Origin of the sequence: Prosthecobacter sp. (assembly GCF_044226605.1) — a bacterium.
GTDB lineage: Bacteria > Verrucomicrobiota > Verrucomicrobiia > Verrucomicrobiales > Verrucomicrobiaceae > Prosthecobacter.
Window position 1 is genome coordinate 1 of sequence record NZ_JBGAGS010000035.1, and the last position, 57671, is coordinate 57671.

Here is a 57671-nt window from a genome sequence, read left to right on the forward strand (position 1 = left end):
ATCACCACCAAGGAAGGCCAGACCATCACCGGATACATCGTCAGCGAAACCGACACCGAACTCACCCTCCGCATCGCCGGCGGCGCCTCCACCCCCGTGAAGAAATCCAGCATCACCAAAAAGGAAGAACTCAAACTCTCTCTCATGCCCCCCGCCCTCGCCGGCGCCATCGGCCCCCAAGGCCTCGCCGACCTCGTCGCCTGGCTGCAGACTCTGAAGTAAGCCCCTTCACATGCTGAGCGCCGCAGAGCTCTCCAGAACTCCTCTGGAAAATCTCTGCGGCGTTCCCGTCTCTGCGGTGTGAAGTCGGGTGGCATGGATAATTTCCCGCAAACATCCTCCCCCTCCTCATCGTTTCCCCGCGCAACCATGCGCCTCCTTCCCTTCCTCCTCCTCGCTCTCGCCCTGCCCCTGCACGCCCAGAAAGCCGGCAAAGACAAAGACAAAACCAAGCCCCTCATCAAGCTCACCACCACCGAGGTCGCGACCAAGGACATCGTCTATAAAACCACCCCGCAGGGCGAGCTGAAGCTCCACGTCTTCTCGCCCAAAGGCGACGCACAAACCACCGCCCTCCGTCCCTGCGCCGTGTTCTTCTTCGGCGGCGGCTGGAAGAGCGGCTCCTACCTCCAGTTCGTCCCTCAGTCCGAATACCTCGCCAGCCGCGGCATCGTCGCCATCAGCGCGGACTACCGCATTCTCAACGTCCACAAAACCGCTCCCGACAAAGCCGTCGAAGATGCGAAAAGCGCCATCCGCTGGGTGCGTGGCCACGCCTCCGAGCTTGGCATCGATCCCGCCAAGATCATCGCCGGTGGCGGCTCCGCAGGCGGCCACCTCGCCGCCTGCACCGCGCTCGCCTCCGCGTACGATGCCGAGTCCGACGACAAAGCCGTCTCCGCCAAACCCAACGCCATGGTGCTCTTCAATCCCGCCATGAACATCGCCACCCTCTTCAAAGAGCGCACCACCGGCGAAGGCCCCATGACCCTCGAAATGGCCGAAGCCATCACCCCCAACAGCTTCCTCACCAAGGACACCCCTCCCGCCATCCTCTTCTTCGGCACCGCCGACAAACTCAAAGCCGGTGGAGATGAATACATCACCAAAGCCAAAGCCCTCGGCCTCCGCGCCGAAATGTGGACCGCCGCCGACATGCCCCACGGCTTCTTCAACAAAGCTCCCTGGATGCAAGTCACCGCCCAAAAAATGGACGAATTCCTCACCTCCCTCGGCTACCTCGGCGGCGAACCCACCATCAAGCTGCCAGAGAACGCACCTTCGCTGAAGCAGGAGAACTGAGGCCACCCAAAAACGCCCCATGGTCATTGAGCCTCGTGCAAGACCGTATCTCGCCATGAGTTGCTCAGCGTGCGGCACAGACCACGAGCACCGCAACATAAGTATTGTAGTACCTGCTTTAGCAGGCTCTGGACGCGCCACCCCGCGCTTGCTCTCTCGAATACTCCTCTGCGTTCTCCAAATCTACGTTGTGAATTCCGTCGTTCCCCAAGCGTGAAAAGCCGCGCAAGCTGCGTTTCTTCCCCCGCATGCTTACCGACTCCTCCCGCGCCTCCGATTTCCCCACCCTCAAAGGCATCCATTATCTCAACACCGCCGCCGAAAGCATCCCGCCCCTGTGCGTGAATGAAGCCGTGGCCGAGTACATGCACCACAAGTCCATGGGCATGCGCGGTCGTGATTTCCACTTCCCACGTGTGGAGGAATGCCGCGAGATCGCCGCCCGCCATCTCGGCCTCGCCACCGATGAAGTCTCCTTCTGCTCCTGCAGTTCCGAAGCTTACAATCTCCTCGCCAGCGCCCTTCAGCTCACTCCCCAAAACGAAGTCGTCGTCACCGATCTCGATTTCCCCGCTGGCGCCACCCCATGGCTCACCGCCCCTGCGGCCTCGCGCCCCGTCACCAAGCTGTGGAAAAATCGCGAAGGCGCTTTGCGTTTCGACGATCTCGCCGGTCTGCTCAATGAGCGCACCGCCCTCGTGCAGGTCAGCCTCGTGAGCTTCTACAACGGCCACCGCATTCCCTTCGCCAAACTCCGCGACATGGTCCGCAGCCTCGCACCAAATGCCGTCCTTGCCGTCGATGTCACCCAGGCGCTCGGCCGCATCGCGCTCGACTGCCAGGACGCGGACATCCTCATCTCCAGCACCCACAAGTGGACCCTCGGCATCCATGGCGGCGGCATCATCGGCATTCCCAAAAAATCCGCCGCACGCCTCACCACCACCGCCGGCGGCTGGTACCATATCGCCAATGCGTTCGATGCGGACCGCTTTGAAAATCCCCGCATCAAATCCGGTGCGCTCAGCTTCTCCGTCGGCATGCCCAGCTTCGCTGCACTCTACGCCTTGAATGCCTCCCTGCGTTACCTCGAGCAGGTCGGCATGGTCAAAATCATCGCCCATGCCGATCCTCTCGTCGCCCGTGTTCACGCCGGATTGAAAGAACTCGGCATCACTGCGCTCAGCGCCGAACAGCCGGGCTGCTCCAGCGGGATTGTCGCTTTCACGCACGCCAACACCACGGCCATCAACGACGCCCTCCTCGCGCAAAACATCCATGTCATGCACCAAGTCGGCCGCATCCGCATCGCCGTCCACGGCTACAACACCGCCGAAGACATCGACAAGCTCCTCAGCACGCTCCGCAGCGCCCTGAAGTAACGGGGGCACTCCTGCCCCCTGCGAGTGCTCTCGAGAGCGGGCAAGAATGCCCGCATGACTTCACGCCTTTTTTCGGGACACCTCTTGCCCCGCCCCGCCGCCAGCCTATCCTCCGCGACCTTGGACTGGGAATCACCAAAACTCCTCCTGCTCATCCTCCCCGCAGTCGCGCTGCTGCTGTGGATCGAGTCGCGTTCGTCGCACCCCATGTCCGGCCTGCGCAAGCGCCTGCTGCTCGTCACCCGTGCCATCGGCGTCATGCTGGCCATCGCCGCACTCGCCGGGCCCGCGCGCGTCACCCACACCGGCCGCAAAGCCCTCGGAATCATTGTCGATGCCAGCCAAAGCATGGGCGAGGAAGGCCTCACCCAATCCCTCGCCGAAGCCACCCGCGTGCGCTCCGCACTCGGCAGCAGCATCGACTCCTTCGTCGTCCAGCTCGGCTCTCAGCCCGACCTTCTTCCCGAAGGCAGCACCGCCGCCATGCAATCCGCCTGGCAAAAAAAACACGGCGGCGACAGCCACTACGCCGCCGCCATCGAATACGCGGAAGCCCTCTTCCCACCCGGAGCCAGCCGCAACATCCTCCTAATTGGCGACGGCCACGAAACTCGCGGCAGCCTGCTCGATGCCGCACGCGAGGCCGCCGTCTCCGGCATCAAGCTGCACGCCCTCCCTGTTTCCGGCCCCCGCCGCCCCGACGCGCGCCTCCTCTCCCTCACCCCCAATCGCACCCGCCTTTTTGAAGGTGCCAGCCTCAGTCTCAAAGCCACGTTCGAAAGCACCATCGAAGGCACCGGCACCCTGAAGCTTTACGAGAACGGCATCGAGGTGGAGAAGCGTGCCGTCACCCTCAAGTCTGGCAGTCCGCAGGAAATCGTCTTCAATCGCACGCCTTCCACACGCAACACCTTCCAGTACCGCGCCGTCCTCGAAGGCATCCAAGGCGACACGCTCCCCGGCAACGACAGCGCCCTCGCCATCGTCGATGTCCGCGGCCGCCTGCGCCTCCTCTACATCGAGTCAGACGCCGCTGAAGGCCGCTACCTCATGCAGGCCATGGAAAAGGAAGGCATCGAGCTCGACCTCCGCCAGCCTGGCAATCTCGCCATCACCTTCGAAATGCTCGGCGGTTACGATGCCGTCATCCTCTCCGATGTCCCCGCCCACCAGCTTGGCGAGCCGCTCATGAATTCATTGCGCGATTACGTCGATAAACTCGGCGGCGGTTTGATCATGCTCGGCGGCCCCGGTTCCTTCGGCGTCGGCGGCTACTACCGCACACCCATCGAGGAAGTCCTGCCCGTCCGCCTCAAGGCTCCCGACGAAGAAGAAAAACAAAGCGCCGCCGTCGCCATCGTGCTCGACCGCTCGGGCTCCATGGCCGGCGAAAAACTCGAGATGGCCAAAAGCGCCGCCATCGCCACCGCGGAAGTTCTTGGCCACAGCGACTCCCTCGGCGTCTGGGCCTTCGACTCCGAAGCCCACGTCGTCGCCCCCATGACGCGCCTAACTTCCACCAATGCCGTGTCCGGTCAGATCGCCGCTATCGCCTCCGGCGGCGGCACCAATCTGCAGCCCGCCTTCCAGCTCGCCCGCGAAGCCCTGCTACGCACCAAGGCCCGCGTGAAGCACATGATCATCCTCACCGATGGCCAGACCGCCGGTGCCGGTTACGAGCAGCTCGCCACCCAGTGCCGCAATGAAGGCCTCACCATCTCCACCGTCGCCATCGGCGAGGGTTCGCACGTCGCGCTGCTCCAGGCCATCGCCTCCAGCGGCGGCGGCCAGTCCTACTCCACCATGGATGCCAGCAGCATCACCCGCATCTTCACGCAGGACACCCTCATGCACACCGGCCGCATGATCCGCGAAGAACCCTTCACCCCCGAGCTGAGGGAAAAAGATCCCATCCTCGCCGGATTCGAAAAATGGGATTCCCCCACCCTTCTCGGCTACGTCAAAACCACCCGCCGCACCTCCGCCCAAGTCCCCCTCGTCACCGAAACCGGCGATCCCCTCCTCGCCCACTGGCGCTTCGGACTCGGCAAAGCCACTGCCTTCACCTCCGATGCCAAAAGCCGCTGGGCCGGACTATGGATCGCCCGCTGGCCCGGCTATGGCCGCTTCTGGTCCCAGATCCTCCGTGAAACCGCCCGCGCTCCGCAAGGCCGCCTCATGGATCTCTCCGCGCAGATGCAGGGAGACGACGCCCACATCAGCGTCGATCTCCTCTCCGACGCCGGCACCCGTGCCAACAACGCCTCTGTCTCCGCCGAAGTCTTTCACGTCGCCGCAGACGCCCTCGGCGCACCCATGAAAGCCGTGCAAAAGCTCGCCCTCCGCCAGGACGCCCCCGGCGCCTACGTCGCCGACTTCAAGCCCACGCAGCCCGGCGTCTTTCTCATCCGCGCCCAGGTCGGCGCCGAGATGGTCACCACCGGCCTCATTCACAATCCCTCCACCGAAGCCAGCCTCGGCACCGTGAATGAAGACCTGCTCAAAGAAGCCGCCCACATCACCGGTGGCGACTACCTCACGGACGCCAAGAAACTCCCCAACCTCGAAACCACCAAAGCCATCCAATACGAAGAGCTCTGGCCTTCCCTTTTGATCCTTCTTCTCCTCGTCTTCCTCATCGACACCGCCATCCGCCGCTGGGAACACGTCGTCGGCTTGTGGGAACTGCTGCCGCAGAAGAAAGTAGTCTAGAGCTTTAGCTCGTTCTTGAGAAGCTCCGCCCCTCCCAAAGCAAGGTAGATCTCGAGAGCATCTCATCCCAGCAGCGTCTCCACCCTCTCACTCCGTAATGATGAGCACAGCGCTACCCTTCATACCTCGACAATCAAAAATCGATTGCTCGACAATCGTCAATCAAGCCAGGCCAGAGCACTCTGGCCGCACGTGATAGACGATGAATGGACCATCCACTTTCCCCGGTCGAAGTTCCAGCCAAGCTTCGGCAAGCACGCGCCCCGGCAGCAGCTCTGCCAAAAGTACTCGTGAGCTTTAGCTCACTCTGAAAAAGCTCCGCCTCACCCAAAGCGATCCAAAGCCCCCCACGACTCTATCCCAGCAAAGGCTCCACCCGCTCCTTTATCACCCTCATCAGCTCCTCATCCATAAACGGATAATCATCCGGGATATCCAGCACCTCTATCCTCAGTTCTCCCACCAGCCCGGGAAACAGTTCCTCCAGCCGCCGCTTGTGCCCATGCTCCATCACCAGCACCACATCCGCCCACTTTAGCAGATCTTCGGACACACGCCTCCGCGCAGACGCACTGACCCCCGCGCTCCGCGCCTCCACCCGCGGATCGTTTTGATACACCTTCTCCGCCGTGGGGCTTCGCCATTGATTGCGTGAGCAGATGAAAAGGAGGTTCATGGCGATCCCTCCACCTTTTTAAACGAGCACCATTCAAATTCGATGTCGTCGGCTTCGATCAGCCAGCGTCCTCCGTTGGCCCATTCGATCTCGTGCAAAAGACGCCCGTTTTCTGAAAGGCGAAATTCATCGTATAGCCAGTCATTCATGCCTTGCTCGCACTTGGAGGATTGGAAACTGTAGCCAAACAGACGAGGGTAACGAAGACGAATCGTGCCATCGTGGTAAGCACCAAGCAGTTTGACCTCAAGGCGGCAGAACCGAGGTGCCTTCCCGGCAGGATCCGATTCGATAATCCGGCACTCTTCCAGCCATGCATCGTGCGGGCATGAATGAACAGAAAAATCATACCAGTCCGGGGACAGCGCCAGCTTCAGCGCCCCCGGCGGCATGCGATGTCCCTCTGCTTTCAGATATTCCTCGTAACGTTTCCAATAACCCTGGAGGTCGTTGGTCCGGTTCTCTGAAAGCAGAAAAGACATGCTCAGCTCTGGCTCACTTCTTCACCCGCAGACTCTTCCCCGTCATCTCCGCAGACTGCTTCACACCGAGCATGTCCAGCAGCGTCGGAGCGATGTCCGCCAGCTTGCCATTCGCCACGGTGTAATCACCCGCGTCTGCCGCCACATAGATGCCGTGCACCAAGTTCGTCGTATGCGCCGTGTTCGGGCTGCCATCCGGATTCCGCATCGTCTCGCAGTTGCCGTGATCCGCTGTGATGAAAAGCTTGCCGCCAAGCTCCAGCACCTTCTCCACGATCATCCGCACGCCCAGATCGATCGTCTCGCACGCGTGGATCCCAGCTTCCACCACGCCAGTATGTCCCACCATGTCCGGGTTCGCATAGTTCATGATCACGAGATCATAGTTCTCCAGCCGGCGCATCACTTCAAACGTGAGGTCCGGCGCGCTCATCTGCGGCTTCTTGTCGTACGTCGGCACTTCCTTCGGGCTGATCGCCAGATAGCGGTCTTCACCTGGATTCGGCTCTTCCACGCCGCTGTTAAAGAAGAACGTCACATGGGGGTACTTCTCCGTCTCAGCGGCACGCAGCTGCTTCAGGCCGGCGGCGGCCACCACCTGGCCCAGGTTGTTGTTCAGGCTCTCGGTGCCAAAGATCACCTTCGCGCCCAGCGCTGCGTAGTTCGCATCATATTCCGTCAGCGTGTAGTAGCCCGTTTTCGGTGTCACCTCGCGGTCAAACCCGTTGAAGTCCGCCTTCAGGAAAGCATCGCTCAACTGCCGCGCGCGATCCGCACGGAAGTTGAACCACAGAATCACATCGCCATCGCGGATGCGCTGCTCATTCGCATTCGAGAAAATCATCGGCTGCATGAACTCATCGCCGCGCGGATCTTTCGGATACGCCGCTTTCACCGCTTCGCTCGGCAGGTCCGTGCGCACTTCACCACGCCCCAGCACGATCGCATCCCACGCCAGCTTGTTGCGCTCCCAGCGCTTGTCACGGTCCATCGCATAGTAGCGGCCGATCACCGTCGCGATCTTCGCTCCGCTCGGCGCCAGATCTTTTTCCAGCTTCGCCATGTAGCCCGCGCCCCCCGTCGGAGAGGTGTCACGGCCGTCCGTGATCGCATGCACCATCAGGTCCGTCACGCCTGCCGCCTTCGCGGCATCGCACAACGCCTTCAGATGATCCTGATGCGAGTGCACTCCACCATCGCTGATAAGGCCGAGAAAATGCAGCCGCTTGCCCCTGGCTTGCTCAAACGCCTCCACCAGCACCGGCATTTTCGCCAGTTCACCGTCGCGGATGCATTTGTTGATCCGGGTCAGGTCCTGATACACCACGCGACCCGCGCCCAGGTTCAGGTGGCCCACTTCGCTGTTGCCCATCTGGCCCTCGGGCAGCCCCACGTCCTCGCCGCTCGCGCTCACCGTGCCGCGCGGGTAGGTGGCATACAGGTGGTCATGGAAAGGCGTACGCGCCAGCAGGGTGGCGTCCCCATTGGCTACGGCTTGCTCTTTACCGCCGGGATTGATGCCCCAGCCATCGCGGATAATCAGTACAACAGGTTTTTTGCTCATGTGGATGTGGTCACATGGGTCAAGGCGGCTTCCCCGTCAAGCACCGGTGAAAGCAGCCTGCCTCGGAACGTTAAAGAGGCACTCTTTTGACCACCTCTGCCGTTTTTAGGCAAAACTTTGAGCTCCCCCGACTCTGTGCGTCAGAACGTTTGCGCTCCGCCGCCTCTCAGAGTATAAGAACCTGCCTTTTTCCCGACATCCCTCGTCATTCCCGTCATGACTCCCGGACTGCACCCCTCCATCTCCAAGGCCTTCATCGCCATTTTCGCCCTCTCCATGGCCTCGGCGTCATTCGACGTCGCCCACGCCGAGGATGCCAAGCCTGGCTTTTTCAAAAAGATTTTCGGGGGCGGCAGCAAGACCGAAACGCCCCCTCCCGCTCCTGAGCCCGAGAAAAAGCCGGCCCCCAAGCCCGCGGCTGCCAAGACCAAGCCCAAGGCAGAACCGGAAAAGACTGCTTCCAAATCTGAAACTGGCAAGGCCCCTCGCGTCATCATTACCACCACCGGTGGCAAAAAGGTGGAGGTCGGCAAAAAGACCACGCCAGCCAAAACCACCGCCAAGACCGAGACGCCCAAGCAGCAGCCAAAGGCCAAGGAAGAACCGGTCAAGGATGTCACCAAAACCGCCTCCCGGAGCGACGGCAACTCACCGATGAAGGGCGAGTTCAAAGAGGATGACGACGACAAGGCATCCAGCACGCCAGCACCTAAATCCGTTGAAGTCCTGCCTGCCAATGGCGGCTGGGAAATCATCAAGATCGGCGGTCGCGACTACGTCACTGCGGAGAGCATCCGCAATTTCTACAATCCCGTCTACGGTTTCACCACCTTCCGCACCCAGGGCACCCATTTCTGGCTCGGCTCCTCCAAGCTCATCCTTAAGGCCCAGATCGGCTCCCAGGAAATGCTCATCAACAACATCAAGTTCATCCTCAGCTTCCCCGTTCAGGAGCACAACGGCAAGGTCCTTTTCTCCCGCCTCGATCTCTGCAAGCTCATCGACCCCGTCCTCTACCCCAGCCACATTCAAAACGCCGAGTACTTCGACACCGTCGTCGTCGATGCCGGCCATGGCGGCCACGACTCCGGCGCACGTGGTGTTTACGGCTACGAAAAAGACTTCGCACTGAAGATGGCCATGTCTGTCCGCACCGCCCTCATGCAACGCGGTTTCAAGGTCGTCCTCACCCGCGCCACGGACACCTTCATCACCCTCGGTGGCCGCGTCGCCATCGCCAATCAGACCCCGAAGAGCATCTTCCTCAGCTTCCACTTCAACTCCAGCGACAACGCCGCCACCGGCATCGAGACCTGGGCCCTAACCCCGCAGAGCGCCGCCGCCACGATCAGCCGCGGCGGTGGTTACAATATCAACGGCGTCACCGGCAACAAGCAGGACTCCGCCAACATCGCCCTCGCCACGGCCGTGCACGCCAGCGTCATCAGCCGATTCAAGTTCGTCGATCGCGGCATCAAGCGCGCCCAGTGGAGCGTCCTCACCGGCTGCAAGCGCCCCGGCATCCTCTTCGAAGGCGGCTTCGTCACCAACGGTGCCGAGTGCCAGCTCATCGCCTCAGAGACCTACCGCCAGCAAGTCTCCAACGCCATCGGCGATGCCGTCTTGAACTACCGCAAGGCCCTCGAGTCCGCCATGGCCAAGCGCTAATTGCGACGCTTGATCGAGTGGCAGCTTGCCATTCAAAAATCAGCAATCGATTGCTCATCGGTCGTCAATCACGCACGCCCATGCTGCCAGTGAGCCCGAAAGATTGTCGATCACCTAGCAATGGAGTTTTGACGTTCCGGTCCCTCCAACCTCACACCCTCGGAAGCCTCTCCCTCAGCAGCCCCGCCAGCTCCGTCGTCTCCGCCAGCGTGAAATCCGCCACCACCTTCGGCTCGTGATGGCTCAAAATGCGCACCGTCCTCGGCACGCCCGCGTTGATCGCCATTTGAATGTCGCGGTCATGATCCCCCACCAGCCAGCTCCGCGTGAGATCAATGCCGTGCTCATCACGCGCTGTTAAAATCATCTCCGCACTCGGCTTCCGGCAGGTGCACGTTCCCGCCAGGTGCGTGCAGGCATAGATGCCGTCAAACGCAGCCCCATGCCGCTCCAGCTCCGCCTGCATCCGCGCATGCAGATCATCCAGCGCTTCCTGCGTCATGAGCCCCTTGCCCACTCCCTGCTGGCTCGTCACCACCACCGTCGCATATCCATGCGCCCGGCACAGCGCCAGCGCCTCAATGATGCCCGGCGCAAAATGAAACTCCTCCCAGCTCAGCACATATCCCTCCCCCGGCGACACATTGACCACGCCATCGCGATCAAAGAAAACAGCAGGGCGGAGAGTCGGTGTGTCAGGCATGCAGCCCCACGCATACCCCCGCTGCCACGCCAGCGAAACAGCAAAGTACCCATCTCGCCTCTCTCAAATCACCCACGCCCCAGCACGCAAGCAACACGATAGCCCCCTGTCCGTCACCCAGTTCCCGGCATCCCTTCTCCGCTCTTGCACCACTCCAAATTGAAGATTCTCTAACCGCATTCCCTCCACGCCATGAAACGTCTCCTCCTCATCCCCCTGCTCACTCTCACTCTCCACGCGGACCCCACCGAGCACCATCCCGCGGATTGGGAACTCGGCACCATCTTCCCCGCTCAGCCCTGGCTCGGTAAGAAAGAAACCGTCACCGCCGAGGGCAACAAAATCGTTGAGTCACGCGCCACCCTTGAACAAAACGGCGAATCCTACCTCGCCGAATGCGTGGTGATGCCTGGCACCCCTCTCGGGCCGCAGCGCGACCACGCTTACAATGCCGGCTTCACCGGCATGCAAAAGGCCAACCCCAGAACCCTCAAGAGCGAAGAAAAAATCCTCATCGGCGGCCACGACGGCCGCCGCTACGTCCTCGAAAGCAAGGACGGCACGCGCATCACGGACCACCGTGTCGTCTTTGTCGGAAACAAGCTCTTTGTCTTCGCCTATGAGCGCCCCGCCTCAGTCCCCGTGCCGCCCGAAGCCGACACCTTTTTCGCCAAGATCACCGGGAAGGCGCCCACGAAAAAGGACTGAGCGACATCCTCCGCTGCACGTCCCCGAAGGCTCTTAGCCCTGCCCCGTCTCCGGCCACACTGGAAACCCATGAAAGCACACGTTGTCTCCCAGCGTGCTGATCGTAATGTCCCTCAGCTCGATCGAAACAGGCAGCGCCAGCCCCGCCAAAGACGGCTGCCCTCCACCACAGAGCCGCGGAGCGATGTACCAGTAAACCTCATCGACAAGCTTCTCCCGAAAAGCCTGTCCGTGGATGACGCCACCACCCTCGATCAGCACGGACACCACGCCCCTTTTTCCCAGCTCCTTCAGCACTTCCGGCAGATTCTTGCCTTGCATGATCAAGGTGCGGTCCTTGAACGCATCCGTAAATACCTGCGAGTCCGGCGGCAGATTCCCGCTGCGTGTCAGCACCACGCGCCAGGGCTGCAGCTTGCCACTGCCAGCGCTGCCATCCCGCAGCGTCAGCTGGGGGTTGTCTTGGCGGATCGTCTCCGCACCCACGAGGATGGCGTCCACCCGCATGCGCAGCCGCCGCCCGTGAGCACGCGCCACGTCATTCGTGATCCATGAGCTCTCTCCCGCCGGACGCGTGATGCGCCCGTCCAGGCTCTGCCCAGCCTTCGCAATCACATACGGCATGCCGGTGGTGATCCATTTGGAAAAAGGCCGGATGATCTCCCGGCACTCCGCCTCCAGCACCCCGGACGTCACTTCGATCCCCGCCTGCGTCAAAATACAGCGCGCCTGATCCAGATGGCTCGGATTGGGATCATGCGCGCCGAAGACCACGCGCTTGATGCCCGCCGCCTTGATGGCCTCCGTGCACGGGCCTGTGCGCCCATGCGTGCTGCAAGGTTCCAGCGTCACGTAGATCGTCGCACCACGCAGCAGATCGGGATTCGTTTTCTGCGCATCCCGGATGGCTTCCACCTCTGCATGCGGCTCTCCCGCTTTGTGGTGATACCCCCGCCCGATGACTTTTTCCTGCGCCACGATCACCGCCCCCACCGCAGGATTCGGACTCGTCAGCCCTGCCCCCAGCTTTGCCTGCTCAATGGCCATGTGCATCCAGTGCTGATCAGGTGTTCCTTCGTTGGCAATCGGTGGCGGCATAGGGAAGCCGGACCATAGGCAGTGAAACGCCGCTGAGAAGCAAGAAGAGTGTCACTCCCATGTTTCGCCGGCTCTCTTGCAGGTTTTTTACTCGCCGCCGCAGTCACACTGGCCTTAGTTTCACACCGTCGATGAAACTTTCCGAAAAAGCCATGCTCTATCGCGAACTGGCCAAGCTGGTCGGGGCCAACTTTCATCTCGACCGCTCCCTCGATCTCCTGCTCAGGCAGCGGCCCTCTCATGCGCGCCGCAGCTGGCTGCAGGGCCTGCAGCTCGGCCTCAAGGAGGGCAAAAGTGTCGCCGCCTCCATCACGGAGCATTGCGGTGACTTCTCAGACACGCTCGAGTTTGCGCTCATCGATGCCGGCGAGCGCAGCGGCCGCCTGGGCGATGCCTTCAGCCACCTCTCCCGCTACTTCGAAGCCTGGCACATGGCGGTAAAGCAGGCAATCGGCGCCATGATTTATCCGCTCGTGCTCGCCCACCTCGGCATCATCCTGCCCGAACTCCCCACCATGGTCACCGCCACCATGGAGGACAAGCCGGTGACTTACGGCGGGATCTTCATGCCTCTGGCCATCCTCTGGCTCATCCTGCTCTCCCTCTTTCTCCTCTGGCGCTGGCTCACCCGCCTGGGCGCGGCATCTGCACCGGTGGACCGCTGGCTGGGGCACATCCCTCTCATCGGCAGTGTGCGTCAGCACTGGGCGCTCGCACGTTTCTCCCAGGTCTTCCACGCCAGCCTGCTCGCCTCCATGCGGATGACGGAGTGCATGCAGCTCGCCGGGGGCGCCTCCCACAGCGGCATGTTGCGCCAGGCTTCCCAGGACGCGGCCCGGCGCATCGCGGCCGGCGAAACCATCGCCGGTGCCATGGCAGACGTTCACGGCTTCCCCGAAATATTTGTCCATGGCGTTGCCACTTCCGAAGAATCCGGAACCCTCGATCACGAAATGAACCGCTGGGCTGCCGCAGAGACCATCGAAGCCGGCGACGCCGTCCAGCGCGCTGCCCAGTGGCTGCCAAAGATCGCCTACGCCATCGCTGTCCTCTACGTCTCCTACCGCATCATCACCCTGATGACCGGCTACTTCGGCGGCATGACGCGCATCCTTGAGGGGAACTAACATCGCAAACCTGCGGACTCACCGAACGGAAGAGAGTCCACGCACCTCTCTGTTGCCCCTTTCCGACCCAAGTATTACGCCGAAAAGGTCGAATTCGCTTTACACCATGCCCAAAATGCGTTTTCTGTTCAGCCGAACATCTTTTTTTTACCACACAACACACCTGAATTATGGCCCGCGCACCCAAAGAAACCGCTGAATCCTCCGCTCCGAAAGTCGACAAGCTCGCCGAGGCACGCGGCCGTAATCTCGACCTCGCCATCCAGCAGATCCAAAAGGACTACGGCGAAGGCGCCATCCTCCGCATGGGCGGCGAAGGCGTGAAGTCTGAGATCAGCGTCATCCCCACCGGCAATCTCCTCATCGACCAGGCGCTCGGCACTGGCGGCTTCCCCCGCGGCCGTATCGTGGAAGTCTATGGCCCGGAATCCTCCGGTAAAACCACCCTCACCCTCACCGTCATCGCCCAGGCGCAGAAAGCCGGCGGTCTCGCCGCTTTCATCGACGTCGAACACGCCCTCGATCCCGCCTACGCCCGCCGCCTTGGCGTGAAGATGGACGAACTCCTCGTCTCCCAGCCCAGCTCGGGTGAAGAAGCCCTCCGCATCTGCGAAACCCTCGTCCGCTCCAACGCCCTCGACGTCATCGTCATCGACTCCGTGGCCGCCCTCGTCACCCGCCAGGAACTCGAAGGCGACATCGGCGACTCCACCGTCGGCGCCCAGGCCCGCCTCATGAGCGCCGCCCTGAGAAAGCTCACCGCCATCATCTCCAAGGCCCGCACCTGCTGTATCTTCACCAACCAGATCCGTGAAAAGATCGGCGTCATGTTCGGCAACCCCGAAACCACCCCTGGCGGCAAGGCCCTCAAGTTCTACGCCAGCGTCCGTGTGGACATCCGCCGCATCGGCGCCATCAAGACCACCGACGGCACCGTCACCGGCAACCGCACCAAGGTCAAAGTCGTCAAAAACAAGCTCGCCCCTCCCTACACCGAAGCCGAGTTCGACATCATGTACAACGAGGGCATTTCCAATGTCGGCTCCCTCCTCGACCTCGCCATGGACTTCGAAATCCTGCAAAAGCGCGGCTCCTGGATCAGCTACAAAGGCACCCAGCTCGCCCAGGGTCGCGATGCCGCCAAGGAAGTCCTTCGCAGCGACGCCACCGTCTATGCCGAGATCGAAGCCGCCGTGAAAGCCAAGCAGGCCGAAAAAGCCGGCGCTTCAGAAAAAGGCTCCTCCAAGTCCTCCGGCGCCGCCTCCGACTCCTCCGACGAAGAGTAAACCTCCCTCTGGAGTCAGCTCATCCCGCTCCTTCGCTTCCGCCCGTAGTGCTTACGCCATTTCGGAAGCGAAGGCAGCCCTGAGCCCTATCGTTCCTCAAGCGCCTGCGCACCTCGATTCGTCATTCGTCGTTCCGCATTTAGCCCCTCGCTAAATCTTTATCCCCTCACCTTCCCCGCCTTCGTCGTTTGACTTTCCCCGCTCCGTGCGCCTCTTTTCGCGGTCACTCCGCGACTCGTATGGCTAAACACGGCCAGCATCAGCAGGGAACCTCCGCGAACGAAAAACAATCGTGCTGCGGTGGCAGGCAGGCCGTTGTCGAACTCTGCGAAATCACTTCCTGCGGCCTCGTCTTCTGGTCCCGCCAGCCCTTTGACATCGGCGCCGAAGTCCAGGCACGCATCAAGCGCTCCGCTCTCACGCCAGAGATGCTCGCCATGACCACCACCTCTTCCAAGTGGGTCATGCTCAAGTGCCTCGTCGTCGCCATCTCCCCTCAGCGCCGTGCGGACGGCTCCTCCGGCTTCAAAATATCCCTTCTCGTCCTTCAGGCCACCGACGACACCCCTCCCCCACCAGCCGCCATCCATTCCAAGATGCACTGGTTCACCCCTCCCCTCCGCGGCCTCCGCCGCTTCGGCCTGAACTAGCACGACAGACACTCTTGTCTGTCGACCAGCGCCCTCGCCATCCCCCGCACTCCCAAACCGCCGCAGCCCCCTCATCAGGAAGTCCCGCTGGTCTCCTGCCCTTTACCCCTACCCCAGTTCCACCCCAAAGAAATCCAGCATCACCTGCCGGTACACCTTCCGCTTAAACTTCGGCACCCACTCCATCTGAAACTCCGTCGGCTTGATCCACTTGAATCCTGCAAACTCCCGGTGCGTCGCGTCCAGATTAAAGTCCGTGTCTGCCCCGTTGAACCGGCACAGAAAGTACGCCTGCTCCTGCCCGCCATAGATGCCGTACTTCAGCCGCCCCTTTGCAAACGCATACCGGTAGCCATCCCGCCGCTGCAGGATTTGCAGCATCTCACGCTTCACCCCGATCTCCTCCTCCAGCTCCCGAAACAGCGCCGTTTCCGCATCCTCCCCTTCATCCACGCCGCCTTGCGGAAACTGCCACGCATTCTTGATGTTGATCCGCTCCGCCACAAAGATGCAGCCGTCCTCCCGCTGCAAAATCGCCGCGACGTTCGGTCGGTAAACGATGGCTTCAGCGGGGATCATAGGCCGGATGGATGACGCATCGTGTATCCCTTCGTCGGCCGCGAGCGGCTGCTCCAGCGCGGACCGTCGCTGTCCGCATCGCTGTACCCGGTGTCCAGCCGCAGGCCCGCCACTTCCAGAAACACATGCCCCTTGCGCGCATAGACCGTGATCCATTTGCCATGCCCGCTGCTGCCAAAGTTTCGGAAGGCCCCGGAAACTGATGGCGCATTCAGCAACCCCGCCCCATGCAGCACATACGAGGTCGTCCCCGAGCAGTCATAGGCGCTGTCTTCAAAATGGGCATGTCCACCGCCGCGGCGATACGGTTTGGTGCAGATCCGGTTCCCGGCAGAGATCGCCCGCAGCACCGCCGCAGGCGCATTGGCCGGCGGCACCGCCTTCCCCCCGATGATCACCGCCGTCTTGCCCGGCGCGTATTTGTAGTTCCAGCTCGCACCCGCACTCCCGCCGCCGCATTGGCAGAGCAGGACGCAAAGGGACAGGGACATGACAAGAAAAAGCAAGCGCATCATCCGTGCCATCGTATTCAGCCCGTTGGAAATGACAAGGCGTGCAACACTGCCTTGCCTTGTTTTCAAAAACTCGCCAGAATCCGCCCCTCATGATCAAAAAACTTGCCGCCCCTCTGATGCTGGCCGTCGCCGCCTGCGTCGTGGCTTTTTCCGCCCCCGCTCCCAAGCACAAGATCCTCTTCTTCACCAAGTCCAGCGGCTTCGAGCACAGCGTCATCTCCTGGAAAAAGGGCCAGCCCAGCCATGCCGAAAAAGTCCTCCTCGAACTCGGCGAAATAAACGGCTGGGACTTCACCTTCTCCAAGGACGGCTCCAAATTCAGCAAGGAATACCTCGCCCAGTTTGACGCCGTCTTCTTCTACACCACCGGAGATCTCTGCAGCGAAGGCACCGACAAAAACCCTCCCATGAGCAAGGAGGGCAAGCAGGCCCTCTTCGACTACGTGAAGAGCGGCAAAGGCTTCATCGGCACCCATTCCGCCAGCGACACCTTCCACACCGACAACGAATCGCAGAAAGGCCCAGAGCGTTACCTGAACCACGGCGAAAAAGCCGACGCCTACGTCCACTTCCTCGGCGCCGAATTCATCAAGCACGGCAAGCAGCAGGACGCCAAAAACACCGTCACCGACCCCAAATTCCCCGGCTTCGAAAAAGTCAGCCCCACCTACGGCTTCATGGAGGAGTGGTATTCCCTCAAGGACTTCAGCCCAGACATCCACGTCCTCAGCGTCATCGACGCCCCCGCCATGGAGGGCAAGGAATACGAGCGCCCAGCCTATCCCAGCACCTGGGCACGAAAAGAAGGCGACGGCCGCGTCTGGTACACCGCCATGGGCCACCGCGAAGACGTCTGGACCAATCCCACCTTCCAGGAAATCCTCATCGGCGGCGTCAAGTGGGCCCTCGGCGACGTGAAAGCAGACGTCCCGCCGAACCTCAAGGAAACCGCCCCCGGCGCCATGACCAATCCCCCCTACGTCGCTCCTCCGCCGCCCAAGCCTGCGAAGCCTGACGCCGCCAAAAAGTAGTCCAGTTGCGCCGCAACTGGCTCCGGCAAGTTGATCAGTTGCGCCGCAACTGATCCCCGTCCGATTCCGTTTAGTTTTCAAATTCCTGTCCAAATCCAGTTCCCCCCGCAACTGGACTACCCACCCCCATCATGCCCAAGCCCCTTCAAGTCCTCATCTGGATCGCCGTCTCCGCCCTCGGTGCCGGTGCCGTCGCCTTCTCCGCCTTCCATACTGGGGAAAAGATCAATGCCTTGTGGCTCATCGTGGCCGGGGTCTGCTCCTTCGCCGTTGCCTACCGCTTTTACAGCAAGTGGCTCATGACCAAAGTGCTGGTGCTGGATGCCCACCGCGCCCCGCCCTCCGTCACTCACAAGGACGGCAAGGACTTCGTCCCCACCAATAAGTGGGTCGTCTTCGGTCACCACTTCGCCGCCATCGCCGGCCCCGGCCCTCTCGTCGGCCCCGTGCTCGCCGCCCAGTTCGGCTACCTCCCCGGCATGCTCTGGATCCTCATCGGAGCCACCCTCGGCGGCGGCGTCCATGATGCGATTGTGATGTTCGCCTCCATCCGCCGCGGCGGAAAATCCGTCGGCCAGATGCTCAAAGAAGAGGTCAATCCCGTCGTCGGTCTCGTCGCCATGATCTCCGTCCTTGCCATCATGACGATTCTTCTCGCTGTGCTCGGCCTCGTCGTTGTGAAGGCTCTCGCAGAGAGCCCCTGGGGCCTCTTCACCATCGCCATGACCATCCCGCTCGCCTTCATCATGGGCTTCGGTCACACCATCTTTGGCGTCAGCGTGCGCAACATCACCATCTTCGGCATCATCGGCCTCCTCGTCAGCGTCTGGGCCGGCAGCAATCTCAAGCAGTGGGGCATCGAGCACTACTTCGACTACAAAGGCGAGACCATCGCTTGGTCCATCATGATCTACGGTTTCGCCGCTTCCGTGCTCCCCGTCTGGATGCTCCTCGCCCCGCGCGACTATTTGAGCACCTTCATGAAGATCGGCACCGTCGCCGTCCTCGCCGTGGTCGTCATCTGGGTCGCACCGGAACTGCAGATGCCCAAGCTCACCAAGTTCATCGATGGCAGCGGCCTCGTCTTCCTCGGCAGTGTCTTCCCCTTCGTCTTCATCACCATCGCCTGCGGTGCCATCTCCGGCTTCCACGCCCTCATTTCCTCCGGCACCACCCCCAAGCTCCTCGACAACGAAAGCGACATCCGCAGCGTCGCCTACGGTGCCATGATCACCGAGATGCTCGTTGCCCTCATGGCCCTCGTCGCCGCCAGCGCGCTTCTGCCAGGCGAATACTTCGCCATCAATGCCGGCATCAACAAAACCATGGCACCCGCCCAGGTCGTTGAAGTCATCTCCACTGCCGGCTTCCCCGTCACCGTCGAAGGCATGGACAAACTCGCCGCCGACATCGGCGAAAAGACCATGTTTGGCCGCGTCGGCGGCGCTCCCACCTTCGCCGTCGGCATGGCGCAGATGTTCTCCCGCGCCTTCGGCCCGGCCTGGATGTCTTTCTGGTACCACTTCGCCATCATGTTTGAGGCACTGTTCATCCTGACCACCATCGATGCCGGCACGCGTGTCGGTCGTTTCATCCTGCAGGACTTCCTCGGCGGCATTTGGAAGCCCCTTGGCAACACCCGAAGCCTCCCCGCCAACATCTTCGCCAGCGCCCTCCTCGTCGCCGCCTGGGGCTACTTCCTCTACCAGGGCGTGGTAGATCCTCTTGGCGGCATCAACACCCTCTGGCCGCTCTTCGGCATCGCCAATCAGCTCCTCGCCGTCATCGCCTTCTGCCTCGGCACCACCATCCTCATCAAGATGGGCAAGGCCCGCTACATGCTCGTGACCGTGATCCCCCTGATCTTCCTCATGAGCGCCACCTTCACCGCCGGCTACATCAAGCTCTTCGACCCAGACGCTCGCATGGGCTTCATCTCCGGCGCCAAGCTCTACGGAGACAAACTCGCCAAAGGCGGCACCCCCGCCGAGATGAAAACCTGGGCAGCCCAGCAGTTCAACTTCACCGTGGACACTGTCGTCACCTCCTTCTTCCTCGCCGCCGTCGCCATCATCTTCCTCGGCTGCCTCGTCGAATGGATCAAACTCCTCAGCGGCTCCAAAAAAGTCGTCCTCAAAGAAGAGCCGTACGTCGCGCTTCCGGAGGGAGCGTAAGGAGGCGCGGAAGCGTTTTGGAGTGCGGTCGCGCAGATGCACGGCGCAAGCCTGCATCGAAGCTACCGCTTTCGAGAGCTTCCAATCGCCCTTCGGCCAGAGCCTGCCCTCCTGCCCTCAAAAGCACCTCCCGCCAACCCGTTCATTGCCCCTTCTTCCACTCAAGCACCGATAGAACCGTCCGCGTCACGCCCTCCGCCAGCGCCTCGCAGCCTCTTCCATGATTTGCTCCCGCGCTCTCCAGTCATGCTCCACCAGGCATCTTACAGCTTCGATCTGCACCCCGGGCTTCTCCTCCGCTGAGACTTTCTCCCAAAGTTCCATGAACAGCTTTGTCTCCCGCATTTTGCAAGGCAGCGCCCCAATCGTATATCCGAAGATGGAAGCCCCCGAAGCCTGCACGAAATAATCAGGCGGCAGTTTCAGCACATCCCGCACCCAGCGGAATTCAGGATTCTCTTTCGTCTGCCATGAAGTCAAAGGCAGCCCCGCCCACTCCCACCGGTCTCTTCTTGCCCGGCTGTTGTGATCGGTCTCCTGGGTAAACCCCAGAGGCAGCAGCACCGCGGCACCTAGAGCCAGCACCTGTTTCACAATGGATTTCACAGACATTTCGTACGCTCTCACTCTTCGACACTTCGTCATGCAAAAACTGCAAATGCTCCCACTCTTCACGCGTACCTTCTCCCTTCCCATGCGCTCCGCCACCGCCCTCACCACCCTCCTTCTCTCCACCTCTCTCCTCAGCGTCAGCGCTGCTCCCACGGCCAGCGCCCCGGCTTCGGTCAACTGGCCCGAGTTCCGCGGTGCAGGTGCGCAGGGCCAGTCTACTGCCAAGAATCTCCCGCTGGAGTGGAGCCCCACCTCTCACATCGTTTGGAAGGCACCCGTCCCCGGCGTCGGCTGGTCATCCCCCGTCGTCATTGGTGATCGCATCTTCCTCACCTCCGCTCTCCCCATCGGAGGAGTCGAAGATCCCAAGTCGGACCGCTCTCTGCATGCCCTTGCCTTGGACGCCGCCACCGGCAAGCCCGTCTGGGATGTCGAGCTCTTCACCGCCAAATCCCCCCGCGCCCACCGCAAAAACAGCCACGCCAGCCCAACGACCGTCTTTGAAGACGGCAAGCTCTACGTCCACTTTGGCCACCTCGGCACCGCCTGCCTCGAAGCCGCCACCGGCAAAACCATCTGGGCCACGCAGGAGTTCGCGTATTCACCAGTCCACGGCAATGGCAGCAGCCCCGTCCTCTTTGAAGACCTCCTCATCTTCTCCGCCGATGCCGAGACTGACCCCAAAGTCATCGCGCTCGACAAAACCACCGGCAAACAGCGCTGGGCCTTCGCCCGCCAGTCCGAAGCCAAAAAGAAATTCTCCTTCTGCACCCCGCTCATCATCGATGTCGGCGGCCAGAAGCAGCTCGTCACCCCCGGCAGCGGCGTCGTGAACGGCCTCGATCCTAAAACCGGCACCGAAATCTGGCACTTCAACTATGACCAGGGCTACTCCGTCGTTCCCCGCCCCATTTACGCCCACGGCATCATCTACCTCTCCAGTGGCTACGACAAACCCGTCCTCTACGCCATCAAAGTGGACGCCTCCTCCAAAGGCGACATCACCGCCACCAACCTCGCCTGGCGCATCGACAAAGCCGCCCCGCACAATCCCAGCATGGTCGTCGTTGGCGATGAGATCTACTTCGTCGCAGACAACGGCATCCTCACCTGTGCCGATGCCAAAACCGGCACCGTGCATTACTCCGAACGCTGCACCGGCCCCATCTCCGCCTCCATCCTCTCCGCCGATGGCAAGCTCTACCTTCAGGACGAAAAAGGCCTCGGCATCGTCATCAAACCCGGCAAGACCTACCAAGTCCTCGCCCAAAACGACCTCGCCGAACGCTCCCTCGCCTCCTACGCCATCATCGGCTCCGATCTCCTCATCCGCACCGAAGGAAATCTCTACCGCGTGAAGAAGTAATACCACGAAAAGTTCAAAGTAGGTCTGATCTGGAATCTTCCGAGTAACTCAACGTGGAGACACGCGGGGATGTAGCGCGGTATTCCGATACCGCGACGGTACCGACTCGGTATCGGAATACCGAGCCACATCGCCCATGCCACACGCTGTGAGCAGATTCTCCGGGAACGTAAGGAATGACGGTTAATCTTCGTCCCATGATCAAGCCGCTTTGAACTCCGGTTCTCTGTGTTCATCGTGCCTCTGTGGTGAAAGCATGGTTGGATTAAAAGACCTGTTTTCAACGGCTCATGGCATAAGCACGCAATAAGAGAGACACTCATGTCTGTTGCTCACCCCGCTCCCCTCCAACCCTCCCTCCTCATTGTAATCGACTCCGCCGCCGCCGCGCCCACACTTGGAGCACCCATTCCGCTGCCCCATGATCGAAGCCCTGCTCGGCATCCTCGCTGCTCTGTTTGAAATCCTGCTGGCCATCGCGGAGCCGGTCATCACCATCATCTTCGGCATCCTCAGCCTGGACGAATCTATGGGCGAAAACTCCCGCCTCGGCGAATCCCCCTTGGCGCGAGAAGGCCGCCGCGACTGGCGAAATTACACCCTCGGCTGCCTGGGCCTTCTCCTTCTCGTCACCGCCGCCTCAGCTTTCGCCTGGTGGTGCCTCGGATGAATCACCCATCGTGTTTTTGAACACCGGACCGCCCTCGGAGCCACAGGGCCTCAAAAGAAACGCGCCAGCGTCGTGGAGTGCGGTGGCCTAGAGGCACGGCGCAAGCCTGCCTCGACGACACCGCTTTCGCCAGGTCAAGCACGTCCTTTCACCCCACCTGCTCCCGCCTGCGAAAGAGACGTCACGCCAAAACACTTCGCATACCTCTTTCCATCAACGCAGCCCGCAAAAATTCCACGTTCAAAGATACCACAAAATACCACTCCAAAACCGCACGTCATTTCCCCGCCTTGCTTCCTGTCCCTCAAGCTCCCAACCCTCCGCAATTCCTCCGCCTCGCCATCCGTTGGTTCATAGCTGCTCACCATCCTTCTCTGCCTGCCCCCACCTGCCCTCATCCCATCCAGCGCCTCCGGCCAATTTAAAATTTTCAGTTTTCAGTTCCCAGTTTTCAGTCCCGCATCCCTCTCATCACGCCACGGTCCTCTCATGCACGTCCGCCTCCTCATCCTCTTCCTCCTCACGTCCCTCCACGCCCCCGCCGCCTCCCCTCTCTGGACCAAAGGCACCGCCTCCTGGTCAGACACCTCCCACTGGGGCGGCACTCTCCCAGCCCCCGGATCCACCGCCTCCATCGAAGGCAGCGACTCCCACGTCACCCTTTCCTCTGACGACATCCTCCTCAGCCGCTTGAACATCGGCGCCTATCACAAGGCTCACTCCACTCTCACGCTGAGCAGCGGCCAGTTCACCGCCTCCAATCTCGTCCTCCTCGGCGAAGCCACCGGCACCTCCGGCAAGCTCGTGCAAACCGGCGGCGATCTCCGCGCCCTCGAAATCTGCGTCGGTGCCGCCAATCTTGGCACCGGCGCCGCACCCGGTCCTGCCGGCGAACTCGAAATCAGCGGCGGCAGCCTCCTCACCCGCCACCTCACTTTCGGCTGGGGACAAAACTCTACCGCACGCCTCCACATCATCGGCTCCAAAGCCCGCCCCATCGCCGTGCTCGACTACCTCTGGATCGGCGTTCGCAACGCCAATTCCAAAGGCTCCGCCATCTCCTTCGACTACGACATCGACTCCCAAGGCGTCACCCCCATCGTCATGTGGCAGCCTGTCTCCATCTCCCTCGTCGACTCCGCATGCCGCAGCACCTGCCACCTCAACATTGCCCTCACCGAAAAACCACCCGTCGGCGACATCACCCTCATCCGCCTCGGCAAACCCTGCTACGGCACCTTCACCGATCTCCCCGAAGGCAGCCCCATTCGCGCCGACTTCGCCGGCCAGTCCTATGAATGGATCCTTACCTACCAAGGCGGCGCCAGCAAAGCCGACATCACCCTCACGCAGCCACACCTCATCTCCACCACCGGCACCCGCACCGCCCACACCACCGGCCAAGCCGCCAATCCCTTCCCCTTCACCGCAGACGACGTGCAGTCCGGCCTCCACGAAATGAAGCGCCGACAAACTGCCTTATTAAAACCCTTCGAGCCCAAAGGCCTCCTCGCCTTCCCCGGAGCCGAAGGCTACGGCGCTTACACCCCCGGCGGTCGCGGCGGCAAAGTCATCTACGTCACCACCCTCGAAGACTCCGGCCCCGGCAGCCTTCGCGCCGCCCTCGAGACCAAAGGCCCGCGCACCATCCTCTTCCGCGTCGGCGGCGTCATCCAATTGAAGTCCGCCCTCATCATCCGCGAGCCCTTCGTCACCGTCGCCGGTCAGACGGCACCAGGTTCTGGTATCTGCCTCCGCACCGACAGCTCCACCCATGCCGATGCCCTCGTCGTCAATGGCACGCACGATGTCATCCTCCGCTACCTCCGCGTGCAAAACGGCAAAGGCCCCCAGCCCTCGCACTACGACGACGGCGGCGACTGCATCAGCATCTACGACAGCGAAAACTTCATCATCGACCACTGCTCCGCCCACTGGGGTTGCGATGAAGGCCTCTCCGTCACCGGCTCCTGCGACCGCTACACCATCCAGTGGTCCATCATCGCCGAAGGCCTCAACTACAACCGCCACAGCATGGCCACCATCCTCACCGGCGAGCGCTGCACCTGGCATCACAACCTCCTCGCCCACAATGGCAGCCGCAATCCCCTCCTCTCCGGCGGCACCCGCTGCGACTTCCGCAACAACGTCCTCTACAACTGGGGCCACACCTCCGGCCAGGGCAACTTCACCGCGCTCAACTACACCGGCAACTACCTCCGCCCCGGCCCCTCCACCGTGCAAAAACCGCTCAACTTCGTCGCCGCCCAATCCGTCGCCCTGTCCCGCTCCCTCCACCTCGCCGGCAACATCATGGACACCTCCCCCGAGATCACCGCAGACAACTGGCTCGGCGCCAAATTCGACTCCTCTACCGCCAGCGAAAAACCTTTCCTCATGGCCCCCGTCAAAAGCGAATCCGCCACCGACGCCCTCCCCCACGTCCTCGCACAAGCCGGTGCCACTCTCCCCCAACGCGACCCCACCGACACCCGCATCATCACCGACGTCCAAAACCGCACCGGCCAAATCATCGCCTCCCAAGACGAAGTCGGCGGCCACCCCACCTATCCCACAACCACCTCCACCGAAATCGACACCGACCAAGACGGCCTCTCCGACCCTTGGGAAACCTCCCACTCCCTCAATCCCAACAACGCCAGTGATGCCTCAGCCCCCAGCCCCGACGGTTATACTTGGATTGAAAAGTATCTCAACGAGCAGGCCCAATAATCCAGGCATTTCTCTTCAGTCTGGTGTCCGTTCAAAATCCGCGTCCCAACAGGTTCCCATGGCGGTTAAGTCGAAAGGAAGAAATTCAAATTTAAGTGGCAATCAGGTTGCTGGCATGGTTCATTGTAGATGGAGACTCGGCCAAGAAGAACCTTTTCCTTCACTGGAACGGGGGCTTCAAAAGCATTGTCTCCTTCTTTGTTTATTCTCGTCGTGTAAATAAATCAGGAACACAAACGATACCGAAACTTGGGAATGCGCGAGATCTGTCATAGCCAGATCCTTTCCACTTGAGGCGCTCAATTCGAGGCGCAAATCGATCAGCGATTTCCTGCCTAACAGGTGCGGTCATACCATCCCCAGCATGCCGAAAACCCCAGTTCAAACTGTAGATCACCACATCCGCCATTTGCACTGGCAAAGCCATATCTGATGAAACGAAGAAGGGCGAAGGCACGATCCAGCGAGCTCGTTCTCGGCCATTGCTGGTCTTTGTGAAATAGCTATGCAGCTTGGAAACAAAGCGCCGATCTTCGGTCTTTTCGACTTCATCCATTACCAGAATTCCCATCTGACGCTCCTTCTCCAAAAAGTAAAAGAATCGTTCCAGCAGAAATGTGTGATCTTTGCGCAAAATGACCTCCATCTTGGGATCAACGGATGAAGGCGGCGCTGCAGCGCCTCGGGGGACAGCAGTAGCAAAAATGCGAGCTTTGTGCCTCTCCAATAGGTTAAAGATGCCTTCAGCCATTTTTAGCGATGCCTGACCATATGCCGTCAATTGAGCTCTGGTTGGTGAACGCTTTTCCAGCCCTCCCTGCAACAACGCGCGGCAAAGCTGCTGCCGCTCTGTATCTGCTATCTCCTCCATTTGAGCAGCATGCTTGAAGCGCTCCCTTTTCAGAAGTTTTTCGCCTTTAATTTCGGACTTATAATCCTCCAACCGAGCACCGAAGCACTCCAGCTCAAGGGCATGCGCATCTTTCACCAGCGGCCACAATGCCTCGTCATGAAGAGCAAATCCTCCACGGACCTCATAAGGCATTTGCTTGTGATCGTGTCCCGTCTCATCCATGAATAGAAACCAAGCCATGATTATTGATCCTCCTTTTCGGGCTTTGATTTTTCCTGAACATTTTTGAGAGCGACAAGTGCCGTCATCAGTCCTTTGAGATGGAAAAGATTTGTCGTCCCTATTCTCATCTCCCTCTTGAGATACCCCTTGTTCTCAAGGCTGGCCGCCATGCGTCGTGCAGATTTAGGGGACACATGCATGCGCTTGGAAATTGTTTTATAGCCTGGAAAAGGTGCCTTTTCGTCCCATTTATGCTGCATGATATGCACTATGAACATAGCTTCTCCATAGGTCAGGTCATAAGGCTGAAGGCGATGATAATTTTCGAGGAAGAAGGCGCTGACAGGAACAAAACCGCCTGACTTCAATTCCTTCGCCCACCGCTTTTCAAAGCTGAACTTTTCTTGGCTGCTTTCACTCGATTTCATGTTGGCAAACTCCGTTGCATTTCACGCGGTGGCAATTTTCTAAAAAAACGTCGGCTGCTTTTCGCTGTACGGCTTTACTGTAAGTGGCTATTACGATTGGCTGGCTATTCTTAGATGGACGCGTACGTCCAAGAGATATGGACGTTGATGTCTAACCTACTGGTCATAAATGTCCATCCGGGTATGGACATATTTTCCTCTTTTCGGATACCCAGAAGTCCGAAGTCCGCACAGCTTCTCAATCCCCCCTCACTCCCTGTTCGACACCTTCCCCTTCCCCCTCACCGCCATCATCTGCGCCCTCACCGCCAGCTCACTCGCCAGAAACGTGTGAGCCTGCGGATTCGCCGTCTCCGTCCGGTTCAGCACATCATCCACAATCTGACGTCCCCACGGGCAGGTCTTCTGCGGCACCACATACTCACGCTTCGCCCCATCGCGCCGGATCACCGTGATCTTCCCCGCATGCTTCACCACCTCCATGCGCCCCTCCGTGCCATGCAGGTGCAGCTCAAAGCCCGCTGTCTTCTCCTTCGTAAACCGCAGCGTCGCGTCCCCTGTGCCGCCCTTGCTCTGAAACCACACACGACCGTAATCCTCGAACTCCGGATGATCCGGCGTCTCCTTGTTCGACGCCTCCGCCTGCATCACTCGCGCCTCCTCCGCGCCCACATAGTGGATGAACTGGTCCGCCTGATGCGTGCCCACATCCGCCAGAATCCCCCCACGCGCCGCACGCTGCCAGAACCACGGCTCGCGCGGCCCATGCCCGTACAGGCCATGCGGCCCTGAGCCCCACATCTGGAATACCCGCCCGATCTCCCCCGCAGCCAGCAGCTCATCGATCTTCAAACTCACCGGCAGCAGCAGCCGCTCATTATAAGAGATCGCGTAGATCCTCTTCGTCTCCGCCTGCACGCGCCGCGCCTCCGCCAGATCTTCCAGATTCAAAAACCCACCCTTGTCCGCCAGCACATCCTTGCCCGCGCGCATGGCACGAATGCAAAGCTGCGCCCGTTTCGCCGGCATCGCATCACTCACCACCAGCGAGATGCCCTTGTTCTCAAAAACCTCCCGCTCCTCCCGCGCTCTCGGCACCTGCGCATTCTCCTTCAAAAACTTCGCCCCATGCGTCGGGTCCGGATCCGGATCATAAATCATCGCCAGTTCCCCGCCCCCGTCCCGCACCGCCTGCACCATGCGGAAGATGTGCTCATGGTTGATCCCCATCACCGCAAACTTCAGCCTCGGTCCCGTCTCCGCCCTCGCCACATGCGGAAAAAGCCCCGCTCCCAGCGCCGCAGCCGAAGCCCCCAAAAATTCACGTCGGTTATTCATCTCACCGCAAACGCCCCAACTCCCCCTCACCTCTCCACTTCATCCAACTTCCAAAATCGATTGCTCAGCAATCGTCAATCACTCTCGCCCAACACACCCTCGACCACTAGCGCTCCCGCCTCCCATCCACACCCCTCAACCCACATTTTCAAACCTTCACAACCTCCACCACACCAAAACGCCCCTCCAAATCTCAATTTTCAAATCACAAAACCCTCTCACATCCTCACCTTCACCTCAAAAACCCTTATTTTAAATTGCAATTTCCTCATTCAACCCCATTCTAACCCTCCAAATCGCAATTTTCACCCCAACCATCATGAGCCAGCAAAAAATGGACGGCGCACAGGCCCTCATCAAAACACTCGCCGATCTCGGCGTTGAGTATGTCTTCGGTTACTCGGGCGGCGCTGCCATCCCGATCTTCGACGCCCTCCAGACCGTGAAGACGGACATGAAGTTCATCCTCGTCCGTCACGAGCAGGGTGCCGTTCACATGGCCGACGGCTACGCCCGCGCCACCGGCCGCCCGGCGGTCGTCCTCGTCACCTCCGGCCCTGGCGCAGGCAATACCATCACCGGCCTCATGACCGCGCAGATGGACAGCGTCCCCATGATCGTCCTTTGCGGCCAGACCGTCAGCTGGATGCTGGGCAAAGACGCCTTCCAAGAAGCCGACATCTTCAACATCACCGCCCCGGTCGTTAAGCACAACTACCTGGTCAAGAACACCAATTCCCTTCCTCGCATCGCCAAGGAGGCCTACCACATCGCCACCACCGGCCGCCCCGGCCCCGTTCTCATCGATATCCCGAAGGACATCTCCCAGGGCGTCTTCACCGGCACCTTTGACGAGCCAATGGACCTCCCCGGCTACAATCCTGAAAACGACTTCAAGATCGATCAGGCCGGTATCAAAGAAGCCGCACGCCTCATCGCCGGAGCCAAGCGCCCCGTCATCCTCGCCGGCCAGGGTGCCATGATCGCCCGTGCCGACAAGGAGTTGCTCACCCTCGCCGAAACCCTCGGCTGCCCCGTCACCACCACCCTTCTGGGCAAGGGCGTCTTCCCGGAGACCCACCCGCTCTCCCTCGGCATGCTCGGCATGCACGGCACCGCTTATGCCAACAAGGCCATGGTCGAAGCCGACCTCATCTTCAATGTCGGCTCCCGCTTTGACGACCGCATCATCGGCAAGCCAACCATGTTTGGCCGCAACGCCAAACTCATCCACATCGACATCGACGCCGCCGAGCACCACAAGATGATCAAGGTGGACGTCGCCATCAAAGGCGATGCCAAAGCCGCCCTCAGCGACCTCCTCCCCCACATCGAAAAGCTTCCCACCGAAGACTGGCTCGCCCACCTCGATGGCTACAAGAAGAAGTACCCCCTCGGCTACAAGAAGCAGGGCGGCCTCCGCATGCAGCAGGTCATCGATGAACTCTACAATCTCACCAAGGGCAAGGCCATCGTCTCCACAGACGTCGGTCAGCACCAGATGTGGGCCGCACAGTTCTACAAGAACGACCAGAGCTACCACTGGCTCAGCTCCGGCGGTGCCGGCACCATGGGCTTCGGCTTCCCCGCCGCCATCGGCGCCCAGCTCGCCTGCCCGGACAAGACGGTCGTCTCCATCTCTGGCGACGGCGGCTTCCAGATGACCTTGTTTGAACTGGCCACCGCCGCCATTCACAAGCTCCCCATCAAGATCCTCGTCCTCAACAACAGCTACCTCGGCATGGTCCGCCAGTGGCAGGAGCTCTTCTTCGAAAACCGCGAGAGCGGCGTCGATCTCATCGGCAATCCTGACTTCGTCAAACTCGGCGAAGCCTACGGCATCAAAGGCTGGCACATCCGCCGCCCTGCCGATGTGGAGCGCATCCTCCAGCAGGCCCTCGACTACAATGACGGCCCCTGCATCATCGAAGCCGAGTGCATCAAGACCGAAAACGTCTTCCCCATGATCCCCGCCGGTGCCGCCCTCGAAGACATGCTCATCGAGGCCCCGAAACAGAAAATGGACAAGCCCACCGGTTCCACGTAATCCGCAGCGCAACCGTCCCGGTTGCCTCCGGGTAGCGCGACCGTCCCGGTTGCGCCCCTGCAAGCCAGCCGCTTGCACTGCCACATGCAAACCAACCGCATCATTCACGGCGACGCTGTCACGGAACTCCAAAAGCTCCCCACCAGCGTCGCCCAGTCCATCATCGCCGACCCGCCTTATTTCAATGTCCTCGAAGATGAAGCCTGGGACACCCAATGGAAAACTCCCGCCGACTACCTCGCCTGGTGCGATGCCTGGGTGGGCGAATCCATGCGCGTCCTCCGCGATGACGGCCTCGCTTTCATCTTCGGCCAGCTAGGCAAGCGCGAGCACACCTTCCTCCACCTCATGTCCCGCCTCAGTCAGCAGCACCAGTTTCACGATCTCATCATCTGGGATCGTGCCGTGGGCTATGACGAGCGCCGCGACAGCTTCACCCCGCAGTACGAAATGATCCTCGTCCTGCGCAAAGGTGACTCCGTGAAGTTCAACAAAGACTCCGTCCGCATTCCCTACGACGCCGCCACCATCCAGACCTACCTCAAGGACAAGCGCTACAAGGACAAGGAAGCCCGCAAGGCCCACCTCGAAAAAGGCAAGTACGCCACCAATATCCTCCGCATCCCCAGCCTCAAAGGCGCCTCCAAAGAGAAGTGCGGCCACCCCTCGCAGAAGCCCATCGGCCTCATCGAAAAACTCGTCGCCTGCTCCACCGATGCTGGCGATCTCGTCCTCGATCCCTTCATCGGCTCCGGCACCACCGCCTCCGCCGCCCAGCGCCTCGGTCGTCAGTGGCTCGGCATCGAGTGCGATGCCAGCTACATCCAGATCGCCGAATCACGCATCGCGGCAGACGCCACTCTCTTTTCCAAATCATAAATCAAAACTCATCAATCATCCATCCCATGAGCGACCGCATCCCCGCCACCACAGACAAAAAGCCCGCTCCGCAGGCTGACATCATCAATATTCACACGCTCAGCGTCATGGTGAACAACCAGCCTGGCGTCCTTGGCCGCATCTGCTCCGTCTTCAGCCGCCGTGGGTTCAATATTGAATCCCTCGTCGTCTCCCAGACTCGCGATCCCCGCTTCAGCCGCATGACCATCGGCATCAGCGGTCATCCCGAAGGCCTCAGCCAGATCATCCTCCAGGTCAGCAAGCTCATCGACGTCATCCACTGCATCGAGCACACCGACCGCGACGCCGTCGCCAAGGAAATGGTCCTCATCAAAGTCGCCGCCTCCGCCTCCGAGCGCACCGAGATTCTCCAGATCATCGAGCACTACAATGGCAAGACCGTCGACCTCCAGGAAGACAGCCTTATCGCCCTCATCAGCGGCAACACCGACAAGCTCGACGCCGCCGTCCGCCTCCTCACCAAATTCGAAATCGTCGAAACCGTCCGCACCGGCAAAGTCGTCATGGCCCGCGGCCTCACCGAGACCTGATTTCACCCAGTCATCAAAGCCCCCAAAGCCAGAACGCCCCCCTCGGTGTTCTGGCTTTTTCATGCTGAGAGTTCGGGCCGCTTTAAATGACTGCATCGATCCGCGTTTTTTGAAATTTTTCTTCGAAAAATCGCACGAAAGATTACTCCGCACCCATGACATTTGAAACCCGCATAAACCTTCGATTCAACAGCGAGGGAACGGAAATGCAAAGGCAGCAGAGAATCCAGAATTCAATCTCTACCACCTTTGCTATGCACATCCTGCATCCGCCATGGTTCACCTCAGCGCTTGAACGCCCTCTCGCGAGGGCACTTACATGCCCTGCGAGTAGCTGCCATAGAGCGCACAGGGCGTTCCATCCAGTTTAATAACATCCCCGGTGCTCAAGCTGCTACCTGCCTTGGGCTGGTAAATTTTATCGCTCTCAGGTTTGCCGGTGTTTGGATCCACCTTCATGATGCCCCCCTTGTTTCCATCTTTGGGAGGAACCACCACCGCAGCTTTCCTAGCCTGCCCGTTCTGAATCTTGTTTCGCACTGTCCGATTGGCAACAGCATTTCGGCCCTTGTCAGCAGCGATTTGCTTCTGCTCCACATTTGCCTTGGCAATGTAGTGAAAAGCCAGTCCCAGTGCGACACCAGCAAGAGCACCAATGGCAGCGTTTCTGCCAGAAAACTTTCCGTGACCCCCGGTGAGACCACCAACAAGTCCGCCTATTCCCGCTCCGGCAGCCATGCTGCCACCAGCACCAAGATCATTCGCCACCTGCTGTAGTTCCGCACAGGATGTGGTGAAGAACAAAGCGATGGCAGTGGAAAAACCGGCAAAAGATCGAGTCATCTGGTTCATGTCTTCAGGATGTTAGTTTTGTGTTTTATTTTTCGTGGGATTGACAAAGCGACGGGCCATGTCGCACAGGAAATTGCACTTCCAGTAGGCTTTTAGTGCGGCCAGCCGTTCACTGTCCGTTCCGTCGCGCAGCGCGTTGGCGAGTTCGTAATTGACCTTGATGGAATCCGGGATGTAACCAATCTCGCGATCAAGCCGTCCGCATTCCTCCAACACCCGCTCGCGGGCGTAATTCAGCGTGTGGCTCAGCGCCTTGCGATTCGACAACCAAAGGGACACGCCCTGTACTGCCTCCCCGCTGAAATTGTATTGCTTGTTAATGAGCGAGGCGCAGCCGAGGTAGGCATAGAGACCGCTCGCCAGCTGGTCGAGCGGCAGCATGGCTTCCTTTTCGCGAAGATTGCTGGAATACTCTGAATATAACGCCGCACGGTCTACCGGACCCCATTCTGGCTCACGCAGCAGCAAACGCCGCTGCACTTTGTCCGCGGAAACCGCGCTGCTGCTCCGGCTGTTAAGCTCCTCCGTCACCGCCTTCACATAATCCTCGGCGAACATGGCCTTGAACCACTTCAGCCCCGCGCCTGCCGCGGAACTGTATGCGCTGCCCAGCCGTTCGTAGAATTCCTGACTTGTGGCAACCACCGGTGGGCCGTCATCCTGGGCGAAACTCGCCCAGTCTGCGGAACATTCCGAGATGCTCTGCGCCATGGCAAGCTGCCGGCACCTGTTCTTCGCGAGGCTGATGCATTCCTCAGTCGCCTCATTAACCTTCACGGCGCTGGCGACCAGCGCAATATTCTCGGCATCGCTCAGGGATTTTTTGCCACGAAGCTCTGCTTCAAGCTGTCCATGGCGTTTGATCAAGGCTCCCAGTTCCTTTTGCGCCTCCTCGAGTTCGACGAGAGTGATGTCGCTTGTCATCCTGACCGCGCGCGCGCCCCAATAGCTCAGGAAGCTCTGCAGCGCGTCGATTCTACCTCCCACCGTTGCGCGGCTGAGGCCGGATTTTAGCAATGGACGCATCGATGTGAGGCTGCTGTCCGTCGCCGTGGCTTGGTCCTTCATGGAGAACTTGTAGTTGTCGATGTCAGCTTTCTGCAAATGCACGGCCATCTCGTAAAGAACTTCGTCTACACGCGTCTGGCTGTCCGCCATCTGAGCGTAGTAAAGCGCCATTACCAGATCTCCCTCTTGCTCAAACTTCGACGCCAGTTTCAGAGCGGTCAGCGCCGGCACAAGCACTTGACGCTGCTCCGTCAGGTATTTCTTGGACTTCTCCTCCGCCTCACGCAACGCGGCCTGAGTCATCCGCCCCTCGCTCGGCACCATTGCTTTTGCCACGCCTAGAAACTTGCGGTCCAGCGCGTCCACCCGTTGCTGCGCGATTCCTAAGCGCCGGTCAACCGTTCCGCGAAGCCGCAGAGCCAGTCTCACTGACAGCGACATCTTTCCGCTTTCTATTGCGGCAGGACGTGGCAGCGGCTTGCCCGTCATTAACAGGTAGGCATCATAAATGTCCTTCACCTCCACAGCCTGCATCCCCAGTGTTTCGGCTTTCTCGTGGAGGTCATCCAGCTCGCCTGTCTTCTCATTCTTGCTAAGGCGCTGTCCCACCGGAAAACCAAATCGCTTCATGCCCTTTTCTTTCGCACCGTCAAGCTTATGCGTAATTCCGCCGACCGGGCCGATGCATCCGTCCGGATTGATAGTACCTGTCAGGGTCGCGTCCGGCAGAATGGCATCTCCTCGAATCAGCGCTACCATCGCCGTCGTCATAAGCATCCCAGCTGAAGGGCCGCCGATGTGGCCGCCGGTCTGTATCAAAAACGTGTGGTCGCTGACAATGTGGTCCGTCATCTGCGAGGCGCAGAACGAGGCGATCCAAGCCGCTGCCCGCCAATCATCCCCCGTGCCACCGGAGTAGGATTCCATGATTCCAACCGAAACCTGCCCGCTGACATTCGGGGCCACAGTAATCGTAACGGGGCTTGTGCCACCCTCGAACGTCTTTGGTCGGTACCAAAGAGCATGAACAGTGGCCGCGCGGCCTTGAGCCGGCAATGTGATGGTGTCGTTCTTGGCTTGCAAATCAGCACCTGGAATCACAATCGGCACTGTTTGTGCGACTGCTAGCGTGGCACACACGGAACTGGTTAATAGCAATTTGAGTTTCATAGGAAGTATCTCGAAAAGATGAGGGGGCCAGGAGTGCTTGCTCATTCTCGCCCACCAGTGGCAGCTGGAGTCAACGGCTCCGATGCTGGGCTGAGCGTCCCAAAAAGAGAGGCTGGCATTCTCCCCTTTCTCGGGCACGACACGATCAGTAACGAGGCTATGTACCACATCATAATTGGCAATATGCCTAAACTACAGGTGATGTACTTTGACAAGCGTTATTTACGCCACCCAAGAATGATACTTAATTCATTGAAAATGAAACTTAAACACCCGCAAATTTTGAGTGGAATAAGAAATCCAAACTTAGTGATCTCCACCTATGAATGAAACATTCGCACTGATTCGCGGCCATTCCCGTTGAAAGGAACTTGGAACTGTCCATTCGTCTCCTTCCTCTCCCGCCCGTCGTACTCTGCTCTAACTCCACACTCCGGTTCCGTCATCGCCCCCTTTCCACGCGTTCCACATGCGCATCCTGCACCTCACCCCCGGCACCGGCAATTTCCACTGCGGAAGCTGCCTGCGTGACCACGCACTCATCAAAGCCCTGCGCGTCCGCGGTCATGATGCTCTCATGGCCCCTCTCTACCTCCCCTTGGTCACGGACCGCGAATTCGGCTCGCAGGAGCTTCCCATCCAGATCGGCGGCATCTCCCTTTTTATCCAGCAGAAGCTCCCCTGGTTTCACAAGCTCCCCCGCTTCATCCACAAATGGATCAACAAGCCCAACCACCTCCGCTTCGCCTCCCGCTTCATGGGCATGACCAGCCCCAAGGTCCTCGGGGAGATGACCCTCGGCGCCCTCCTCGGCACCGACGGCCGCCAGTGGGGTGAGTGGCAGAAGCTGATCACCTGGGTCCGCACCCAGGGAAAATTTGACGTCGTCTCCCTCTCGAACAGCCTCCTCATCGGCCTCGCTCCCTCCATCGAAAAAGAGCTCGGCGTCCCCGTCGTCTGCTCCCTGCAGGGAGAGGACAGCTTCCTGGATACCCTGCCAGATCCCTATCGCGAGCAGTGCTGGGAAGCCATGCGGCACAATGCCCGCAGCGTCCGCCTCTTCATCTCCCCCAGCCGCTTCTACGCCGACCACATGCGTCAGCGTCTCGATCTCCGCGCCGATCAGATCACCGTTCTGCCAAACGGCATCGACACCACCGCCTTCACCACCTCCTCCCCGGACCCCAACTGGCCGACCATCGGCTACTTTGCCCGCATGATCCACGGCAAGGGCCTCACCACCTTGGTGGATGCCTTCATCGACCTCGCCAAACGCGGCTCCGTTCCCCGGGTCAAGCTCCGCATTGGCGGCGCCAAAACACCTGCCGATGACAAATACGTCGCCGGCCTCCAGGCCAAAATCGACGCCGCCGGCCTGACCAAGCGCGTCGAGTGGCATCCCAACATCAGCTTTAAAGACAAGGTCCACTTCTTCCACGACCTCACCGTCTTCACCGTCCCCGCCACCTACGGGGAAGCCTTCGGCCTCTACGTCATCGAGGCCGTCTCCAGCGGCGTGCCTGTCATCCAGCCAGACCACGGCGCTTTCCCCGAGCTCATCGCCGCCACCGAAGGCGGCCTCCTCTGCAAACCCGATGACCCCAAGGCCCTCGCAGACGATCTCGAATCCCTCCTCAACGACGGCGAGCTGCGCGAGAAATTCTCCAAAAACGGCATCGCCAAAGTCCGCCAGGAATTCAGCGCCACCCGCATGGCCGAACGCTTCGAGTCCCTCCTCCAAGACGCCATCGCCAAATAAAACGATAAGCCCGGCTCGCGCACCGCTTCATTCGTCCTCCTACTCGAACTCGTCCCCGACCACTACGCCCGCCATCCGTCATTCTAGTTTCCACCTCCCCCTTTCTCCTCCAAAGTACCTTCGTCCATGACTTCCATCACCTTTGGCGAGGCCGTCCGGCGCTCGATTCAAAAAGACCCCCGCTACCATCCGGCCGCCTACGAGCTGGTGCGCGATGCCCTGCACATGGCCGCCAAAAAATTCCGTGACGAAAACGCCGAAGATCAGCACGTCAGCGGGCAGGAGCTCCTCGCCGGTTTCCGCGATCACGTCCTCTCAGAGTATGGCCCCATGTCCACCATCGTGCTGGACACCTGGGGCCTTCAGCGCGGCGAAGACGTGGGCATCATCGTCTACAATCTCATCGAGTGTGGCTACTTCGGCAAAAACGACGGAGACAGCATTGAAGACTTCTCCGGCGGCTACGACTTCGCCCACGCTTTCTCCAACCCTTTTCTACCCGCTTCGCAGCGTGAGTCGCGCGAACGTAAATCATCATGAAAAAAGTTTTGTCCCGCACCCTTTCCCCCAAATCAAACGCCCCCTCCGTCCCCTCTTTGGACGGCAGCGTCACCACCCTTCCAAATGGATTGGAAGTCATCGTGCGGGAGGACCACGCCCACCCCCTCGTCAGCGTACAGGTCTGGATCAAGGCCGGCAGCATGCATGAAGAGCAGCACACCGGCGCCGGCATCGCGCACTGCGTCGAGCACATGCTCTTCAAAGGCACCGAAAAACGCGACCCCGCACAGATCTCCCAGGGCATTCAGGCTCTCGGCGGGTACGTCAATGCCTACACCTCCTTCAATCGCACCGTCTATTGGATCGACGGCCTCGCCGAACACACCGGCGGCTATCTCGACATCCTCGCGGACATGATCCGCAACTCCAAGTTCGACGCCGATGAACTCACCCGCGAAAAGGAAGTCATCCGCCGCGAGATGGCCATGGACAATGACGACCCCGGCAGCACCATCCAGCACCTGATGCAGGCCACCGCCTTCCGTCAGCACCCCCTGCGCCACCCCATCATCGGCCATCGCGAAGTCTTTGATCAGATCTCCCGCGCAGACGTGCACGGCTTCGTCCAGCGCCATTACGTACCGAACAACGCCTTTGTAGTCATCGCTGGAGACGTGGACCCGGCAGCCGTCCTCGAAACCGTGCGCACCCATTTTGGCGACTGGCAGCGCCGCGCCTTTGATCCCGTGCTCCTCTCCCCGGAGCCACGCCAGCAGGGCACCCGCTACGCCGCAAAGAATTTCGCCACCGAACTCACCCGTATCGCCCTTGGCTGGCAGATCCCCGGAGAAAATCACCCGGACAAGCCCGCCTTGGACGTGCTCGCCTTCCTCCTCGGCTCTGGCCGCAGCTCACGCCTCTACCAGGAGCTGCGTGAAAAGCGCAGCCTCGCCCACTACGTCTGGGCGGGAGCGTGGTGCGCCCCCGAAGTCGGCCTGTTCAATATCGAAGCGGAATGCAATCCCGCTGATGCCGAAAAACTCCGCAAAGGCATGATCGAAGTCGTGGAACTCATGCAAAAGTCCGGCCCTGGCCGTGCAGAGCTCGACAAAGCCGTGCGCGCCACGCTCAGCAGCCAGATGCGCACCCTCAGCACTGTCAAAGGCCAGGCCAGCAGCCTTGGAAATGGCTGGCTCATCTCGGGCTCGCTCGACTATCAACGCCATTTCCTGGATGCCATCTCCGCTCTCACTCCGGACACCGTTCGCGATGCCGCCCGCCGCTACCTGCGCCCGGACACCATGAGCACCGTGCTCGTGGGCAGCGATGTCGAAAGCGCCAGCGCCGTCAAGCCTGCCGCCGACACCGCGCGTCCTGAAACACAGCGCTTCAAGCTCAAAAACGGACTCATCCTTCTCGTGGGCGAAAATCCACGCCTGCCTCTCATCAGCATCCGCACCAATTTCCTTGCCGGCGTCCTCGCTGAGACAGACGTCTCCGCCGGCGTCACCCAGGTCTCAGCTCAGATGCTGCTCAAAGGCACCAAAAAACGTGTCGCTGCCCAGATCGCTTCCGAACTCGAAAATCGCGGAGGCAGCCTGATCTGCACTGCGGACGCTCACCGCTACATCATCGGTGCCGATGTCATGGCCGGGGATGAAACAGATGCGCTCGATCTCATCGCCGATCTCATCCTCAATCCCGCGCTGCCGCAGGCCCAGCTTTCCGATGTGAAGAAGCGCCAGATCGCCAGCATCCTCGAAGAAAAGGAGGATCCGCTCACCGTCGCCATGCGCAAGGCACGCCGCGAGATCTTCGCCGGCCAGCCCTTCCACCGCACCGCGCTTGGCACGGAAGAAACTGTCGGCGCCATGAAGCTCGCTGACTGCCGCGCCATGCTGCACGCCAGTTTCACCACCGGCAACGGCATCATCTCCGTCTTTGGCGATGTCAAAGCAGCCACCGTCAAAGCCCAGGTCGAAAAAGCCTTCGCCAAACTCCCGCGCGGCAATCGCCAGATCCCCCTCGGCCGTGAATACCACGCCAGTGCCAAGCCCGCCGCCTGGACCGAGCACCTCGACAAAGAGCAGGCCGTCCTCGTCGTCGGCTTCCGCACCGTCGGCCTCGAAGACCGCGATGTCCACGCCCTCAATCTCATCGACGAAGCCTGCAGCGACATGGGCAGCCGCCTCTTCAACCGCATCCGCGAAGAGCTTGGCCTCGCCTACTATGTCGGCGCGCAAAACTTCGCCGCCATGGGCGCGGGCGCCTTTTACTTCTACGTCGGCACCGATCCCAAAAAAGTGAAGCTCGCCGAAAAAGAGCTCATGGCCCAGATCAATGATCTTGCCACCAACGGTCTCCATCCCGACGAGATCGACCGCGCCCGCGTCACCTGGCGTTCCTCCCTCCTGCGCGCCCAGCAGGGAAACCCCGGCATGGCCGACAACTGCGCTTGGAATGAAATCAACGGCCTCGGCTGGGATCACATCCAGAAACTCCCCTCCATCATCGCCGACATCAGCTCCAAGGAAATCCAGCGCGTCGCCGCCAAATACTTCGGCGAAAAGAAAGCCTTCATCGTCCGCGTCCTCCCGAAGTAATCCGCATCTCAGGGCATGGGGACCTCCGTCCCCTGCCACGTCCGCGAAATTTCAAAACATCGTTCGTCCACAAAGCGAATCCCCTCTCCCCATCAGTGACACCGCAACGCCCAAAACGGCCTCTGGGGAGAGGCCGGGTGAGGGGCTATCCAAAGCCATCATAGCATGCGCTCTGCCCACCCTTTGCATCCCCACGTCCACACCACAGATTTCTCGTGGCAGAAAGACCACGCAGTCGCTACCCCTCTTCCATGACACCGACTGATTCCCCGGAGGCCACCGCCGCAGAACTCAACGCCCTGCGCTCTGAACTCAAAGAGTGGGCATTCGGCATCCGCTGCGCATTCGCAGGATTAAATTTGCTGCCTCTCTATTACTGCACCCGTGGCCTGCTGTCAGCGCCCGCGTTCCAGAGCATCTTCACGGACATGCTTGGTTCGCTCGACAAGCTGCCGCCCATGACCCGCTTCGTCATCACATGGTCTCACGACGTGCTCATAACAGTGTGGATCCTCGCCGTCCTCGCCATCGTCATGATCTTCCGGGCCACGCGCGCACGCACGGTATGGATGACCACCCTGCTGCTCACCACATTTCTTCTCATCACCGGCCATCTCGTCATCGCCACACTCTTCGAGCCCCTCGGCGCGGTGATCCAAAATCTCTCCGGCGGCACGAGCTCCTGAAAAAAGCTTCGGCCTATTTTTCATTTTCCAAATTTCCCGCACCGACTTGGCCCGGCGGCTGCTCTATCAAGAACTCAGTTGGGGCGCAAGCTTCACAAACATTTCTCAGGTTCGCCTGAGGAAACACACAACGAGCTGGGGAGTCGCTTCATGGTTGGGACTCCTTGGTCACCTAAAGGCCCGGAAGGATTTTGGTTGGGTCCTTCCGGGCCGAGTTGTTTTCACACACCGGCATTCTCCCCGCCATCCTCCGTTCCATTTCGCCCATCCGAGAATTCGCGAAAAATTCTTCACGCTTCCATCATATTCCCGAACTTCTTGGCCCAGCGCCTGCTCTTTCTAAAGAACAGTTGGGGCGAGAGCTTCATAGACATTTCTCAGGTTCGCCTGAGGAAACACACAACGAGCTGGGGAGTCACTTCATGGTTGGGACTCCTTGGTCACCTAAAGGCCCGGAAGGATTTTGGTTGGGTCCTTCCGGGCCGAGTTGTCTTCAGGCTGCACCCTCCCTGCCCAAAGAGTTGCCATTGAATCTCCGGCCGATGTCGCAAGATTTTAGTTTGGGCCGTGATGTCCTCAAACGCGCCCGCCCCTTCCCATGCGATAGCGTTTGGGCAAAGACCACCATACCTTCCTCCCACCGCCCTTTCCCTCCATGAGCCGTGCATTCGTGAAAGAAGACATCGACGAACCGCACCGCGAGGCGCTTCGGCGGCCCGCCTCCGGTCTTCCTCCCGGAGCACTGAACCTCATGACGGCTGAAGGCGCCCTGCGCCTGCGCTACCGCCTCAACGATCTGCAGCGCGATCCCGGCAGCCACTCCGCTGAAATCACCGCGCTGCAGCATGCCCTCGACTCCGCCACCCTCGTTGAGCACACTGCCCGAACCGATGCCATCGTCTTCGGTTCACACGTCAGCATTCGCCGGCCAGATGGCACATTGGAACGATGGCGCATCGTGGGTGTCGATGAAGTCTCACTCGAACCCGGCTTTGTCAGCTGGCTTTCCCCGCTGGGAAAAGCCCTTCTCGCCGCGCAGCCTGGCAAACCCTTCCGCGTTCCACCCTCCACCGCCGTCTACGGCACCGTGGAGGAAGTTGCATGACCGCGAACCCGAGACCCTGCCTCCCGCCCCTCCTCGCAAATAACTAACTCCGGGAAGCGAATGCTCGGCAAGACACTCATCATAGGCGCATAACTTACCTTCCTATTCATGTTAGCCAAGTTAGACACCGACTTAGCTTTATACCGTCGATCATTCTTCCGGACTAACTTTCACGCATTGCGTGTTTTACTTTAAACTACATCCACTTAGCATCTTGAGATTATGAGTTACCGAGACCACTCCGCTCCGCGTCTGCATTTTGGAGTCGCTGCCATCAAGGCAGAATCCCCCGGGACTCACGCTTCATCGTTCAAGAGTGCTCTCCGTGTGGCCTCCTGCCTCATGGCCGTGGTGGTGTCTGCTTCCTGCGGTCGTCACCAGCCAGGCCTGCTGCTGACCAAACCCCTGAGGCGGGACTCGGTGATCACACACACTTACGTCTGCGAAATTCACCCCATTCAAACCACCAAGATCCTGGCGCCGGATCGTGGCTATATGGAGGAAGTAAGCGTGAAGGAAGGGCAGAGCCTGAAACCAGGAGATGCCATGTTCAAACTCCTGCCCCAGGCGCGCAATCCCGACCCGAAGCGCACCGATGCACAGGAAACACCACGCATCACGACCGTCACCGCTCCCTTCGCCGGTCAGGTGGGCCGCCTCCGCCTGGGCAAAGGCAGCATTGTGAAAAAGAACGAGGCTCTCACCACGCTCACAGACAACAGCCAGATATGGGCCGGCTTTCAAATGCCCGAGGCTCACTACCAAGAGTATTCCACCTCGGCTCCGGCCGACAAAGCGCAGCAGGTGAAGCTGATCCTGTCGAATGGGAAGCTGTTCGACCAAACCGGCAGCCTCATGCCCGTCGAGCAGGCGGCCGAGAAAACATCAGGCCCAGTTCCTCTCCGCGCGCTTTTTCCCAATCCCAGGAGCCTGCTCCGTCCCGGCCAGTCCGGAACCATCCGCATTCAAAACACTCTCAAAAACACTCTTCTCGTTCCGCTGCGGGCCACCTTTGAAATCTCGGGAAATCGCTTCGTCTACGTGGTGGACAAGGAACACGTCATCCGGCAGAAAAAAATCTCCGTCACTCACGAAATGGAGGATCTCCTCGTTGTGACCTCCGGCTTGAATGAAGACGACACGATCATTCTCGATGGTGGGTTCCGGGTGCATGAAGGCGAGAAAGCCACCAGCTATCAGTTCGAAGAGCCCGCGCAGGCCTACGCGCATTCGCGCCCCAAAAAATAGATCGGCGCTTAAAAAGATCGATGGATGCACCCGCTCGCTCTAAATGCAGGTTTGGGAATCCGTCCTTCTCTTCCCCCATTTTGACCGTTGCAAATCAAGCCCTTCGTGGCTCATTCCCCGTCCTTACCAACCCACTATGAAATCAATCGCACCGACTCTTGCCGCCTTCGTCCTTACGTTTGCTGGTCTGACCGGAACATCCCCTGCACAAACCGTGAGTGACGCCAAACCCGTAAAAGTCGTGATGGAGACCAGCAAAGGCACCATCGAAATCGAACTCGACGCCGCCAAGGCCCCGATCTCCGTCGCCAATTTCGTCAGCTACGTGAAGAAAGGCTTCTATGACGGCCTCATCTTCCACCGCGTCATCCCTGACTTCATGGTCCAGGGCGGCGGCTTCACCCCCGACATGCAGCAGAAGGAGCCGGACGCCCGGATCCAAAACGAAGCCAAGAACGGCCTCAAGAACGTCAAAGGCTCCCTCGCCATGGCCCGTACTTCGGACCCCCACAGCGCCAGCTCCCAGTTCTTCATCAATCTCAAGGACAACTCCTTCCTCGACTACCCGGGCCAGGACGGCTGGGGCTACTGCGTCTTCGGCAAAGTCACCAAAGGCATGGAAGTCATCGACTCCATGGCCACCGTCGCCACCGGCCGCAAAGGCCCCCACGGCGATGTCCCGATCGAACCCATCATCATCAAGAGCGCCAAGCTCGCGGAATAAATAAACGGATTCCTCCAGCTCTCCCCTCTTCAAATGCCAGCCGGCTCCCGGCTGGCATTTTTCGTACAGTGCTCATCTCGCTCCGCGAGATGAACCCAGCGCCCCCGCAATCACCCCAATCCCTCGCCTCCCCTAAAGCCAACAACCGTAAACTTCCCCCTTCCCCTCCACCCTCACATAAACCTCTTCAGGCGGTCATGCACATCAGTCTCCAGCCGCTTCACATAGTTCACCGAATACTCGATCGGGCACATCTCGTCATCCTTCGTCAGCGGCGTCAGATCCATCGCAAAAGTTAAGAGGCTCGTCTTGTCCGTCGTGTGGGAGTCAAAATACGTCGCATTCGCGTGCCGCAGCCCCTCCTCCGCCAGGTCATAGCGCTTTCCGCCGCTGATCTGCGAGTCAAACACCCCCAGCAGCGGCCGCAACATGTGCGGATGCTTGTCCACCCACAGCATCACCTTGTCGTCATGCAGCAGCCAGTCCAGCTTCCGCCACACCTCGCAGCCATACACCTTCTCCGGCCGCTGCTCCATCGGCAGCTGACGAATCGCCTCCAGGCACCGCAAAAACGTCGCCACATGCGTGTCATGCCGGTCGCAGGGATTGTGAAGGTACAAAATCTTCGGCTGCGCCTGCTCCAGGATAAACTTCAAATCCTCCACCGCCGGCGCGTGCTGCGGCTTCTTGATGTCATCGCTTGGATACCCCAGCTGCACCATGATGCTGTACTCTCCCACATACGCTGCCTTCCGCTGTTCAATCAGGCGCACCTTCTGCATCTCCTCATCCGTGTAGCTCTCATACGGCCCCTTCCGCGGACTCCCCGCTCCGTCCGTCACCACCACGCCGCCAAACCACTGCTCCTTCTGCTTGAAGCACTCCGTGATCCCATGATACGCCGCAATTTCCAAGTCATCCTGATGCGACACAATCCCCAGATGCGTCACGCGCTTCAGCGCAGCCTCCGCTTGAGTTTCGTCAGGAATATAAACGTCGTGTTTGGAATGTCGAAATTGCACAGCCCGATCATGCACCGCCCCCGCCAAACTGCCAACCCCATTCCCATTCGTCCCTTCCTAATCCCCTCCCCCATCCCCTATCTCCAACAAACGCTCTATCTCCCCATCTGGAAAATTTTTCTACCCTAATTTTTCTACCTCCACTCCGTCCCATCCCTCAATCACGGCATGTGTAACCTATGTCCTGAACCAGAAGTGTTACCCATGTCTTGAGCCCACCCAGCATCCAGCACCCAGCATCCAGCATCCAGCATCCAGCATCTAGCATCTAGACAAATCCCCCCGCCACCGCCATGATCGCCCCTCCCTCCCCAACCCCATTCCCAGCCCCTTTCCCATGAGCTTCATCACCCAGATTTCCGAAGACCTCAAAAACGCCATGCGTGCCAAGGACACCGTGGCCCTCAACGTCATCCGCAATTTGAAGTCCTCCCTCAAATACGCCGCCATCGAAAAACTCGGCGCTGACGGCGAACTCGGCGACACCGACGCCATCGCCGTCGTCCGCAAAGAAATCAAAAAGCTCCAGGACTCCGTTGACGGTGCCGAAAAAGCCGGACGCCCCGAAGCCGTCGAAGCCGCCAAGGCCGAGATCGTCGTCCTCCAGAAATACCTCCCCGCCGCCATGAGCGAAGCCGAGCTCGGCACCCTCGTGGACACCGTCATCGCCGAACTCGGCGCCACCTCCAAAAAAGACATGGGCGCCGTCATGAAAGCCCTCCAGGAACGCGTCGCCGGCCGTGCCGACAGCAAATCCATCTCCACTGAAGTCGCCAAACGCCTCAATTAAAAAGCGGCCCCCAGCTCCGCAGCTCTGCTCTGAGTAAGAAGTTTGGGGTTCGCTTCGCGGCAGCCCGTTCCGGCAGTCCCGCCTCACCCCAGCCTCCAAACCACCCAGCGCAAGTATTGTAGTACCGGCTTTAGCCGGAATCTGGAAACCTACTTCGCGCAAAACAGCGAACCCTGAACCGAGAACAGCGAACCGCCCCCCGCATGACCTCCGCCATCATCGTTGCCGCAGGCAGCAGCCGGCGCATGGGCTTCAACAAGCTCCTCGCCCCGCTCGCCGGAGAGCCCGTCCTCCGCCGCACCCTCGCCGTCTTCCAGGCCTGCGACGCCATCGATGAAATCATCGTCGTCACCAGCGACGCCCTCCGCCCCGAGATCGACTCCTGGCGCACCGCCGACACAAGCACCAGCCTTACCAAAATCACCCAGATCATCACCGGCGGCGCCGAGCGCCACCTCTCCGTCCACGCCGGCCTCCAGGCCCTCCACCCCGACTGCGACATCGTCGCCGTCCACGACGGCGCACGCCCCCTCATCTCCGTCGCTCAGATCACTCGCTGCGTCCAGGCCGCCCGCACCCAGGCCGCCGTCGCCTGCGCCCGGCCCATGACCGAAACCCTCAAACGCTGCGATCCCACCGGCCGCATCATCGACTCCATCGATCGCGCCCACGCCTGGATCATGGAGACCCCCCAGGTCTTCCAGCGCCCCCTCCTCGTCAGCGCCTACGACGCCGTCCTCCGCGACTCCCTTCTCGTCACCGACGAAGTCTCCGCCGTCCAGCACCTCGGCGCCCCCGTCTTCGTCGTCGAAAATTTCGAGCTCAACCCCAAGATCACGTTCCCGGCAGACATCCTGCTGGCACAGCGTTTTGTCGATTGAACGACGCCAATGCCCGACTCCGCCGCACTCGACAGCCTCCCCCACCTGCCACGCCGAAACTGGGCGTCCATCGTCTTTGTACTCTTCGTACAGGCCATGAACTCCTTCAGCGACAACTTCGTCAAGATGTTGCTGATCGCCCTCTCCATCATCATCGCCAAAGACTCCTGGGTCGGCCGCCACATGGAGCTCTGGCTCGGCGCCATCTTCTCCCTCCCCTACATGATCTTTGCCCCCCTAGTCGGGTACTGGTCAGACCGCTTCTCCAAGCGCAAAGTCATCGTCTGGATGCAGGTCATGCAAATCATCTGCTTCATCTGGCTCTCCCTCGCCCTCTGGATGCAGCGCGTCCCCGGCTCCCTCGAAATCTCCCTCGTCGGCTTCTTCGTCCTCGCCGTCCAGGCCGCCGTCCTCAGCCCCGCCAAAATGGGCATCATGAAAGAGCTCGCCGGCTCCCGACGCCTCGGGCGCGTCTCCGGCTGGCTCCAGGTCACCATGCTCGCCGGCATCCTCGGCGGCATGTGGGCCGGCGGCATCTGGTATGGCACCGAGTATGAAAAGACTCACGATGCCTGGCGCTCCGCCCTCTATCCCCTCATCGTCATCAGCATCCTCGGCATCGTCGAGCTCATCGCCGCCATCTGCATCCAGACCACCCCCGCCCACCCTGAGGTCCACTGGCGCAAAGGCATGGCCTGGGAGCATTTTGAGAGCCTCAAAATCGTCTTTCGCCGCCGCTCCATCCGCCTCGCCGCCCTCGGCGTCACCTACTTCTGGTTTATCTCCAATGCCCTCAGTTTCATCCTCGTCACGTTAACAAAGGAGCTCCACCCCGACACCGGCCATGGCGATGGCCCCATGGAGCTCGCCAAAGTCGCCGGCATCCTCGGCATCGGCGTCATCTCCGGCAGTTTCTTCGCCTCCCACGTCTCCCGCAATCGCATCGAGCTCGGCCTCATCCCACTCGGCGGCTTCGGCCTCGTCGCCGGCCTCCTCTGGTCCGGCCTCGCCCCCCTCGGCAGCAGTTGGATGTACGCCGGCATCATCTTCACCGGAGCCGCCGGCGGCTGCTTCATGGTCCCCCTCTACGCCTTCGCCCAGGACAAAGCAGAGAAGCAGGAAAAAGCCCGCATCCATGCCGGCATGAATCTCATGGACTGCCTCGGCACCCTCGTCGCCGTCGCCATCGTCGCCCTCATGAAGGCCGCCAATCTGAGCGCCTCCACCCAGTTCCTCCTCCTCGCCATCCCCACCTTCTTCGCCGCCATCTACATCACCCGGCTGCTCCCCCAGGATCTCGTCCGCTTCCTCATGCTCGCTGCCGTCCGCTTCCTTTACAAAGTGAAGCCCGTCCACGCCGATCGCATCCCCGAAACCGGCGGCGTCCTCCTCCTCCCCAATCACGTCAGTTACGTCGATGCCCTCATCGTCGGCGCCGCCACCGCCGGCCGCCGCCCCGTCCGCTTCGTCATGTGGGACGCCCTCTACAATCTCTGGTGGCTCAAATGGCTCATGCGCCTCATCGGCACCGTCCCCATCTCCGCCACCCGCGCCAAAGACGCCATCCGCGCCGTCGCCGCCGCCCTCAAAGAAGGCGAAATCGTCTGCCTCTTCCCCGAAGGCCAGATCACCCGCCACGGCATGATCAATGAACTTCGCAAAGGCTTCGAGCTCATGGCTAGGCAGGGAGACGCCCAGGTCGTCCCCGTTTATCTCGATGGCCTCTACGGCAGCATCTTCTCCTTCCAGGGCGGCAAATTCTTCACCAAACGCCCCAAGCACCTCCGTTACCCCGTCGCAGTCCATTTTGGCGAACCCCTCGCCCCACGCGCCGCCACCGCAGAAGTCGTCCGCCACGCCATGCTCGCCCTCAGCAGCGAAGCCTTCCTCAAGCGCAAAAGCTGGCTCCACGCCGAAACCCACGACCTAGTCCCCTTCGCCAACGCCCTCCGCCTCGCCGAAATCGAATGGCACCACCCCGGCGACGTCTTCCTTAGCCTCGAGCCCGAAGGCACCATCATCCACCGCACCGTCAAAGCCCTCACCCAAGTCATCCCCGGCACCAAGTTCATCGACCACCCCACCGAAGCCCACGCCACCCACATCGTCGCCTTCTGCTCCCGCAACACCTTAAATCAACTCACCGGCCAAGAACGCCTCTCCTTCTGCTTCGACACCTCCCCATCTCCCCTTCCGGCAAATCCTCCTCTTCCTCCTACTCTTACTCCTCCTCCCTCACTTCCGGCTACCGCTCCGTCTCCCCCACAGCCTACCGTCGATGGCTCACCGTCCACCGCCAACAGCTCACCGCCCACCGGCCCCCTCCCCCTCCGTGGCTACCTCGACCCCTCCACCGGCATCCTCCTCACCACCGAAGTCCCCAATCCCCCCCTCCCCAAAGGAGACAAAGACCAGCAACTCGGCCAAGCCCCCCACACCCTCGGCCGCCTCCTCCCCGGCCTCACCATCGCCTCAACTCCCGAAGGCGTAACCATCACCAGCCTCCTCCCCGACTCCCCCCTCACCGCCACCATCCCCGGTGCCAAAATGGACGAGCAGGGCTTCTTGATGATTTAGGGAGCCGCGGGTTGCCCCGCCCGATTCGTAAAAGTTCGCGGACATTAATAAGGTCGCCGCAGGCATTAATCCGCCAATTTTGGAGGCACTGTGTTCATTCCTCGACACATTACAAAGCCAACTTAGCGTAGCCTGCGCTCCAGCCCTATAAGTGTTATCATGCAGATTCACACGTTCACGTTCTGTCTCCCCGTGTCGCTCGCCGTGTTGATGGCTTTGTCACAGGTCAGTTGTCACAAAAAAGAGGCGGTCGAATCCCATGAGACGACAAGCTCCCTTTTCCAAAAGACGGGAAACCGCATCACGATCCCGGAGAATTCACCTCTGCGAAAACGCCTGGAGTTTGAACCTGCCTCCAAGGCTGAGCGCACGGTCAGTCGGCAGTTCACTGGCACCATCGAGGCAGACCCAGTTCGTCTGGCTCATGTATTCCCGACAGTTGCTGGCAGGCTGGTCAAGATTCTTGTAACCCTGGGTGACAATGTGACGGAAGGACAGCCCGTGGCAATCATCAGCGCACCCGATTGCGTGACCGCACAGGCCGATTACGCGAAGGCCAAAAGCTCTCTCAATCTCGCTGACCGCAGTTTGAAAAGGCAGCTGCAGCTGCTTTCGGCCAAGGTGGCGGCGCAAAAGGATCTGGATGAAGCACAGGACGCCTTCGATGCGGCAAAGGCAAACTTGGATGCGTCGACCCAAGTCCTGAAGCTGATGGGATATGATCCTGAAAAAGATACTCCCGGCGGCAAGCTGCGGGTACTGGCACCGCAGTCCGGCAAGATCATCTCGGTCAATGCAGGCATGGGCGAAGTTCGCAATGATAACAACGCTCCACTGGCCACCGTCGCAGACCTTTCGACGGTGTGGCTCACCATCCATGTGCCGGAGCGCGACCTTGTCTTGTTTCACCAGGACGCGCCGGTGGAGGCCAGCTTTGAGTCATACCCTGGACAGACTTTTAAAGGAGTCGTGGCGCATCTGGGAGATGTCATCTCAGAGGACACTCGGGTCGCGCCAATGCGGGTGGAACTGCCGAATCCTGACGGACGCCTGAAACCCGGAATGTTTGCCACGGTCACCGTGCTTGCAGTGACAGAGCGCAACTTGACTTTGCCTTCCAGTGCCATTCTTCAGGTCGGCCCGGACGCGTTTGTGTTTGAGCAGGTGGAGCCGTTCGTGCTCGAGAGTCGCAGTGTTATAAAGGGAGGGGATGCAGGGCCGGATCGTGTCATCATTCTCAGCGGCATCCGCGAAGGAGCGCTCATCCTGAAACAGAACGCCGTGCTCTTCCAATGATCCAAAGGCTCGTCAAATTTTGCCTGGAACGTCAGGCACTGGTGTTTTGTCTCCTGATCGCAGTTTCAGCGGCAGGCTATTACAGCTGGAACCAGCTGGCGGTGGAGGCCTATCCAGACATCGGAGACACGACCTCACAGGTGATCACACTTTATCCGGGACATGCCGCCGAAGAAGTTGAGCAGCAGGTGACGATCCCGATCGAGCGTGAACTGGCAGGAACGCCTGGGATGCATATCATGCGCTCCAAGAGCGCCTTTGGGCTCTCACTCATTACCGTGGTGTTCCGCGATGGGGTTGAAAGCTACTGGGCACGCCAGCGTCTTCAGGAGCGTTACATGGCAGCCAATCTGCCGCCGGGTGCGGAAGTGGGCCTTGATCCGCTGACTTCACCGACGGGCGAATTCTACCGATACACCGTCGAATCCTCCTGGCGCAATGCATTTGCGCTCAAGGAGCTCCAAGACTGGGTGGTCAAGCCGCGGTTGAAGCAGGTCTTTGGCGTGGCCGATGTAACAAGCTTCGGCGGCGAACCCAAACAGTTCCAGGTCATGCTTGATCCGGTCAAGCTCCGTGCACACAACCTCACGCCCAATCAGGTGCAGGATGCAGTCAGCTCCAACGGCAACACCGCCGGCGGCAGCATCATGGTGCGCGGCGAGCAAGGTTTTGTCGTGCGCGGCCTGGGCATCATCAAGACACTGGAAGATCTCGGCAGTGTGGTGGTCACCTCTGTCAAGGGCGTGCCGGTGCTCGTGCGCGATGTCGCAGAACTCCGCTATGGTGGTCTGGAGCGCACCGGAGTGGTGGGAAAAAACGACAATGACGATGTGGTCTCCGGCATCTGCGTGCTCTTGAAAGGTGAAAATCCTTCACGTGTCCTGGAGGGTCTGCATCAGGCCGTGGAGGAGTTGAACAACGGCATCCTGCCCCCGGACGTGAAAGTCGTCCCTTATCTCGATCGCACCGACCTGGTGGAAACAACGCTCCACACAGTAGGGCAGACGCTGCTGGAGGGTATGGTGCTCGTCACCTTCGTTCTCATCCTGTTCCTGGGCAGCCTTCGCGGAGCCTTGCTTGTGGCGCTGACCATTCCGTTCTCGCTGCTGTTCGCCTTCCTGATGATGCAGTTCACCAATGTGCCCGCGAATCTGCTCTCTCTCGGCGCGATTGACTTTGGTATCATTGTCAATGGTTCCATCGTGCTCATGGAGGTGATCCTGAGCCGCCGCGAGCGTGAAAACGCTCCGCTGACAATGCAGGATGCCCGCGAGGCGGCCTTCGAGGTGGCCAGCCCCATGTTCTTTGCGTCCATGATCATCATCGCCGCTTATCTGCCTCTTTTTGCCTTCGAGCGCGTGGAGCGCAAGCTCTTCACCCCAATGGCCTTCACCATCGGCTACGCGGTTCTGGGCGCGCTCGTCTTTGCCCTCACAGCCATTCCTGCTCTGGCCTATCTGCTTTACCGCAAGCCAGGCAAGACTTTCGAAAACCCGGTCTTTCACTGGCTCAGTGATCGCTATGCCAGCGTGCTGGCAAAATTGACCGCCCGCCCGCTCATGGCCCTGGCTCCGGGAATTGGGGCTATCATTCTCGCCGCTGTTCTCGGAATGACCGTCGGCCGTGAATTCCTTCCCTATTTGGATGAAGGTTCGCTCTGGTTGCAGGTAAATCTGCCCTCGGGCATCTCATTGCCGAAGGCGATGGAGCTGACTCGGGAGTACCGCAAGGCGGTCAAAGAGTTTGGCGAGATCACAGACGTTGTCTCCCAGCTCGGCCGCAATGAGGAAGGCACCGACCCATGGACAACCTCTCATATTGAATCCTATGTCGGACTCAAACCCTATCATGAATGGGGCGGCGACAAGCAGGCGTTGATCGAACGGCTCAGCGCACGGCTTACCAAGGTGCCAGGTCTCTCCATCGGCTTTGCCCAGCCGATGATCGACGGAGTGAATGACAAAATTTCCGGCGCACACAGCGAGCTGGTTGTGAAGGTTTACGGAAATGACTTCGCCGAAACGCGGCGCATCACGGAAGAAATCAAGAATGTCATCACCGCCGTGCCCGGCTCGACAGACGTCGCTATCGATCAGGAACCTGCGCTGACCCAGGTGCGCATCACCTATGACCGCGCCGCTGCATCACGGCTGGGCGTGAACGTTTCTGATCTGGTGGACCTGATCGAAGGGCCCATCGGCGGCAAGGCTACCGCTCATGTGTATGATGGAGACCGCGTCTATGACATCGCCATGCGCTTTCCGGTCGAAGTTCGCAACAGCCCGGAGAAAATCGGCGCCCTGCTGATCAACACCGGCACGGGCAATCCTGTGCCTCTCGCAAGCGTGGCTAAAATCGAGCTGGCCAAGGGCGAATGCATGATCACACGTGAGATGGGCAAACGTCATCTGACCGTCAAACTGAACCTGCGTGGCCGCGATCTCTCCGCATTCCTCAAAGAAGCGCAGGAAGCTGTGGCGGAGAAAGTCAAATTCGACCCCAAGGCATACAGCATCCGCTGGGGGGGGCTGTTTGAGAACCAGCAGCGCGCCCAGGCGCGCATGGCCCTCGTGCTGCCGGCAGCACTCGCCCTGATCTACCTGCTGCTCTACGCCCACTTCGGCCTCGCCCGCCACGCCACCATCATCATGCTTACCGTACCCATGGCCCTGCTAGGCGGTCTGGCCGCGCTCCATTTGCGGGACATGACGCTCAATGTCTCCAGCGCCGTCGGCTTCATCGCCCTCTTTGGAGTCGCAGTCGAAAACGGCGTGATCATGCTGGCCAACCTCAACCGATGGTGCAGGCTGGAGCCGCACAATCTCGCCGAAGCGGTGCGTCGGGGTGCCCATGAACGTTTGCGTCCGGTTCTCATGAGCGCTGTCGTTGCCACGCTCGGCCTGCTGCCCGCTGCCATCACCCATCAGATCGGCAGCGATGTGCAGCGCCCGCTGGCCACGGTGGTCGTAGGCGGCCTTATCACCGCCACCTTGCTGACACTGCTCGTCCTTCCTGCCGCCTATTATGTCATCGAAAAAAGGGCCGCTCGCAAAAACGGGCATGCCGGAACGCACCCAGATCACCACTGATCATCCTTCATGCCGCCATGAAAAAACTGCTCCTGCTTCTCTGCGTTTTTCTTGCACTGTCTCGCTCGGCCATGCCGGATGCGTCACACACCAAGGCGCTCTCCCTCAATGCCTATCTTCAGCTCGTTCTGGAATCCAACCTCAGCTACGCCGCAGAGCGCTACAATGTCTCGATGGCAGACGCCCAGATCGCCGCCGCACGCCAGATCCCTAATCCGACTCTGGGTTATGGCTTCTCGCGTGATGTCACCTACGCCGCCAGTCAGCGGCTGCAAAGCAATACCGTCGGCAACATCAATCAGCTCTTTGAACTCGGCGGCAAGCGCAAGCGGCGCACGGACGTTGCCACAAAAAGCCGGGCGGCGGCATCCGCCACACTCGATGGTTTTTTAAATCAGCTCAGGTCAGATGCCTCCACCGCTTTCGTTGATGCGCTCTCTCAGAGACGCCTCGCTGAAAAGAGCCGGGAAATCGCAGCCGACATAAATCAGCTGGCCAAAGCCCAGGCTGAGCGCTTCAAAGCAGGCCAGATCGGCGAAGCAGACGTGCTGCAGACCGAAATTGAGGCCGAACAGTTTCAAACCTCGTTGATCAATATTCAGGCACAGGCGGACAGCGCCGTCCAGACCATGGGAGGCTTTCTCGGTGTCGAAGGCGCATGGCTGCGCGTGATTCCTCTCGGCGATCTCGAACAATCGGGACGCACGTTTGACGTCGTGGCGCTCACCAGCCATGCGCTCAAAGAACGGCAGGATCTCGTCGCACTGCGTCATCTGGCAGATGCAGCCCAGAGCCGTATCTCACTGGAAAAGGCCAACCGTGTGCCAGATCTTTCCGTCGGTCTCGGTGTCAGCCAGCTTAGCAGCACCCAGAATGTCATAGCCCCCACCCCCGCCAACAACTCCCTCGTCATCAGTTTTTCCTTCCCGTTGCCGATCTGGAACCAGAACAAGGCCGCCATTCAAAACGCACAGTTCGCAGCCCTTCAGGCGCAGAAACAAGTCGAGGCAGCCGAACTGAGCGTAAAGGTGGAAGTTCAGAAAGCTTTCACCCTCTACCGAGCCGCAGTGAGCAGCGTGGACCGCTACCGCAACGGCATCCTCAAAAAGGCCAACTTGGTGCTCGAAGCCCGGCGCACCAGCTATCAAAAAGGCCAGGCCACCCTCCTCGAACTTCTCATTGCCCAACGCACCGCCCAGGAGGTCCGCACCAGCTATGAAGCCGTCCTTGCCACACAGGCCAAAGCCCTCGTCGAGTTGCAACGCGTCTCCTCTCGGTGGGATGTGCGGTTTTGAACGTTCACCTCCAATCGCCGCCCTCCAGCCCCTCCTCTGCCTCCTCCAAATCCGTTCTGTCTGCCCTTCCAGAAAATCCTCCTCTTCCTCCTACTCTTACTCCTCCTCCCTCGTCTGGACTTCCGGCTCATCCCACTCCTCTCGTCCTCACCGCCCCCCCCCCTCCACCGGCATCCTCCTCACCACCGAAGTCCCCAATCCCCCCCTCCCCAAAGCCGACAAAGACCAGCAACTCGGCCAAGCCCCCACACCCTCGGCCGCCTCCTACCCGGCCTCACCATCGACTCAACTCCCGAAGGCGTCCTCATCGGCAGCCTCCTCCCCGACTCCCACCTCACCGCCTCCATTCCCGGTGCCAAAATGGACGAGCAAGGCTTCCTAATAGTCTGAGATCGCTACACACCAGTTTCTCCCACATTCCAATCTAAGAGCAACCAAAGTAAAATTTTGGACCGAACCTCTCCTCCACTTGCCTTACAAGCAATTTGATCCCTCCACACGGCAAGGATGCAGCGAATCTGGATCACTTGCTTAGATCTATGTCTTGCTTTGGGCTTGTCCGTTTGCTTTCATGAGCCAATTCATGAAGAAATCCACGGAAACTACTAACTCTGTCAAATATGAAGCGACTCTTGGAGGGTGGGGCAGGACGATCCGTCTGAAGTCGATAACTCAAGCAGGCATTGGAGGAAAGGTTCTATGAAAATTGTCGGCGATTACATCGCTGCTGAAGCTTTCTCTAGGCAGGATCCAGCAGAATTTGATTTGTTCTGCCGCAGCGCATTCAACCGATATTACTACGCTGCATTTTTGGCGATTCGAAATGTTCTCAAAACACTCGATTCCTCATGGGCCACTCCGGCTCACCAAGCCATACCAGGGATTCTGAGGAGCGCGGTGCTCCGACGCCTGCGCACGGAAATTCAGAAAGCGACAAGCACCGCCTTAATTACCCATAGTGAAGGGACTCGCCTAATTAGCGCTGCATCCTCTGCGGCATCAGAGCTGGCAAACTTACTAGTTGCGGCTCGCGAGACGAGACGTTTAGCTGATTACGAACCGGAAACAAAGGTGATAAAGAAAGGCCCGCAAACACAGCTTGGGAATTTTACATTGGAAGCAGCAAGTAAGTGGGAAAATCGCGTTACCATTCAATCAAAAACGATTTTGAGAGTTTATGGAGAACTTGGACTCATCTAAAAGAAACGAATTAATGAGGTTTTTAAAGAAGAGACATATCGACTTCATTTCTGACATTCGAGGCAATCGTCCTCCCCCGGTGGATTTTGCGGTTTTCATCCCGAGCGACAGGATATCTTCGTTGGCACAACCGGGTCATATATCCAAAAGACAATTAACGAATTTTCAAAGGTATCTGCGATCCAAGCTGGGCATTGCAATCGAGTGGATTGAAGAATCAGGTCAACGTTCAACGGCAATGGAAGCCGCTCTTTTTGAACTACTTGACCTCAAATATCCAGGTCGTTACCGTGAAGTATTCATATCAGCTCTAGGAAGTAAGCCGGTTTGCGTTTGGCTTGAACCATCGACACCCGAAGTTGAAAATCCAACCTTGGAGGAGGTAAAGGTTGCAGTGCAAACGTTCATGGGACTATACAATGTGTCCGATTTTGTCGTGGATGATGGCGCAAGCGCCAGCCTTCCCAGCGGCCCAACAATTTTAAGAAAAGTAAAGGTCCATGCACCTGTAACCAGAGAGATCTTAGCAGAGCAGCTCGTCTTGGCGGGATCAACCGTTCCTGATATTCGTTGGTTACAACGAAGGCTTGATAAATTGAGAAAGCAGGGCCTCGTACATCGAGAAGTGTCTGGAGACTACAGTTTGACCGAAGCGGCGCTCTCGACAGTTCCACATGGAAGAGGAAGAACAAGTTCGGACATCGAAAGAGCACTTGCATTGGGGAGGCGAAAATGGTAAACTTTTTTCCGAAATGGTGGCGGCTCGTCGCGCGAGCGTGTATCACGCTCACTCGCGAAGGTCAGTCACAGAAGGGCGCCAGCTTCATGGCTTGCGCTCCTTCGTCGCTTCAGCCATGAAGCTGGCGTAGCTCACGAAAGCTCATAGCTTTGCTAAACAAATGAACCCGCCACCATTTCTCATTTCGTTCACAACGCCGGAACATTTTCTCGGCGCCCTCAGGGAAGAACTGCGGGGGCTTCACGAGGAAGAATTCAGGCGCTTGTGTGAGCAAAAGCTCCCACCTGTCGTTTCGATTCGTTATTTGGCGACCCTGTTTGGATATAGCGCCAGATTTCTGGGTGCCCTGCATCAAAGGAGTGAGAAGTATTATCGAACCTTCACCATACCGAAAGGGAAAAAGCGGCGTACGATCAATGCGCCCAAAGTTGCACTCAAGGTGATCCAAAAATGGTTTGGCTTTTATTTGTCCGAAGCGGTTAAATTTCATGACTGCGTCTACGGCTTCGTGGAGGGGCGTTCTGCAATTGATGCGGCCCAATCACATTGTGGTGCCAACTGGGTTTACTCGATCGATATTGAAAATTTTTTTCCAAGCACTCACCTAAACATGGTCGCCAGCGCCCTGTTGGATATAGGTTATTCTCAACATGGAGCTGATCTAATTTCGAAACTTTGTTGTTACAACGGCGGACTCGCTCAAGGTTCTCCTGCAAGCCCCGTGCTTTCTAATCTGGTTTTCAAATCGACCGACACTGATTTGGTTGCCATTGCCAGAAATCACAATGTGTGCTACACACGTTATGCTGATGATTTGGTATTTTCCGGAGCGGGTGAGTTTCCTGAAGAGATAGCGCCCATTGTTCGATCGATTGTTGAGTCGCGAGGATGGAAGTTAGCTGAGGAAAAAGTGAGACTTGCCAAGCGTCCGAATCGCCTCAAGGTTCATGGCCTCTTGGTTCACAACGACAAGCCAAGATTGACTAAGGGTTACAGAAACCGGATACGTGCATTTAAACATTTGTTGGAGAATGGTCGAATACACGAGAAAGACCGTCTCAAGGTGGCAGGGCATCTTGCGTATGCACGATCTGTTGATAGCTCTTCCATGGTTTCGGAGTTGACCCCACGAGTTTCTATGTAAGTCCTGAAGCGCAAACGTAAATCAATTTCCAAGACACTTGAGAATTAAGTTCGCGCCCAATGTGGTTACGCTTGTGCGAACCCTAAATGCAGAAAGCTGAACACACCTGGCCACCAGATTCATCACGGTGATGAAGACCCATCAAACAGCATACTCGACAATCTAATCCTTCTTTGCGCAAACTGTCATTCCGTTCACCACAACGGCATAATGAGCGAATCTGAGGTGGGCTGCAAAGCAACAGTGAAATAACGCTTCTTAGATTCGATCGGCCGATAGTTGATTCATACCCGAAACGCCCGCGATTCTGATGTCATTAATCATGGTCTTTTGAGTTAACCTCATGTCGAAAGCGTCGGCTTCATTCATGGTGAGCGTAATTTCTCCCACTACCTGTGTCGGGTTGCTGCTTGATGTGTAGAAAATTTGATGTGAATCGAGTCTGACCTGAACATTGTTTTTGAACAGGTAAACAAACAACATGTTACTGCGTGTGCCGGTTGGATAAACGATCTTGCAGTCCAAGATATACGTGAACTTATAAACTGCGCTCTCCTTTTCAACATAGTTGAATCGAGTCCCTTTGCTGTAGCCCGTATCGAGAG

At 59.5% G+C, this 57671-nt stretch carries 48 protein-coding genes (1 of these 48 running past the window's edge); 33 read left to right on the forward strand and 15 right to left on the reverse strand.

Going from position 1 to position 57671, the window contains the following annotated elements; translation table 11 throughout:
- The 4 genes from ACILSO_RS30475 to ACILSO_RS30490 all read left to right on the forward strand — a co-directional run.
- On the forward strand, positions 1 to 222 hold a 222-nt coding region (locus tag ACILSO_RS30475), incomplete at its 5' end, for a hypothetical protein (RefSeq protein WP_395741278.1).
- A gap of 147 nt (positions 223 to 369) precedes the next feature.
- On the forward strand, positions 370 to 1302 hold the full coding sequence (locus tag ACILSO_RS30480) for an alpha/beta hydrolase (RefSeq protein ID WP_395741279.1): 933 nt from the start codon (positions 370 to 372) through the stop codon (positions 1300 to 1302).
- 248 nt (positions 1303 to 1550) lie between these two features.
- The gene (locus tag ACILSO_RS30485) at positions 1551 to 2684 is read left to right on the forward strand and encodes an aminotransferase class V-fold PLP-dependent enzyme (protein WP_395741280.1); all 1134 of its coding nucleotides are present in this window, start codon (positions 1551 to 1553) and stop codon (positions 2682 to 2684) included.
- Positions 2685 to 2738: 54 nt separating this feature from the next.
- Entirely contained in the window at positions 2739 to 5396 is a 2658-nt protein-coding gene (locus ACILSO_RS30490) for a VWA domain-containing protein (RefSeq protein ID WP_395741281.1), read from the forward strand.
- A 355-nt stretch (positions 5397 to 5751) separates the two neighbouring features.
- Here the strand turns inward: ACILSO_RS30490 and ACILSO_RS30495 are convergent, their stop codons facing one another.
- From ACILSO_RS30495 to gpmI, 3 genes are read right to left on the reverse strand one after another with little or no spacing between them, the layout of a single operon-like run.
- Positions 5752 to 6072 carry a low molecular weight protein tyrosine phosphatase family protein gene (locus tag ACILSO_RS30495; protein WP_395741282.1) on the reverse strand — a complete coding sequence of 107 codons (321 nt, stop codon included), beginning with the start codon at positions 6070 to 6072 and terminating at the stop codon, positions 5752 to 5754.
- On the reverse strand, positions 6069 to 6554 hold the full coding sequence (locus tag ACILSO_RS30500) for a hypothetical protein (protein ID WP_395741283.1): 486 nt from the start codon (positions 6552 to 6554) through the stop codon (positions 6069 to 6071). Before ACILSO_RS30500 ends, ACILSO_RS30495 begins: the two co-directional genes overlap by 4 nt.
- 13 nt (positions 6555 to 6567) lie before the next feature.
- Positions 6568 to 8118 carry a 2,3-bisphosphoglycerate-independent phosphoglycerate mutase gene (gpmI, locus tag ACILSO_RS30505; protein WP_395741284.1) on the reverse strand — a complete coding sequence of 517 codons (1551 nt, stop codon included), beginning with the start codon at positions 8116 to 8118 and terminating at the stop codon, positions 6568 to 6570.
- A 216-nt stretch (positions 8119 to 8334) separates the two neighbouring features.
- Between gpmI and ACILSO_RS30510 the strand changes: the two genes are divergently transcribed.
- Entirely contained in the window at positions 8335 to 9786 is a 1452-nt protein-coding gene (locus ACILSO_RS30510) for an N-acetylmuramoyl-L-alanine amidase (protein ID WP_395741285.1), read from the forward strand.
- A 151-nt stretch (positions 9787 to 9937) separates the two neighbouring features.
- Here ACILSO_RS30510 and ACILSO_RS30515 read toward each other — a convergent pair whose 3' ends face one another.
- Positions 9938 to 10489, reverse strand: a complete 552-nt coding sequence (locus ACILSO_RS30515; protein ID WP_395741286.1) for a D-glycero-alpha-D-manno-heptose-1,7-bisphosphate 7-phosphatase — start codon at positions 10487 to 10489, stop codon at positions 9938 to 9940.
- A gap of 192 nt (positions 10490 to 10681) precedes the next feature.
- Here ACILSO_RS30515 and ACILSO_RS30520 point away from each other — a divergent pair, with 192 nt between their 5' ends.
- The gene (locus ACILSO_RS30520; RefSeq protein WP_395741287.1) at positions 10682 to 11197 is read left to right on the forward strand and encodes a hypothetical protein; all 516 of its coding nucleotides are present in this window, start codon (positions 10682 to 10684) and stop codon (positions 11195 to 11197) included.
- A gap of 33 nt (positions 11198 to 11230) precedes the next feature.
- Here ACILSO_RS30520 and ribD read toward each other — a convergent pair whose 3' ends face one another.
- Positions 11231 to 12295: a bifunctional diaminohydroxyphosphoribosylaminopyrimidine deaminase/5-amino-6-(5-phosphoribosylamino)uracil reductase RibD gene (ribD, locus tag ACILSO_RS30525; protein WP_395741288.1), complete on the reverse strand. Its 1065-nt coding sequence runs from the start codon at positions 12293 to 12295 to the stop codon at positions 11231 to 11233.
- A gap of 131 nt (positions 12296 to 12426) precedes the next feature.
- Here ribD and ACILSO_RS30530 point away from each other — a divergent pair, with 131 nt between their 5' ends.
- The 3 genes from ACILSO_RS30530 to ACILSO_RS30540 all read left to right on the forward strand — a co-directional run bounded on the left by ACILSO_RS30530 (position 12427) and on the right by ACILSO_RS30540 (position 15358).
- Positions 12427 to 13422 carry a type II secretion system F family protein gene (locus tag ACILSO_RS30530; protein ID WP_395741289.1) on the forward strand — a complete coding sequence of 332 codons (996 nt, stop codon included), beginning with the start codon at positions 12427 to 12429 and terminating at the stop codon, positions 13420 to 13422.
- Positions 13423 to 13592: 170 nt separating this feature from the next.
- Positions 13593 to 14708: a recombinase RecA gene (gene recA, locus ACILSO_RS30535; RefSeq protein ID WP_395741290.1), complete on the forward strand. Its 1116-nt coding sequence runs from the start codon at positions 13593 to 13595 to the stop codon at positions 14706 to 14708.
- A gap of 239 nt (positions 14709 to 14947) precedes the next feature.
- Positions 14948 to 15358 carry a hypothetical protein gene (locus ACILSO_RS30540; protein ID WP_395741291.1) on the forward strand — a complete coding sequence of 137 codons (411 nt, stop codon included), beginning with the start codon at positions 14948 to 14950 and terminating at the stop codon, positions 15356 to 15358.
- Between the two features lie 108 nt (positions 15359 to 15466).
- On the opposite strand, the gene ACILSO_RS30545 is transcribed toward ACILSO_RS30540, so the two are convergent.
- Positions 15467 to 15937, reverse strand: coding sequence for an RNA pyrophosphohydrolase (locus tag ACILSO_RS30545; RefSeq protein ID WP_395741292.1), 471 nt, complete (start codon positions 15935 to 15937; stop codon positions 15467 to 15469).
- Positions 15934 to 16428 carry a peptidoglycan endopeptidase gene (locus ACILSO_RS30550; protein WP_395741293.1) on the reverse strand — a complete coding sequence of 165 codons (495 nt, stop codon included), beginning with the start codon at positions 16426 to 16428 and terminating at the stop codon, positions 15934 to 15936. Before ACILSO_RS30550 ends, ACILSO_RS30545 begins: the two co-directional genes overlap by 4 nt.
- A 113-nt stretch (positions 16429 to 16541) precedes the next feature.
- Here ACILSO_RS30550 and ACILSO_RS30555 point away from each other — a divergent pair, with 113 nt between their 5' ends.
- Both ACILSO_RS30555 and ACILSO_RS30560 read left to right on the forward strand, forming a co-directional pair.
- A complete protein-coding gene (locus ACILSO_RS30555; protein WP_395741294.1) occupies positions 16542 to 17483 on the forward strand; it encodes a ThuA domain-containing protein in 942 nt (313 codons plus the stop codon).
- 131 nt (positions 17484 to 17614) lie between these two features.
- Complete coding sequence (locus ACILSO_RS30560) at positions 17615 to 19657, forward strand: carbon starvation CstA family protein (RefSeq protein ID WP_395741295.1); 2043 nt, start codon at positions 17615 to 17617, stop codon at positions 19655 to 19657.
- A 186-nt stretch (positions 19658 to 19843) separates the two neighbouring features.
- On the opposite strand, the gene ACILSO_RS30565 is transcribed toward ACILSO_RS30560, so the two are convergent.
- The gene (locus tag ACILSO_RS30565) at positions 19844 to 20269 is read right to left on the reverse strand and encodes a hypothetical protein (RefSeq protein WP_395741296.1); all 426 of its coding nucleotides are present in this window, start codon (positions 20267 to 20269) and stop codon (positions 19844 to 19846) included.
- 82 nt (positions 20270 to 20351) lie between these two features.
- On the opposite strand from ACILSO_RS30565, the gene ACILSO_RS30570 reads away from it, so the two are divergent.
- The 3 genes from ACILSO_RS30570 to ACILSO_RS30580 all read left to right on the forward strand — a co-directional run bounded on the left by ACILSO_RS30570 (position 20352) and on the right by ACILSO_RS30580 (position 25038).
- The gene (locus tag ACILSO_RS30570; protein WP_395741297.1) at positions 20352 to 21635 is read left to right on the forward strand and encodes a PQQ-binding-like beta-propeller repeat protein; all 1284 of its coding nucleotides are present in this window, start codon (positions 20352 to 20354) and stop codon (positions 21633 to 21635) included.
- A gap of 421 nt (positions 21636 to 22056) precedes the next feature.
- Positions 22057 to 22305, forward strand: a complete 249-nt coding sequence (locus ACILSO_RS30575) for a hypothetical protein (RefSeq protein WP_395741298.1) — start codon at positions 22057 to 22059, stop codon at positions 22303 to 22305.
- 489 nt (positions 22306 to 22794) lie between these two features.
- On the forward strand, positions 22795 to 25038 hold the full coding sequence (locus tag ACILSO_RS30580) for a polysaccharide lyase family 1 protein (protein ID WP_395741299.1): 2244 nt from the start codon (positions 22795 to 22797) through the stop codon (positions 25036 to 25038).
- 202 nt (positions 25039 to 25240) lie between these two features.
- Here ACILSO_RS30580 and ACILSO_RS30585 read toward each other — a convergent pair whose 3' ends face one another.
- The 3 genes from ACILSO_RS30585 to ACILSO_RS30595 form a co-directional block, all read right to left on the reverse strand.
- Positions 25241 to 26131, reverse strand: a complete 891-nt coding sequence (locus tag ACILSO_RS30585; RefSeq protein WP_395741300.1) for a DUF3800 domain-containing protein — start codon at positions 26129 to 26131, stop codon at positions 25241 to 25243.
- A gap of 2 nt (positions 26132 to 26133) precedes the next feature.
- On the reverse strand, positions 26134 to 26541 hold the full coding sequence (locus ACILSO_RS30590) for a helix-turn-helix domain-containing protein (RefSeq protein WP_395741301.1): 408 nt from the start codon (positions 26539 to 26541) through the stop codon (positions 26134 to 26136).
- Positions 26542 to 26790: 249 nt separating this feature from the next.
- Positions 26791 to 27879: a Gfo/Idh/MocA family protein gene (locus ACILSO_RS30595; protein WP_395741302.1), complete on the reverse strand. Its 1089-nt coding sequence runs from the start codon at positions 27877 to 27879 to the stop codon at positions 26791 to 26793.
- A gap of 319 nt (positions 27880 to 28198) precedes the next feature.
- On the opposite strand from ACILSO_RS30595, the gene ilvB reads away from it, so the two are divergent.
- The 3 genes from ilvB (at position 28199) to ilvN (ending at position 31377) form a co-directional block, all read left to right on the forward strand.
- Entirely contained in the window at positions 28199 to 29926 is a 1728-nt protein-coding gene (gene ilvB, locus ACILSO_RS30600; protein ID WP_395741303.1) for a biosynthetic-type acetolactate synthase large subunit, read from the forward strand.
- An 84-nt stretch (positions 29927 to 30010) separates the two neighbouring features.
- Entirely contained in the window at positions 30011 to 30805 is a 795-nt protein-coding gene (locus ACILSO_RS30605) for a DNA-methyltransferase (RefSeq protein WP_395741304.1), read from the forward strand.
- Between the two features lie 26 nt (positions 30806 to 30831).
- Positions 30832 to 31377: an acetolactate synthase small subunit gene (gene ilvN, locus ACILSO_RS30610; protein WP_395741305.1), complete on the forward strand. Its 546-nt coding sequence runs from the start codon at positions 30832 to 30834 to the stop codon at positions 31375 to 31377.
- A gap of 315 nt (positions 31378 to 31692) precedes the next feature.
- Here the strand turns inward: ilvN and ACILSO_RS30615 are convergent, their stop codons facing one another.
- Together ACILSO_RS30615 and ACILSO_RS30620 are read right to left on the reverse strand one after the other, a co-directional pair.
- Positions 31693 to 32229 carry a hypothetical protein gene (locus tag ACILSO_RS30615; RefSeq protein WP_395741306.1) on the reverse strand — a complete coding sequence of 179 codons (537 nt, stop codon included), beginning with the start codon at positions 32227 to 32229 and terminating at the stop codon, positions 31693 to 31695.
- 12 nt (positions 32230 to 32241) lie between these two features.
- Positions 32242 to 34407, reverse strand: a complete 2166-nt coding sequence (locus ACILSO_RS30620; RefSeq protein WP_395741307.1) for a S16 family serine protease — start codon at positions 34405 to 34407, stop codon at positions 32242 to 32244.
- 469 nt (positions 34408 to 34876) lie between these two features.
- On the opposite strand from ACILSO_RS30620, the gene ACILSO_RS30625 reads away from it, so the two are divergent.
- The 7 genes from ACILSO_RS30625 (at position 34877) to ACILSO_RS30655 (ending at position 43033) form a co-directional block, all read left to right on the forward strand.
- Positions 34877 to 36166 (forward strand): glycosyltransferase family 4 protein, encoded by a 1290-nt coding sequence (locus ACILSO_RS30625; RefSeq protein ID WP_395741308.1) that lies wholly within the window; start codon positions 34877 to 34879, stop codon positions 36164 to 36166.
- A gap of 126 nt (positions 36167 to 36292) precedes the next feature.
- A complete protein-coding gene (locus tag ACILSO_RS30630; protein ID WP_395741309.1) occupies positions 36293 to 36706 on the forward strand; it encodes a Minf_1886 family protein in 414 nt (137 codons plus the stop codon).
- The gene (locus ACILSO_RS30635) at positions 36703 to 39270 is read left to right on the forward strand and encodes a M16 family metallopeptidase (RefSeq protein ID WP_395741310.1); all 2568 of its coding nucleotides are present in this window, start codon (positions 36703 to 36705) and stop codon (positions 39268 to 39270) included. The genes ACILSO_RS30630 and ACILSO_RS30635 overlap by 4 nt, the downstream gene beginning before the upstream one ends.
- A gap of 251 nt (positions 39271 to 39521) precedes the next feature.
- Positions 39522 to 39956 (forward strand): hypothetical protein, encoded by a 435-nt coding sequence (locus ACILSO_RS30640; RefSeq protein ID WP_395741311.1) that lies wholly within the window; start codon positions 39522 to 39524, stop codon positions 39954 to 39956.
- A 655-nt stretch (positions 39957 to 40611) separates the two neighbouring features.
- A complete protein-coding gene (locus tag ACILSO_RS30645; RefSeq protein WP_395741312.1) occupies positions 40612 to 41061 on the forward strand; it encodes a GreA/GreB family elongation factor in 450 nt (149 codons plus the stop codon).
- 222 nt (positions 41062 to 41283) lie between these two features.
- Positions 41284 to 42309, forward strand: coding sequence for an efflux RND transporter periplasmic adaptor subunit (locus tag ACILSO_RS30650; protein ID WP_395741313.1), 1026 nt, complete (start codon positions 41284 to 41286; stop codon positions 42307 to 42309).
- Between the two features lie 136 nt (positions 42310 to 42445).
- Entirely contained in the window at positions 42446 to 43033 is a 588-nt protein-coding gene (locus ACILSO_RS30655) for a peptidylprolyl isomerase (RefSeq protein WP_395741314.1), read from the forward strand.
- A gap of 173 nt (positions 43034 to 43206) precedes the next feature.
- On the opposite strand, the gene ACILSO_RS30660 is transcribed toward ACILSO_RS30655, so the two are convergent.
- On the reverse strand, positions 43207 to 44055 hold the full coding sequence (locus ACILSO_RS30660) for a PIG-L deacetylase family protein (protein ID WP_395741315.1): 849 nt from the start codon (positions 44053 to 44055) through the stop codon (positions 43207 to 43209).
- Positions 44056 to 44392: 337 nt separating this feature from the next.
- Between ACILSO_RS30660 and ACILSO_RS30665 the strand changes: the two genes are divergently transcribed.
- From ACILSO_RS30665 to ACILSO_RS30705, 9 genes are all read left to right on the forward strand, one after another.
- Entirely contained in the window at positions 44393 to 44845 is a 453-nt protein-coding gene (locus ACILSO_RS30665) for a GatB/YqeY domain-containing protein (RefSeq protein WP_395741316.1), read from the forward strand.
- Between the two features lie 203 nt (positions 44846 to 45048).
- Positions 45049 to 45726 (forward strand): 2-C-methyl-D-erythritol 4-phosphate cytidylyltransferase, encoded by a 678-nt coding sequence (gene ispD, locus ACILSO_RS30670; RefSeq protein WP_395741317.1) that lies wholly within the window; start codon positions 45049 to 45051, stop codon positions 45724 to 45726.
- Positions 45727 to 45735: 9 nt separating this feature from the next.
- A complete protein-coding gene (locus ACILSO_RS30675; protein ID WP_395741318.1) occupies positions 45736 to 48303 on the forward strand; it encodes an MFS transporter in 2568 nt (855 codons plus the stop codon).
- A gap of 192 nt (positions 48304 to 48495) precedes the next feature.
- On the forward strand, positions 48496 to 49599 hold the full coding sequence (locus ACILSO_RS30680) for an efflux RND transporter periplasmic adaptor subunit (protein WP_395741319.1): 1104 nt from the start codon (positions 48496 to 48498) through the stop codon (positions 49597 to 49599).
- Positions 49596 to 52688 (forward strand): efflux RND transporter permease subunit, encoded by a 3093-nt coding sequence (locus ACILSO_RS30685; protein WP_395741320.1) that lies wholly within the window; start codon positions 49596 to 49598, stop codon positions 52686 to 52688. Before ACILSO_RS30680 ends, ACILSO_RS30685 begins: the two co-directional genes overlap by 4 nt.
- Positions 52689 to 52705: 17 nt before the next feature.
- Positions 52706 to 53983 carry a TolC family protein gene (locus tag ACILSO_RS30690; RefSeq protein WP_395741321.1) on the forward strand — a complete coding sequence of 426 codons (1278 nt, stop codon included), beginning with the start codon at positions 52706 to 52708 and terminating at the stop codon, positions 53981 to 53983.
- A 699-nt stretch (positions 53984 to 54682) separates the two neighbouring features.
- Entirely contained in the window at positions 54683 to 55183 is a 501-nt protein-coding gene (locus tag ACILSO_RS30695; protein ID WP_395741322.1) for a hypothetical protein, read from the forward strand.
- Positions 55161 to 55922: a hypothetical protein gene (locus ACILSO_RS30700; RefSeq protein ID WP_395741323.1), complete on the forward strand. Its 762-nt coding sequence runs from the start codon at positions 55161 to 55163 to the stop codon at positions 55920 to 55922. The genes ACILSO_RS30695 and ACILSO_RS30700 overlap by 23 nt, the downstream gene beginning before the upstream one ends.
- Positions 55923 to 56082: 160 nt before the next feature.
- Positions 56083 to 57066 carry a reverse transcriptase family protein gene (locus ACILSO_RS30705; RefSeq protein ID WP_395741324.1) on the forward strand — a complete coding sequence of 328 codons (984 nt, stop codon included), beginning with the start codon at positions 56083 to 56085 and terminating at the stop codon, positions 57064 to 57066.
- Positions 57067 to 57324: 258 nt separating this feature from the next.
- Here ACILSO_RS30705 and ACILSO_RS30710 read toward each other — a convergent pair whose 3' ends face one another.
- On the reverse strand, positions 57325 to 57671 hold the 3' portion of the coding sequence (locus tag ACILSO_RS30710) for a hypothetical protein (RefSeq protein ID WP_395741325.1). 169 nt of this gene lie beyond the right edge of the window; 347 of the gene's 516 nt are visible here — the last part of the coding sequence; its start codon lies off the right edge, out of view; it ends in the stop codon at positions 57325 to 57327.

Excerpts from the sequence above, each read along its gene's own strand:
- ACILSO_RS30480 (WP_395741279.1), top strand. The coding sequence starts at position 370 with ATGCGCCTCCTTCCCTTCCTCCTCCTCGCTCTCGCCCTGCCCCTGCAC.
- ACILSO_RS30485 (WP_395741280.1), top strand. The coding sequence starts at position 1,551 with ATGCTTACCGACTCCTCCCGCGCCTCCGATTTCCCCACCCTCAAAGGC.
- ACILSO_RS30490 (WP_395741281.1), top strand. The coding sequence starts at position 2,739 with ATGACTTCACGCCTTTTTTCGGGACACCTCTTGCCCCGCCCCGCCGCC.
- ACILSO_RS30495 (WP_395741282.1), bottom strand. The coding sequence starts at position 6,072 with ATGAACCTCCTTTTCATCTGCTCACGCAATCAATGGCGAAGCCCCACG.
- ACILSO_RS30500 (WP_395741283.1), bottom strand. The coding sequence starts at position 6,554 with ATGTCTTTTCTGCTTTCAGAGAACCGGACCAACGACCTCCAGGGTTAT.
- gpmI (WP_395741284.1), bottom strand. The coding sequence starts at position 8,118 with ATGAGCAAAAAACCTGTTGTACTGATTATCCGCGATGGCTGGGGCATC.
- ACILSO_RS30510 (WP_395741285.1), top strand. The coding sequence starts at position 8,335 with ATGACTCCCGGACTGCACCCCTCCATCTCCAAGGCCTTCATCGCCATT.
- ACILSO_RS30515 (WP_395741286.1), bottom strand. The coding sequence starts at position 10,489 with ATGCCTGACACACCGACTCTCCGCCCTGCTGTTTTCTTTGATCGCGAT.
- ACILSO_RS30520 (WP_395741287.1), top strand. The coding sequence starts at position 10,682 with ATGAAACGTCTCCTCCTCATCCCCCTGCTCACTCTCACTCTCCACGCG.
- ribD (WP_395741288.1), bottom strand. The coding sequence starts at position 12,295 with ATGCCGCCACCGATTGCCAACGAAGGAACACCTGATCAGCACTGGATG.
- ACILSO_RS30530 (WP_395741289.1), top strand. The coding sequence starts at position 12,427 with ATGAAACTTTCCGAAAAAGCCATGCTCTATCGCGAACTGGCCAAGCTG.
- recA (WP_395741290.1), top strand. The coding sequence starts at position 13,593 with ATGGCCCGCGCACCCAAAGAAACCGCTGAATCCTCCGCTCCGAAAGTC.
- ACILSO_RS30540 (WP_395741291.1), top strand. The coding sequence starts at position 14,948 with ATGGCTAAACACGGCCAGCATCAGCAGGGAACCTCCGCGAACGAAAAA.
- ACILSO_RS30545 (WP_395741292.1), bottom strand. The coding sequence starts at position 15,937 with ATGATCCCCGCTGAAGCCATCGTTTACCGACCGAACGTCGCGGCGATT.
- ACILSO_RS30550 (WP_395741293.1), bottom strand. The coding sequence starts at position 16,428 with ATGTCCCTGTCCCTTTGCGTCCTGCTCTGCCAATGCGGCGGCGGGAGT.
- ACILSO_RS30555 (WP_395741294.1), top strand. The coding sequence starts at position 16,542 with ATGATCAAAAAACTTGCCGCCCCTCTGATGCTGGCCGTCGCCGCCTGC.
- ACILSO_RS30560 (WP_395741295.1), top strand. The coding sequence starts at position 17,615 with ATGCCCAAGCCCCTTCAAGTCCTCATCTGGATCGCCGTCTCCGCCCTC.
- ACILSO_RS30565 (WP_395741296.1), bottom strand. The coding sequence starts at position 20,269 with ATGTCTGTGAAATCCATTGTGAAACAGGTGCTGGCTCTAGGTGCCGCG.
- ACILSO_RS30570 (WP_395741297.1), top strand. The coding sequence starts at position 20,352 with ATGCGCTCCGCCACCGCCCTCACCACCCTCCTTCTCTCCACCTCTCTC.
- ACILSO_RS30575 (WP_395741298.1), top strand. The coding sequence starts at position 22,057 with ATGATCGAAGCCCTGCTCGGCATCCTCGCTGCTCTGTTTGAAATCCTG.
- ACILSO_RS30580 (WP_395741299.1), top strand. The coding sequence starts at position 22,795 with ATGCACGTCCGCCTCCTCATCCTCTTCCTCCTCACGTCCCTCCACGCC.
- ACILSO_RS30585 (WP_395741300.1), bottom strand. The coding sequence starts at position 26,131 with ATGGCTTGGTTTCTATTCATGGATGAGACGGGACACGATCACAAGCAA.
- ACILSO_RS30590 (WP_395741301.1), bottom strand. The coding sequence starts at position 26,541 with ATGAAATCGAGTGAAAGCAGCCAAGAAAAGTTCAGCTTTGAAAAGCGG.
- ACILSO_RS30595 (WP_395741302.1), bottom strand. The coding sequence starts at position 27,879 with ATGAATAACCGACGTGAATTTTTGGGGGCTTCGGCTGCGGCGCTGGGA.
- ilvB (WP_395741303.1), top strand. The coding sequence starts at position 28,199 with ATGAGCCAGCAAAAAATGGACGGCGCACAGGCCCTCATCAAAACACTC.
- ACILSO_RS30605 (WP_395741304.1), top strand. The coding sequence starts at position 30,011 with ATGCAAACCAACCGCATCATTCACGGCGACGCTGTCACGGAACTCCAA.
- ilvN (WP_395741305.1), top strand. The coding sequence starts at position 30,832 with ATGAGCGACCGCATCCCCGCCACCACAGACAAAAAGCCCGCTCCGCAG.
- ACILSO_RS30615 (WP_395741306.1), bottom strand. The coding sequence starts at position 32,229 with ATGAACCAGATGACTCGATCTTTTGCCGGTTTTTCCACTGCCATCGCT.
- ACILSO_RS30620 (WP_395741307.1), bottom strand. The coding sequence starts at position 34,407 with ATGAAACTCAAATTGCTATTAACCAGTTCCGTGTGTGCCACGCTAGCA.
- ACILSO_RS30625 (WP_395741308.1), top strand. The coding sequence starts at position 34,877 with ATGCGCATCCTGCACCTCACCCCCGGCACCGGCAATTTCCACTGCGGA.
- ACILSO_RS30630 (WP_395741309.1), top strand. The coding sequence starts at position 36,293 with ATGACTTCCATCACCTTTGGCGAGGCCGTCCGGCGCTCGATTCAAAAA.
- ACILSO_RS30635 (WP_395741310.1), top strand. The coding sequence starts at position 36,703 with ATGAAAAAAGTTTTGTCCCGCACCCTTTCCCCCAAATCAAACGCCCCC.
- ACILSO_RS30640 (WP_395741311.1), top strand. The coding sequence starts at position 39,522 with ATGACACCGACTGATTCCCCGGAGGCCACCGCCGCAGAACTCAACGCC.
- ACILSO_RS30645 (WP_395741312.1), top strand. The coding sequence starts at position 40,612 with ATGAGCCGTGCATTCGTGAAAGAAGACATCGACGAACCGCACCGCGAG.
- ACILSO_RS30650 (WP_395741313.1), top strand. The coding sequence starts at position 41,284 with ATGAGTTACCGAGACCACTCCGCTCCGCGTCTGCATTTTGGAGTCGCT.
- ACILSO_RS30655 (WP_395741314.1), top strand. The coding sequence starts at position 42,446 with ATGAAATCAATCGCACCGACTCTTGCCGCCTTCGTCCTTACGTTTGCT.
- ACILSO_RS30665 (WP_395741316.1), top strand. The coding sequence starts at position 44,393 with ATGAGCTTCATCACCCAGATTTCCGAAGACCTCAAAAACGCCATGCGT.
- ispD (WP_395741317.1), top strand. The coding sequence starts at position 45,049 with ATGACCTCCGCCATCATCGTTGCCGCAGGCAGCAGCCGGCGCATGGGC.
- ACILSO_RS30675 (WP_395741318.1), top strand. The coding sequence starts at position 45,736 with ATGCCCGACTCCGCCGCACTCGACAGCCTCCCCCACCTGCCACGCCGA.
- ACILSO_RS30685 (WP_395741320.1), top strand. The coding sequence starts at position 49,596 with ATGATCCAAAGGCTCGTCAAATTTTGCCTGGAACGTCAGGCACTGGTG.
- ACILSO_RS30690 (WP_395741321.1), top strand. The coding sequence starts at position 52,706 with ATGAAAAAACTGCTCCTGCTTCTCTGCGTTTTTCTTGCACTGTCTCGC.
- ACILSO_RS30695 (WP_395741322.1), top strand. The coding sequence starts at position 54,683 with ATGAAAATTGTCGGCGATTACATCGCTGCTGAAGCTTTCTCTAGGCAG.
- ACILSO_RS30700 (WP_395741323.1), top strand. The coding sequence starts at position 55,161 with ATGGAGAACTTGGACTCATCTAAAAGAAACGAATTAATGAGGTTTTTA.
- ACILSO_RS30705 (WP_395741324.1), top strand. The coding sequence starts at position 56,083 with ATGAACCCGCCACCATTTCTCATTTCGTTCACAACGCCGGAACATTTT.